44 protein-coding genes are annotated in these 48,879 nt (G+C 41.0%); 16 read left to right on the top strand and 28 right to left on the bottom strand.

Features of this window, described 5'->3' with window-relative positions; translation table 11 throughout:
* Positions 1-326: 326 nt before the first annotated feature.
* Positions 327-761, bottom strand: coding sequence for a MarR family winged helix-turn-helix transcriptional regulator (locus tag J8L97_RS12465; protein ID WP_211050130.1), 435 nt, complete (start codon positions 759-761; stop codon positions 327-329).
* A 122-nt stretch (positions 762-883) separates the two neighbouring features.
* Between J8L97_RS12465 and hmgA the strand changes: the two genes are divergently transcribed.
* Positions 884-2,179, top strand: coding sequence for a homogentisate 1,2-dioxygenase (hmgA, locus tag J8L97_RS12460; protein ID WP_211050128.1), 1,296 nt, complete (start codon positions 884-886; stop codon positions 2,177-2,179).
* 66 nt (positions 2,180-2,245) lie between these two features.
* Complete coding sequence (maiA, locus tag J8L97_RS12455) at positions 2,246-2,872, top strand: maleylacetoacetate isomerase (protein WP_211050126.1); 627 nt, start codon at positions 2,246-2,248, stop codon at positions 2,870-2,872.
* A 40-nt stretch (positions 2,873-2,912) separates the two neighbouring features.
* On the opposite strand, the gene J8L97_RS12450 is transcribed toward maiA, so the two are convergent.
* A complete protein-coding gene (locus J8L97_RS12450) occupies positions 2,913-3,143 on the bottom strand; it encodes a TIGR02647 family protein (protein WP_192510071.1) in 231 nt (76 codons plus the stop codon).
* Positions 3,144-3,267: 124 nt separating this feature from the next.
* Here J8L97_RS12450 and J8L97_RS12445 point away from each other — a divergent pair, with 124 nt between their 5' ends.
* A complete protein-coding gene (locus J8L97_RS12445; protein WP_211050124.1) occupies positions 3,268-3,558 on the top strand; it encodes a DUF1496 domain-containing protein in 291 nt (96 codons plus the stop codon).
* Positions 3,559-3,581: 23 nt separating this feature from the next.
* Positions 3,582-3,827, top strand: coding sequence for a VF530 family DNA-binding protein (locus tag J8L97_RS12440; protein WP_211050123.1), 246 nt, complete (start codon positions 3,582-3,584; stop codon positions 3,825-3,827).
* On the opposite strand, the gene J8L97_RS12435 is transcribed toward J8L97_RS12440, so the two are convergent.
* The 3 genes from J8L97_RS12435 to J8L97_RS12425 form a co-directional block, all read right to left on the bottom strand.
* A complete protein-coding gene (locus J8L97_RS12435) occupies positions 3,813-4,526 on the bottom strand; it encodes an ABC transporter substrate-binding protein (protein ID WP_211050122.1) in 714 nt (237 codons plus the stop codon). The genes J8L97_RS12440 and J8L97_RS12435 overlap by 15 nt on opposite strands.
* Before the next feature lie 303 nt (positions 4,527-4,829).
* Positions 4,830-5,942: an arginase family protein gene (locus tag J8L97_RS12430; RefSeq protein WP_211050121.1), complete on the bottom strand. Its 1,113-nt coding sequence runs from the start codon at positions 5,940-5,942 to the stop codon at positions 4,830-4,832.
* Positions 5,943-6,238: 296 nt separating this feature from the next.
* Positions 6,239-7,018 (bottom strand): DUF2189 domain-containing protein, encoded by a 780-nt coding sequence (locus tag J8L97_RS12425; protein WP_210994803.1) that lies wholly within the window; start codon positions 7,016-7,018, stop codon positions 6,239-6,241.
* Positions 7,019-7,173: 155 nt separating this feature from the next.
* Here J8L97_RS12425 and udp point away from each other — a divergent pair, with 155 nt between their 5' ends.
* Positions 7,174-7,926, top strand: coding sequence for a uridine phosphorylase (udp, locus tag J8L97_RS12420; protein ID WP_211050120.1), 753 nt, complete (start codon positions 7,174-7,176; stop codon positions 7,924-7,926).
* A gap of 80 nt (positions 7,927-8,006) precedes the next feature.
* Here udp and cdd read toward each other — a convergent pair whose 3' ends face one another.
* The 3 genes from cdd to ppc all read right to left on the bottom strand — a co-directional run bounded on the left by cdd (position 8,007) and on the right by ppc (position 12,135).
* Positions 8,007-8,864: a cytidine deaminase gene (gene cdd, locus J8L97_RS12415; RefSeq protein WP_211050119.1), complete on the bottom strand. Its 858-nt coding sequence runs from the start codon at positions 8,862-8,864 to the stop codon at positions 8,007-8,009.
* Positions 8,865-8,908: 44 nt separating this feature from the next.
* A complete protein-coding gene (locus J8L97_RS12410; RefSeq protein ID WP_192510063.1) occupies positions 8,909-9,277 on the bottom strand; it encodes a hypothetical protein in 369 nt (122 codons plus the stop codon).
* A 224-nt stretch (positions 9,278-9,501) separates the two neighbouring features.
* Positions 9,502-12,135 (bottom strand): phosphoenolpyruvate carboxylase, encoded by a 2,634-nt coding sequence (ppc, locus tag J8L97_RS12405; RefSeq protein ID WP_211050118.1) that lies wholly within the window; start codon positions 12,133-12,135, stop codon positions 9,502-9,504.
* 119 nt (positions 12,136-12,254) lie between these two features.
* On the opposite strand from ppc, the gene J8L97_RS12400 reads away from it, so the two are divergent.
* From J8L97_RS12400 to J8L97_RS12385, 4 genes are all read left to right on the top strand, one after another.
* Positions 12,255-12,635 carry a thiol-disulfide oxidoreductase DCC family protein gene (locus tag J8L97_RS12400; protein ID WP_211050116.1) on the top strand — a complete coding sequence of 127 codons (381 nt, stop codon included), beginning with the start codon at positions 12,255-12,257 and terminating at the stop codon, positions 12,633-12,635.
* The gene (locus J8L97_RS12395; protein ID WP_211050114.1) at positions 12,635-13,357 is read left to right on the top strand and encodes an SDR family NAD(P)-dependent oxidoreductase; all 723 of its coding nucleotides are present in this window, start codon (positions 12,635-12,637) and stop codon (positions 13,355-13,357) included. Before J8L97_RS12400 ends, J8L97_RS12395 begins: the two co-directional genes overlap by 1 nt.
* A 33-nt stretch (positions 13,358-13,390) precedes the next feature.
* A complete protein-coding gene (locus tag J8L97_RS12390; protein WP_211050112.1) occupies positions 13,391-14,032 on the top strand; it encodes a flavin reductase family protein in 642 nt (213 codons plus the stop codon).
* Between the two features lie 171 nt (positions 14,033-14,203).
* Entirely contained in the window at positions 14,204-14,947 is a 744-nt protein-coding gene (locus J8L97_RS12385; RefSeq protein ID WP_211050110.1) for a tetratricopeptide repeat protein, read from the top strand.
* A gap of 79 nt (positions 14,948-15,026) precedes the next feature.
* Here the strand turns inward: J8L97_RS12385 and J8L97_RS12380 are convergent, their stop codons facing one another.
* From J8L97_RS12380 to J8L97_RS12365, 4 genes are all read right to left on the bottom strand, one after another.
* The gene (locus J8L97_RS12380) at positions 15,027-16,394 is read right to left on the bottom strand and encodes an aldehyde dehydrogenase family protein (protein WP_211050108.1); all 1,368 of its coding nucleotides are present in this window, start codon (positions 16,392-16,394) and stop codon (positions 15,027-15,029) included.
* 173 nt (positions 16,395-16,567) lie between these two features.
* Positions 16,568-18,025 carry a DASS family sodium-coupled anion symporter gene (locus tag J8L97_RS12375; RefSeq protein ID WP_211050106.1) on the bottom strand — a complete coding sequence of 486 codons (1,458 nt, stop codon included), beginning with the start codon at positions 18,023-18,025 and terminating at the stop codon, positions 16,568-16,570.
* A gap of 337 nt (positions 18,026-18,362) precedes the next feature.
* Positions 18,363-20,219, bottom strand: a complete 1,857-nt coding sequence (locus tag J8L97_RS12370; protein WP_211050104.1) for a M28 family metallopeptidase — start codon at positions 20,217-20,219, stop codon at positions 18,363-18,365.
* A gap of 65 nt (positions 20,220-20,284) precedes the next feature.
* Positions 20,285-22,474, bottom strand: a complete 2,190-nt coding sequence (locus J8L97_RS12365) for a M4 family metallopeptidase (RefSeq protein WP_211050102.1) — start codon at positions 22,472-22,474, stop codon at positions 20,285-20,287.
* A gap of 439 nt (positions 22,475-22,913) precedes the next feature.
* Here J8L97_RS12365 and J8L97_RS12360 point away from each other — a divergent pair, with 439 nt between their 5' ends.
* Entirely contained in the window at positions 22,914-23,336 is a 423-nt protein-coding gene (locus J8L97_RS12360) for a hypothetical protein (RefSeq protein WP_211050100.1), read from the top strand.
* Between the two features lie 131 nt (positions 23,337-23,467).
* On the opposite strand, the gene J8L97_RS12355 is transcribed toward J8L97_RS12360, so the two are convergent.
* The 12 genes from J8L97_RS12355 to J8L97_RS12300 all read right to left on the bottom strand — a co-directional run bounded on the left by J8L97_RS12355 (position 23,468) and on the right by J8L97_RS12300 (position 36,275).
* The gene (locus tag J8L97_RS12355; protein WP_211050098.1) at positions 23,468-24,592 is read right to left on the bottom strand and encodes a DUF1513 domain-containing protein; all 1,125 of its coding nucleotides are present in this window, start codon (positions 24,590-24,592) and stop codon (positions 23,468-23,470) included.
* Between the two features lie 2 nt (positions 24,593-24,594).
* The gene (locus tag J8L97_RS12350; protein ID WP_211050096.1) at positions 24,595-25,797 is read right to left on the bottom strand and encodes an imelysin family protein; all 1,203 of its coding nucleotides are present in this window, start codon (positions 25,795-25,797) and stop codon (positions 24,595-24,597) included.
* Between the two features lie 17 nt (positions 25,798-25,814).
* A complete protein-coding gene (locus J8L97_RS12345) occupies positions 25,815-27,227 on the bottom strand; it encodes a di-heme oxidoredictase family protein (protein WP_211050094.1) in 1,413 nt (470 codons plus the stop codon).
* A 26-nt stretch (positions 27,228-27,253) separates the two neighbouring features.
* Positions 27,254-28,957, bottom strand: coding sequence for a di-heme oxidoredictase family protein (locus J8L97_RS12340; RefSeq protein ID WP_211050092.1), 1,704 nt, complete (start codon positions 28,955-28,957; stop codon positions 27,254-27,256).
* A 96-nt stretch (positions 28,958-29,053) separates the two neighbouring features.
* Positions 29,054-30,487, bottom strand: coding sequence for an imelysin family protein (locus J8L97_RS12335; protein WP_211050090.1), 1,434 nt, complete (start codon positions 30,485-30,487; stop codon positions 29,054-29,056).
* 235 nt (positions 30,488-30,722) lie between these two features.
* On the bottom strand, positions 30,723-32,717 hold the full coding sequence (locus J8L97_RS12330; RefSeq protein WP_211050088.1) for a TonB-dependent siderophore receptor: 1,995 nt from the start codon (positions 32,715-32,717) through the stop codon (positions 30,723-30,725).
* Between the two features lie 124 nt (positions 32,718-32,841).
* On the bottom strand, positions 32,842-33,105 hold the full coding sequence (locus J8L97_RS12325) for a CBU_0592 family membrane protein (RefSeq protein WP_192510047.1): 264 nt from the start codon (positions 33,103-33,105) through the stop codon (positions 32,842-32,844).
* Positions 33,106-33,265: 160 nt separating this feature from the next.
* Complete coding sequence (locus tag J8L97_RS12320) at positions 33,266-33,517, bottom strand: hypothetical protein (RefSeq protein WP_192510046.1); 252 nt, start codon at positions 33,515-33,517, stop codon at positions 33,266-33,268.
* A gap of 6 nt (positions 33,518-33,523) precedes the next feature.
* The gene (locus tag J8L97_RS12315) at positions 33,524-33,928 is read right to left on the bottom strand and encodes a DUF1761 domain-containing protein (protein WP_192510045.1); all 405 of its coding nucleotides are present in this window, start codon (positions 33,926-33,928) and stop codon (positions 33,524-33,526) included.
* A gap of 85 nt (positions 33,929-34,013) precedes the next feature.
* Positions 34,014-34,541 carry a response regulator transcription factor gene (locus J8L97_RS12310; RefSeq protein WP_211050086.1) on the bottom strand — a complete coding sequence of 176 codons (528 nt, stop codon included), beginning with the start codon at positions 34,539-34,541 and terminating at the stop codon, positions 34,014-34,016.
* Positions 34,541-35,770 (bottom strand): ATP-binding protein, encoded by a 1,230-nt coding sequence (locus J8L97_RS12305; RefSeq protein ID WP_211050084.1) that lies wholly within the window; start codon positions 35,768-35,770, stop codon positions 34,541-34,543. Before J8L97_RS12305 ends, J8L97_RS12310 begins: the two co-directional genes overlap by 1 nt.
* 106 nt (positions 35,771-35,876) lie before the next feature.
* Entirely contained in the window at positions 35,877-36,275 is a 399-nt protein-coding gene (locus J8L97_RS12300; RefSeq protein WP_211050082.1) for a DUF4440 domain-containing protein, read from the bottom strand.
* A 143-nt stretch (positions 36,276-36,418) separates the two neighbouring features.
* Between J8L97_RS12300 and J8L97_RS12295 the strand changes: the two genes are divergently transcribed.
* Entirely contained in the window at positions 36,419-37,483 is a 1,065-nt protein-coding gene (locus J8L97_RS12295) for a ketoacyl-ACP synthase III (protein WP_211050080.1), read from the top strand.
* 67 nt (positions 37,484-37,550) lie between these two features.
* Entirely contained in the window at positions 37,551-39,020 is a 1,470-nt protein-coding gene (locus J8L97_RS12290) for an aminoacyl-histidine dipeptidase (protein WP_211050078.1), read from the top strand.
* A 330-nt stretch (positions 39,021-39,350) separates the two neighbouring features.
* On the opposite strand, the gene J8L97_RS12285 is transcribed toward J8L97_RS12290, so the two are convergent.
* Positions 39,351-40,718, bottom strand: coding sequence for a M17 family metallopeptidase (locus tag J8L97_RS12285; RefSeq protein WP_211050076.1), 1,368 nt, complete (start codon positions 40,716-40,718; stop codon positions 39,351-39,353).
* Between the two features lie 59 nt (positions 40,719-40,777).
* A complete protein-coding gene (locus tag J8L97_RS12280; RefSeq protein ID WP_192510038.1) occupies positions 40,778-41,149 on the bottom strand; it encodes a hypothetical protein in 372 nt (123 codons plus the stop codon).
* A 94-nt stretch (positions 41,150-41,243) separates the two neighbouring features.
* Here J8L97_RS12280 and J8L97_RS12275 point away from each other — a divergent pair, with 94 nt between their 5' ends.
* From J8L97_RS12275 to J8L97_RS12265, 3 genes are all read left to right on the top strand, one after another.
* Entirely contained in the window at positions 41,244-41,423 is a 180-nt protein-coding gene (locus tag J8L97_RS12275) for an oxidoreductase-like domain-containing protein (RefSeq protein WP_211050074.1), read from the top strand.
* 235 nt (positions 41,424-41,658) lie between these two features.
* Positions 41,659-44,304 carry a TonB-dependent siderophore receptor gene (locus J8L97_RS12270; RefSeq protein WP_211050072.1) on the top strand — a complete coding sequence of 882 codons (2,646 nt, stop codon included), beginning with the start codon at positions 41,659-41,661 and terminating at the stop codon, positions 44,302-44,304.
* A gap of 96 nt (positions 44,305-44,400) precedes the next feature.
* Positions 44,401-45,846 (top strand): sulfotransferase, encoded by a 1,446-nt coding sequence (locus tag J8L97_RS12265; protein ID WP_211050070.1) that lies wholly within the window; start codon positions 44,401-44,403, stop codon positions 45,844-45,846.
* Here J8L97_RS12265 and J8L97_RS12260 read toward each other — a convergent pair.
* The gene (locus J8L97_RS12260) at positions 45,809-46,732 is read right to left on the bottom strand and encodes an alpha/beta fold hydrolase (protein ID WP_211050132.1); all 924 of its coding nucleotides are present in this window, start codon (positions 46,730-46,732) and stop codon (positions 45,809-45,811) included. The two genes, J8L97_RS12265 and J8L97_RS12260, sit on opposite strands and share 38 nt — an antisense overlap.
* 150 nt (positions 46,733-46,882) lie before the next feature.
* Between J8L97_RS12260 and rlmF the strand changes: the two genes are divergently transcribed.
* Entirely contained in the window at positions 46,883-47,782 is a 900-nt protein-coding gene (gene rlmF / locus J8L97_RS12255; protein WP_211050068.1) for a 23S rRNA (adenine(1618)-N(6))-methyltransferase RlmF, read from the top strand.
* Positions 47,783-47,962: 180 nt separating this feature from the next.
* Here the strand turns inward: rlmF and J8L97_RS12250 are convergent.
* Positions 47,963-48,879, bottom strand: a 917-nt coding sequence (locus J8L97_RS12250) for a MalY/PatB family protein (RefSeq protein WP_211050066.1), incomplete at its 5' end; no start/stop codon positions are given.

Below are 48,879 nucleotides of genomic sequence, written 5' to 3'. Positions count from 1 at the left end.
TAGCCACGTAAGCCAACAGATTTACAATGAGTATATTTAATTACTTTGGATCATTGCCTCAAAAACATAACACCAGTTCAGTTTTCTACTCGAAGACTTTTGGTGTTGTGTCTTTATACAATCCAAACCCTAAGCCAGTTTCCCGCCGCTAAAGCGCTTACCTCTGGTATGGCTTTATCGATTCAACCAATCGCCGTAGATAGGGTCGACCAGTCCATACTTGCTAACTCACAGATATGCTTTTCGGTTCTTTTTTATCTCTGAGTATCAACAATATGCTAAGTACTCACCACTGTGCTTTGTGAAGTCTCCTTTGACGTAATGCACTACCCTTTATCAACTTGTTGCTCTACCTTACTTATCACGCTGAGTAAGGTATCTCTTTCAGTGTGCGATAAACTGGCCAATACATCACTTTCCCACTGCTGAGCTTTTTCAGATAACTGGTTGAATAACGCTTTTCCCTCACTCGTTAAACTCAGCAATTTTGCTCTCTTATCATTAGCATCTGTACACAATTCAATGAAGCCTTTATCAGTGAGCTGTTTGACTGCACGAGACATGGTGGACTTATCTATTTCGGTTAAATCACATAACGTTTTAGCAGAACATGTTTCTCGTTGTGCCAAATGTGCAACTGCGCGCCATTGCGGCATGCTTAACCCAGCCTCTTCAAAATAAACTACAGAGAATGCATGGCTGACCTTGTTCGCTAATTTTACCAATCTATAGGGTAAAAACTCTTCTATTTTTAATGACATCTAACTCAACTTTGAATACAGCAATTTACGTAAACAATTATATACAAAAAAAATTGCTATAGACACTTGATATTACTCTCACGTGAGAGTATCTTACATGAAAACCTACTGGAGTCGAACGAATGAATCACGAGTATCAATACTTAACCGGTTTTGGCAATCAATTTGAGTCTGAAGCTTTACCGGGTGCTTTACCAATTGGTCAGTTTTCGCCACAAAAAATAAAATACGATCTATACGCTGAGCAATATAACACCACCGCTTTTACCGCCCCTCGTGCCGACAACCGTAGAAATTGGTTCTACCGTATTCGCCCTTCTGTTGTACAAGGTGGTTACCAGCCGCTCGATAACGGATTATTGCGCACAGCACCGATCACAGAAATCCCGACGCCGCCAACTATGTTACGGTGGAACCCAGTCGATATTCCAAAAGAACAAACAGACTTTGTTGATGGCTTAGTCACCATGGCCGCCAATGGCAGTGCGAACGGCCAAACCGGCATTGGCATTCACGTATACGTGATCAACAAATCGATGACAGACCGGTATTTTTATAATGCAGACGGCGAAATGCTTTTTGTACCGCAGCAAGGCGAGTTACTGCTTCACACTGAGTGCGGCAAGTTAACCATTAAGCCTGGTGAAATTGCGGTTATTCCACGCGGCATTAAATTTAACGTTGAGTTATTAAATGATGAAGCACGTGGTTTCATCTGCGAAAATTACGGTCATCCAATGGTGTTGCCTGAACGTGGTCCTGTTGGCGCTAATGGCTATACCAACGAGCGAGACTTTCAGTATCCCGTTGCCGCCTTTGAAGATAAGGAAGGCGACTTTGAATTAGTTGCTAAATTTAACGGTAACCTGTTCCGTTGTGATATTGGCCATTCACCATTTGATGTGGTTGCTTGGACCGGTAACAGTGCCCCATACAAATATGACTTATCGCGCTTTAATGTGATGAATACAGTTAGCTTTGATCACCCTGATCCGTCAATATTTACCGTACTTACCTCGCCATCAGGCACGGAAGGTGTTGCCAACGTCGACTTTGTTATTTTTCCACCACGTTGGATGGTAGCAGAAAATACGTTCCGTCCGCCGTATTATCATCGCAATATTATGAGTGAATTCATGGGCCTCATTGAGGGGGTTTATGACGCGAAAGAACACGGCTTTGTACCAGGTGGTATGAGTTTGCATAACTGTATGTCTCCGCATGGGCCTGAAGCTGATGTATTTGAGAAAGCCTCAAATGCTGATCTTAAACCACAGCGTTATGACAATACCTTGGCATTTATGTTTGAATCTCGATATATCATATCGCCAACAAAATATGCACTGGAAGGAAAAGAGCGCCAGCCTAATTACGCAGAATGCTGGAAAAACATCAAAAAGTACTACAAAGGCGAATAACCAGCCGATACACTAATACTTAACAAGGCACTGATATAGTGCCTTTGTCGTGATTAAGGAACAACTATGAAACTCTATACTTACTTCCGCTCGTCAGCGGCATATCGAGTGCGTATTGCACTGAATTTAAAAAATATTTCGCACGAATTGTCTGGCGTTAATTTATTGAAGTCAGAGCAGCAAGCTGCGCCATATACCGAGAAAAACCCCCAAGGGTTGCTGCCAGCTCTGGAAACTGAACACGGTGTGTTAGCACAATCTTTGGCAATTTTAGAATGGCTAGAAGAAACACACCCTGATACCCCGCTATTACCTGCTGATAGCTGGGAAAAAGCCCAAGTACGTAGTTTTTGTTATGCCATCGCAAGCGATATACACCCTATCGATAACTTACGGGTGTTGAAATATTTAAGTGGTGAGTTAAATGTAGATGATGAGCAAAAAAACACCTGGTATCGTCATTGGGTAATCGAAGGATTTAACCGTCTGGAATCACTACTGGGTGATCACGATTATTGCTTTGGATCTGAGCCATCACTGGCAGACATTTGCCTAGTACCACAAGTGTTCAATGCACTGCGTTTTAAAGTAGATATGTCGCAATACCCAAAAATCTCAGCGATTTATGCGCGTTGCAACACATTACCTGCCTTTATCGATGCAGCGCCAGAGAATCAACCTGACGCGCAATAATGAATGGTACTAATGCCTAAGCTTACTCCTAAGTAATGACTTATTGTAGTGCACAGTGCACCTGATCAAGGTGCACTACTAAGTCTAATCCCAAATCTGTTAAATACCCGCCATCAGGGCTATCAATCACCCCTTTATTAAATAGTCGTTCTGCCGCATCTTTAAGACTGGGCTCGGCCGACTTATGGAGCTTAATACCTTGATGCATACTGTTTCTCGGAAATTTAGCTAATAAGGTCAGCTCTGCCATCATATTTTGATCAAAAGCCATTGTGATTCCCTCTTATTTTGTTTTTAATCTTATCTGAAAGGTGATTAATCGTTGTAATATTACTCACACAATTAAGATCTTATCTACAATCATAGTAAGATTAGACAAATCTGGGAGTTATGCCATGAGAATTTTAACTTTAACCACCAACTTATGCTTCATACTAACCACAACCCACAGTATGGCATTTGATAAAAATCATAAAAATACCGTTTTTATCGATGAACCCTTAAATGTGTGTTGGTATCAAGGCCAAAAGTACAGTGAAGGGGCGCTTATCAAACAGTTTGATATGCTGTTTGCCTGCAGCAATAAACATCCAAAGCAAGCCAATAGTCGAGTCGTATGGGTAAAAGCCGATGCATCGGGTGTACCAATAAAGCTAGACCCTGAACGTACTATTCGCGTAAAATAACCGATTTGAAAATTAGGGTAATCATGAGCCAAGAGCAGCCAAAAAATCCACTTCATGGCATTAAACTAGAAGATATATTAATCAAACTCGAAGATCAGTTGGGTTGGCGCGCTATGGGTGAAGCGGTTGACATTCGATGCTTCACACATGATCCAAGTATTAAATCGAGCCTTAAGTTTTTAAGAAAAACACCGTGGGCCAGAGACAAAGTTGAGCAACTATACTTAGATACGTTTCATAGTTTCACATGGCCATCAATTAAAAAGTGATGAATCGTGAAGCAATGCTTTATAAGCACTACTCATTTTATTGATAAGTGGCTTGGGCACCTGTTTATTACATGCAAAATATAACTGTGCCCCACTATTTTCTAGTGTATACACCTTTTCAAGCTGCACGGTAAAGGGGTCGGTTAATGCGCGGTAGTCAAATTGTGCGTCATTTAAGATAACCAAGTCAAGGAGCCCTCGCCGCGCTTCAAGCAGTTCAAACACCCGGTCAAAACTTGATAACATGATAAGCTGCTGATCTTCTTTAAAGCCTCTCATTTTAAGGTATTGGTGACTATAATTATTGCGGATCACACCTGTTTTATACTGCTTTGCATCACCCAGAGTCTGAATTTTAATATTCTCTGACTTCAGCCCATAAAATGACGTAGTAAATTTAGAAATAGGAAACACCCAGGTAAACAATTTTTCACGAGTATGTGACCGACCCATTGAAAATATACAGGTATTCGCATCGCGCAGCGCAGCGGTGTATGACACTGACCATCGATTCACATGGATTGTATAATCCACTTCGGCTTGTCTAAGCACGGCTTGAACTTTATCAACGGCTTCCCCAACTAGCTGGCCATTTTTATAATACTGAAATAGAGGGAAATCTTCCGTTACAATACTCAATTTTTGTGCAAAAGCGCTCCCTGTAAACACGCTCAGTAGCAGTACAAATCCTATATACATGTATTGTGCTTCTTTGTTAACTTACAGAAAAATATAGCGTATAAGCTAAAGATGATAAAGCCTGTTACAATTGTTATGCACATTGTTTGAAATAAAAGCACAGATAAATCGGCAAGCAAACAGCGTCGTACCGAGGCAAGAATTTCAGAATGTCGTTATTTTATATACATTATTTTGACGCAATTAATTCCGCTATTTAACGCGTTAGAATGGTCAATGTTTTACTTAACATTGCTATTTAAATACAATTAGGTAGGAGTAGTGCATGAAAAGACGGAGCAGGCACTCCGTCTGATTATAATTTTAGCTATTATTCATTGCATCAATTAAAAATGCTGAAAGCTTCGCACCTTCTCGTAACGTGGTTTCTGAACTTGTTTGGCCAACCAACGAACTGTCGGTAAATGGCGCGATTTCCATCATATCGGCACCTGTTATTGGAAACTCAGCGCGTAACGCAGCTAAAATTTCAAGTGCTTCATCTGGGGTCATCCCATTCCCTTCAGGAGTACCAGTCGCTGATGCAAACTCTTCATCTAATGCGTCAATATCAAAACTAACATATAGCTCATCGACATTATCTGCTTTTAGCTGTGCAATAACTTGTGCAACTATCGCGGCAGGACCTTGTTCACGAATTTCATGTGCCCAATGTTGTTTAACACCAAATGTATTTTCCCAATGAGATTTGTCTTTACCACTGGAGCGAATACCAAATTGGATTAAATGATGTGGTGCAGGTAAATACTCAAGTACATGTGTGCACCACGAGCCAAAGCACAAATCAATACCTAAACGCTCCACTAGCAAGTCTGTATGGGCATCAAAATGGATGATCGCCGTACGCTTTCCTGCATCACGCTTAGCTTTTAAGTACGACTTAGTTAATGGGTAACTGATTGAGTGGTCGCCGCCAATACCAAATATCCCTTTATCTGGATGCTGCTGATAAAAACCATCGCATACATCTTCTGTAATTGACAAAGGTGACACGTAATAGTCACTGTTTGGGTTTTGATAAAGCGCTTTCTGGCAGTTGCTGATAGTCGCTTCATTTAAATACTTATCGTGTAATAAGTGCGGGATCACCCGTACGTCACCTAGATCGAACGCGCTAATATGGGGGTGCTGCTCAATTAAGGTTGAACGTAAAAATAAAGGCCCCCAATTTGCACCGCGCAATATGCCGCCGCCACAATCTGATGCAATACCTAAAATTGCCGCTTTGTGCACAGAAGAATCAATGGTCTTTAATGATTGTTTCCAAATTTCATCTACACCGTCAGTTTGCCCATATAACTTAGTTCGTAGCGCGTCTTTGCGTTCCTTAGCTGTATTAACGGTAAATACTCCGTCGCCTGGTGGGCACAAACAATGCTCTAGTTTTTCTTGAAGTTGTTGTTTTGGGTTAGTCATATTGTCCTCCGGGTAGCTTATTTTTGCATATTCATGCGAATAGCCATATATTTCGCTATTTACGCATGTGCATATTGTTACGGCTGTATGAGTCGATCACACCCAAATTACTTTCTAGTAATATCAATTTAAATCAAAGAATTACTTGAATTAAGTGATCGCTAATTGGTGCCGCAATCTTGCTATTTATGCTTTAGTCGAGAGATATAACATGCCAATAAGGAAAGTCAACCATAGCGCTACTCGCTTCAGTACGCGCTATGGTTTTATATGCATTGAGGGTGCATAGTTACGTGTTATTCGTACCCTCGCGCTTTTTTGGTTTTAATAATGGCAATATAGCCATGCCAGCTTGCATAACTCAATAGCGGCATAATCACAATAAACCCAGCAGTGCCGGTTGCAAAGCCAAGCAATACTAAGGTGACTATCAACGCGCCCCAAACAAACATTGCGGGCGCATTCACTTTTACCGCGTGAATCGAGGAGATCACCGCTGTCATGATATCAACGCGGCGCTCCATCATTATTTGAGGGGTAAATGCGGAGATTGCAAAAACTGCCGCCATTAACAAACCACCCACAATACTTCCCAGAGTGAGGAATGCCGACAATTGCTCAAAGGTCGGATTAGGTACGTTGGGATACAACGCATGTATTAACGCTGCCAAACGCATCCAAACAATCATTATCACCATTAGAAGAACCGCAAACCCCCATTCTCCTGCTGGGTTTCTAAACATAGAATGTAAACTATGTCCTAATGTTGGTTTGTGCCCTTTCTCAAGCTCCCATGCCACGTCGTATAAACCCGAAGCAAACGCTGGGCCAATAAGTGCAAACGCAACCGCTGCTGGAAGTATGACTAAATGTGTACCAGCTTCATACACTAGGTACATAATACTTGCTGGGATAATTGTGAAGACCAGTCCATAAATGAGACTTAAAATGGGTGCCCGAGAGATGTCTTTAAACGCCAAAGCCAGCCAATGAAAAGGCGCTAATGCAGCGATTTTATTGCTTTCAAGACAACGAGCAAATTCGGTGTTTTTATCTAGTGACGGTGATGCAGGCATAACTCTTCCTCATAGTTGCATTACTTAAGGTTTAGAAGAACAACTTTAAAGTTGCAAGCCAATACCCTATTCTGAATAAAACATTCGGACATCTGTCCTGTACTTTTAACTCATAACTATTAAGTATTACGCTTTACACAAAAATAAGGTTTACTATGGACAAGGTATTTCATTTAGGACTAGACAAAGCCGCTTTAGAAGGTGCTACGTTAGCAATAGTCCCGGGCGATCCAGAACGCGCTAAGCGCATCGCAGAAAAAATGGAGTCTCCAAAATGTCTAGCACAGACTCGCGAGTTTCATGTCTATTCAGCAAAACTAAAAGATAAAACCGTCATTGTTTGTTCAACTGGTATTGGCGGCCCTTCAACGTCAATTGCTATTGAGGAACTTGCTCAGCTAGGCATCACTACTTTCTTACGCATCGGGACAACTGGCGCAATTCAGCCGCATATCAATGAAGGTGATTTACTGGTCAGTACCGCATCTGTGCGTTTAGATGGTGCAAGCCAGCATTTTGCACCACTTAGCTATCCTGCTGTGTCTGATTTTCATTGTACACAAGCAATGGTTAAAGCTTGTGAGTCTTTAGGCGTAACGCACCATGTTGGTATCACCGCTTCTAGTGATACGTTTTACCCAGGACAAGAGCGATATGATACTTACTCAGGTTATGTTGCCAAAGACTTCCAAGGCACTTTTGAGCAATGGCAAAAGCTCAACGTCATGAACTATGAAATGGAGTCAGCCACATTATTCACTATGTGTGCCGCACTTGGACTCAAGGCTGCCTGTGTTGCTGGTGTACTTGTGAATCGTACACGTCAAGAGATCCCTAACGTTGATCATGGTGAAATTGAAAAAAATGCCGTTGCAGTGGTCATTTCAGCAGCTGCAAGTTTATTGTAATTAGTACAGTCATTCATAGATTCAGGGGCAATATTGCCCCTTTTTTGTTGTTTAATATGACGCGGTTTTCTACCTCAGCCCTAAACTAAAACATGCTGAAGTGTTATGTCTGCCACATAACTATCAAGTACCGCTTGTGCCACGGCCTTTTGATTAAAGCCATTTTTTGACTCTACTAACGTCACAGACTCCAATTCAACATCATCAATAGTTAAACCGGCTAATGCAAGTTGGCTTAACGCACTTTGCATTGGCGATAAGCTTGGATTATAAGCCGCATTCTCTGCGTATCTGCCATAAAAAGTGCCATGTGCAACTGTGACCACTTCGACCGCGGCGGCATTTTTTGAATAAGGTGCGTATGCCAACGAAAGTTGCTCTCTCAGCATTGAACTCAGCACCTCTGACGTTGAAGTAGCATTTCCGGTATTGCTATCCAGCAAGCGACAACTATTACCCAAATCTAAGGGGCCAAAAGAGCTTGGTAACAGTGCTTTTAAATCAGTCTCTTGTGTTGGTAACAGAACCCTAAGAGACTCGGCACCCGCTATTTCATTCATGAATTGGCGACAATGACCACACGGAGCATCGGTAATCGCAATCAAGGAGACTGAACGAGCCCCATTTAACCATGCATTATTAATGGCTGCCTGTTCTGCATGAACAGCTTGATTTAACGCCTGATGGGTAAATTCTAGGTTAGCACCTAAATACGCACTCCCAGTTTTCTCATCATACGCTATCGCTCCCACGTTAAACTGAGATATGGGTGCTTGAGAAAAAGATGCGGCAACAGGTAATAGTGTTTTCAATAACGTTTCAATATCGCAATGAAATGTCGTGAGCAGGTCAGAGATAATTAAATGTGATAAGTGACCGCGCGATTGTTTCGCTTGTTCTTGTAAGTTTTCTATTTGATGCGGAGTTAATACTGCCATTATGTATTCATCGTAAACCAATGGCAGCATAGTTTAAGCACTAATTAAGTATTACACAACCACTGCTTTGCAGATTTAAAACATTCGAAATTTTCTGCGCGTACATTAAAGCGCTTTGCTTTAAGTAAAAACAAATCATGCATATACCCTTCGAACCCGACCACTCGCGCAATATGCAAATCGGTAAGATAGTGTGCTATTTTTGGCATGATATTAACAATATCAATCGCAGCAAAACGATGTTCTAGCTCACTGACATCAACCAAGATTTTTGAACTGTTATGCGTTTTGGCGTATCCATTCGCTATTTGATAAACATCAACCACATCCTGTGCACTTGCTATACCTCTGAGTGTCATCATTACCAAAGATGTTGTTTCATCATAAGTAATGCTTGTGGAAAGTGTAGACATTGGACCTCAATATACAAAAGTTCATATAAACACCAGCATTGGTTTTATACAAAAAATAGACAACTGGTTTAACCAGAAAGGAATTCTTATGAAAATGAGAAGTAATGTCAATAAATTTAGTATAAATAAACTAAATTAAAAACAAAAACCAACCCTTTCGGGTTGGTTTTTAGTCAAATAGGGAACAATTTGTTAAAATATACTTAGCTGCTTTTATCTCAGATCTAACCTGTATTTCGCATGCCGGCTGCTATCCCTGTCATGGTGATCATCAGCGCATTATCAATGTCTTCACTTTGATTTGAGCGCGCCCTATTAAGCAACTCTACCTGCAATACATTCAACGGGTCCGTATAAGGATTACGCAATGCGATTGACTCTTTGATCCAAGGCTGTGCAGACAGCAGCGTCGACTTAGGGGCAAGACGTTCGACCAAAGACTTAACCTGCATTAGCTCCGTTCTTAATTGTTTGCCAAGGTCATGATACTCAGGCGATACTAAACCTTGTTCGTAATGCTCACTTAACCAGCTATCTGCTTTACAAAAAACCATTTCCAGCATTTCTAATCGAGTTCTAAAAAATGGCCATTGTTCGCTCATAGTATGAAGTTCACTTTCACCAAACTGGTCAAGTGCCGCACCCAACCCCTGCAGTGCACCAAGCCATGCTGGCAACATCAGACGATTTTGACTCCACGCGAAAATCCATGGGATCGCACGTAAACTCTCGACTCCGCCTTGCGGATTGCGTTTTGCAGGTCTAGAACCAAGCGGTAATTTAGCGAGTTCTACCTCCGGTGTGGCCATTCTAAAATACGGTACAAATTGCGGATTTTCTCTCACTATTGACCGATAATGCTGACAAGAATTAACGGAAATAGTCTCCATAACTTCTCGCCAATGCGCCTTTGGTGCAGGAGGTGGTAATAAATTACTCTCAATAATTGCTGAGCTGTATAGTGCGAAGCTTTGCAATGCAACCTTAGGCAAACCAAATTTAAAGCGGATCATTTCGCCTTGTTCTGTCACCCGTAAACCATTCTTGAGTGAACCTGGGGGTTGAGATCGAAGTGCTTGAGCCGCAGGTGCGCCGCCTCGGCCAATCGTGCCTCCGCGACCATGGAACAAGATTAACTCAATATCTTGATCTGCACATAAAGATACCAATTGCTCCATGGCGCTATACTGGGCCCAGCCCGCGGCCATCATTCCTGCATCTTTCGCAGAATCAGAATAGCCAATCATTACGTGTTGTGACCGGTCAATATGTTGTCGATACCAAGAATGACTAAATAACTCTGACATCACCTGAGCACCATTATTAAGGTCATTTAAAGTCTCAAATAAAGGCGCAACAGGAAGCTTAAAGCGGCAACCCGCTTCTTGTAAAAGTAGCTCTACAGCTAACACATCTGATGCAGCGCGCGCCATAGAAATAATATAAATACCTAATGATTGCAGGTCTTGCTTAGCTATCACGTCGAAAGTATCCAAGACTTCTTGCACATTTGAGCTAGGCTGCCAATGTTTGGGGATCAAAGGCCGCCGAGAATGTAGCTCCGCTAACAAAAATGCTTGCTTATATTGCTCACTCCAATCACCGTATTGACCTAGGCCTAAATACCCCGTTAACTCACTCAAAACCTCAGTGTGACGCGCTGAGTCTTGCCTGATATCGAGCTTACATAAATTAATACCAAAACACTCTAGGCGCCTTAATACATCAAGCAATAGTCCATCAGCTATTACTGTCATATCGCATGCAACCAGCGACCGGTATATCAACTCCAATGGGGTTTTTAATTGAGACAAGTCAACCACTATATCTTGGCACTTACTGGGTTGCTGTTTTATTCGGCTCTCTAACGCATTAATGGTTTCAGCAATGTCTGCCTTTAATCCTTTGAGTAAATAGCGGTAGGGTTCTGGCTCATTTCCTACAATATTTAAAAGCGCATCACTGGCCTGATACATTGACAGCTCGGCACTGAGTTTATCAAGGTCACGACGGTACAAATCTAATGCCATCCATCGGCCATGATCCAAAACGGTTGCTGTCACTTGCGCCGTGACAAATGGGTTTCCATCTCTATCTCCGCCCATCCATGATGTAAAGTTAATTGGCGCAAACGAATTTGGTAACTCTAAAGCAAGCAGCGACTTAGTTTGTGCATGAAACTCCCTAATAAAATCTGGTACCGCTTGCCATAAACTGTTTTCAATTACTGCAAACCCCCACTTAGCCTCATCTAATGGGGTTGGTCTTTTTTGGCGAATATCGTTTGTGTGCCATGCTTGGCAAATCAATTGCTCAATTCGGTTACTTAAATAGCTTTGTTCATCAGGTGCCAAACAATGTAAATCCATAGCTGCAAGACAATCGCTGAGCTCAACATGCTTATTAATGATAGTTCGTCGAGTTACTTCGGTTGGGTGCGCAGTTAATACCAAGTCCATTTTCAAATTTGCGATGGTATCAGCGACCGTGTTTAAATTTAACGTCCCTGCTTTTATATCGTCGGCAAGTGTAGCCAAGGTTTTTTTGAGCGGTTGAAGCACCCCTTCTGGCGCGCCGCTTTTTGAGGTTGTGTGGTATTGATCGGCAACATTCGCCAAATTAAGAAAATGATTAAACGCACGTGCAACAGGCAGAAGTTCATCGTCTTTTAAAGAGTGGAGTGTGTCGATTAACTTTGCTCTATCTTGCTCATTACCACCTCGTGATGATTTAGATAGCTGCCTAATTTGTTCAACCTTATCCAGCATTGCAGGACCTTGGGCCTGCTTTATTGTTTGCCCTAGTAGCTCACCCAACATACTTACGTTAGCGCGAAGTGTTTGATATTGCTCAGTCATCATACATCCTTTGTCTACATTTCATACTTTTCACTATACAGAGATTTAAGATAAATACGATCGATCGATTATGTCCTTCACTGCGTATTACCTCATGTAAAAATGACAAAAGGTCGATTATGATAGTATTCTACGATGGACAATGCGCATTGTGCTCACGGGAAATGAACAGCCTTAAAAAGCACGATACGAACAATAGAATCACATTTGTTGACGTTCACAGCGATTTTTTTGAACGACACTATGGCCACTTAAATAAACAAAGCACGTTAGATATACTGCATGGTATCGACAACGACGGTACACTCTTGATGGGGCTTGATGTAACTTGTCGCGTTTGGCATCTAGTCGGTAAATTCAAATGGCTACAATATCTACGCAAGCCGCCCATAAAATGGGTTGCAGACAAAGCCTATCTACTGTTTGCCAAGCATAGAGTTCATTTGTCTACACGGTTGTTTCCAAATCAATGTGACCACTCTCGGTGTGAGATAAAGTGATGCAAGATACCCACATAGTTATTGGCGCTTCTGCCGCCATTGCACAGGCTTTTATAAAACTCCAACGGCACAGAGACCCTAATTCATCGCTTTATTCGTTAAGTCAAAAAAGCCTAGTGAAACAGGATGAAAATCACCACCACATCACGTGCGCCTATGATGAACAGAGTATTGAGGCTACAGTGCAGCAACTCTCAGAGATATTAAAGTCTGTGAAAAGCATCACTATCTTTACTGGGCAGCTCCACAACAGCGAGTTTTCCCCGGAAAAAAAACTTGAAGACTTTTCACTGGCCTATTTCGATTGGCTGTTCAGAGCAAATGCAGCAACACCATTGTTATGGCTCAAATATCTCGCCCCCCATTTAAGTAAAATCAACCACCCATGCATTGTTACTTGCTTGAGTGCACGCGTTGCCAGTATCACTGAAAATGAACTTGGTGGATGGTATAGCTATCGCGCATCAAAGGCCGCTCTCAATATGATGGTTAAAACAGCCGCTATTGAACTCAAACGTAGAGCAAAAACAACCAAGTTAGTGTTATTTCACCCAGGTACTACTGATACTCCCCTATCAGCACCATTTCAAAAAAATGTACCAAAAGAAAAGTTATTTACACCCATGTTTGTGGCACAGCAATTATCTCACGTTATCGATACTCGTGTTATAGATGGCGATGTTGATTATATAGATTGGCAAGGGCATACCATTAGCTGGTAGCTATACCCATTAAACCTTAAAAGAGCACATACTATGTATTTTTCCCAACATGATATCCAACAATTCGATGATCGTTATCGAGCGCTAATGATCAATTCACTGTCAGGTTTCAAAAGTGCCAACCTCATTGGCACCGCTGACGAAGACGGGAATGAGAACCTCGCAATTGTCAGCTCAGTATTTCATTTGGGTGCAAACCCACCTTTAATGGGTATGATAATACGGCCCAATTCAGTACCTCGCCACACACTTGAGAATATCCTACAAACCCAATTTTACACAATCAATCATGTCAATACTGATATTGTTGTTTCAGCACACCAGACATCTGCTCGCTACGATAAAACCCAATCTGAATTCGACGCAGTTAAGCTTACCTCACAATATTTAAACGACTTTTCCGCCCCATATGTGCAGCAAAGTCGTGTAAAAATTGGGCTGGCATTACGCTGTGTGCAAACACTGGAAATAAATAAAACAGAGCTTGTGGTCGGTGAAATCATAGACGTACATATTGAATGTGATTCAATTTGTGCCGATGGGTTTGTCGACCTGGAGAAGATGGGCACCGTCGCGGTTTCTGGGCTCGACAGCTATCACTCGACAAAACCCTTAGGCCGCCTTAAATATGCAAAGCCTTTCGAGCCGCCACAATTTATTGACTTGGAAAATTAACAACCCTCTGATTAACTTAATTTAAAGTGGAGCATGTCTCATCATACATGACTCCTTGATGGGTCTTCTATTTAGCGTGACGCACAGTCGATTTGTATTACTTGTAGGTAATGATTGTATTTCTTAATCAGTGATTTAAACTGTACAAAATGGTTATTAAGGAACAGCGTTATGTGGCACGCTAAAATCAAGTCTGTAATGTTCGTCGCACTATTTAGTTGGACTAACACTTCAATCGCAGGGTTAGAAGAAGGCATTGAAGCTGCTAATTCAGGGCAGTTTGACATTGCACTTAAAGAATTTCGTTACCTCACAGATATGAACTACGCGCCTGGTATCTACGAGTTAGCTAAAATGTATCAAGGTGGGTTTGGCGTAAACAAAGACCTACGTAAAGCTGCTTCACTCTTTAATGATGCAATTGAACTTGGCAGTGCCGATGCCATGTTTGCACTGGCAGTGATGTACGATGATGGAAAAGGAGTTAAACAAGACAAGCACAAAGCCATTACGCTATTTACACAAGCTGCAAATAAAAACCTATCAGCTGCACAGTTTAACCTGGGTGTAATGTATGCCAATGGAGATGGTGTTGTGCAAAGCTATTATACAGCGATGGACTGGTATGAAAGAGCGGCCTCTAACAACTATACTTTAGCACAATTCAATCTTGCGTTACTCTATTATCAAGGCCTTGGTACTGATAAAAATATTGAAAGATCATATATCTGGAATTTAATAGCCGAATATAACGGCAGTAGAGACGCGAGTAAAAGCCGAGATTTAGATGAGCAACAGATGTCTCCATCACAAATTGAAAAGGCCACTGAAATAGCAGACGATATATACCAAAGAATACAACAGGGTACTTACGCACCCGAGATAAGACCAAAGCAAAAATCTTATACATTCTAAACGCGTTATGACAATGTTGAATATTCACTGACTGTTTCACACTTTTTAGTGAATATTCAATACATTATAGACGCAAAACTTATTTCAGGAAAAGTGCCTTAATCGGCTCTAACAAAAGCTTAGATTGCTTAAGTAACAAAGCCGTTCTAAAGCGTAACTTTTTGTCACTGGCGAGTATGCTTTTACCATGACTGAAGGTCAGAAAGCCTTCTTTAGCATGATACTGCCCCATTCCAGAATGGCCTATCCCACCAAACGGCATATCTTCAATCGTCACTTGCAAAATAGTTTCATTGATTGCCAACGTTCCTGTGCGCAGACGTTTACACACCAAGTCTTGCAGCGTTTTATTCTCGGTAAATAAATAACTCGCCAAAGGACGCTCAGACAGTTCTATGTATTGTAATGCTGCATCAATACTATCAACTTCAATGATGGGTAAAATTGGTCCGAATATTTCGTCTTGCAACACATGCATATCTTCAGTTGGCTCGGTAACAATATGTAACCCCATACGAAATGGTGCAGTTTGGTCAGTATCATTTTTGACTTCAGGCCAAACTGTTGCCCCTTTGTTTATTGCATCATCTAAAACACCGCACAAACGTTGAAACTGCCTTTTAGTAATAATGCTCGATAATTTCTTATCGTGCTTACCGTCGCTAAAGTGTAATAAATATTGCTCTTTTAATGCTTCAATGAGTGCACTCTTGTTCTTTTTAGTCACTAGCACATAATCAGGCGCAACACATATTTGTCCTGCATTTGTCAGTTTCCCCAACAAAATACTCTGGGCGGTGTATGTCATATCTGCATCATCGGCAACAATAACCGGCGATTTCCCCCCAAGTTCAAGTGTCACGGGCACTAAGTTTTCTGCCGCCGACATCATTACTTTTTTTCCAATGTTGGTTGCGCCGGTAAAAAATAAATGATCAAAATTCAAACTCGAAAACTCAGATGCAACAGTATGATCCCCTTCAATAATCATACAATGCTCCGTGAGGTCTGCAAATAACATGATAATTTCTTGATTCACATGTGGCGTAAATTCGCTGAGCTTTAGCATCACTCTATTACCTGCTGCAAGTGCTGTGAAAACCGGTAAAAGTGACAACTGAATGGGATAATTCCAAGGGGCTATCACACCCACAACTCCCTTTGGCACTTGTTGTACCCACACCTTTGAAGGCCACATAGCTAACCCAGAGCGGCGTCTGTCTGGTTTCATCCATTTCGATAAATGCTTAATTTGATATTTTAAGCCATTGATGGTTGGCATTATATCGCCAATTTTCGAGTCAAATTCGGTTCGACCATTAAAATCAAGGTCAGCTGCATTCACAAACGCCTCTTGTGCTTTAACCAACCGTGATAATAATGTTTGAAGTAACGCAACCCTGTCATTCAAATCAGCAAATGGGGCTGCCGAGTATGCAGCTTTCATCCTTAAAAGCTCTTGATTTAATTGTGATATTTCTTGTACATGCACGATTTTATGACCACATTAGTTACTGATGTGACCACTATAACCAAGCAAGGTGATATACGCAAAATTAATGCTTAGTATTTACAAAATGTAAGTATTTAGTTTTACATTCGACCTTAATGAATATGTCCTTAAAAGCCAAACACCAATGACCCTACACTCATGGTCATCACTGTTATAATCGCAATGGCGATAACATTCATCGCAAAGCCTGCTTTTATCATCTCTTTTATTTTTACTTCACCAGAGCCAAATATAATTGCATTGGGCGGTGTTGCAACTGGCATCATAAATGCACAACTTGCGGCAATCGCAGCCGGAATAACCCATATAAGCGGCGTGCCTGCAACTTGTTCAGCAACAGGCCCAAGCAAGGGTAAAAACCCAGCAGCCGTCGCCGTATTGCTGGTCATTTCCGTTAAGAAACAAATTAAAGCAGTAACAACTAAAACCCCAATAACAATCGGCATTGCTGATGCTCCCGCTAAAGAGTTCGCAATGTACACGGCTAAACCTGAAGATTTAATTTGAGCAGCAAGCGTTAAGCCGCCACCAAACAGCAATAAAATTCCCCATGGCAACTGGTTGGCCGACTGCCAATCGAGTACTCGTTCATCTGTTTTCTTCTTCGCGGGCAAAATAAACAGCATAATTGCTGCTATCATTGCAATACCTGTATCGGTGATATTTAATCCTGTAAATTGTGCTATATATGGTCTCAAAATCCAGCTGACCGCAGCAAAAACGAATACTGCCAGCACGTTTTTTTCTGCTAAAGTCATAGACCCAAGTTCGCTTAACTGTTGTCTAAATAAAGTAGATAAATTAACTGTGTCATCCTGCTTATCGTCTTGCAGCTTAAATGCAAAACGAGTCAACCAGTACCAACAAATTATGATCATAATAAAACTAAATGGCACAGCCAGTGCCATCCACTGTGCAAAGCCTATTTTAATTTGATAACTTTCCCATAAATATGCCACCATTAACGCATTCGGGGCTGTGCCAATAATTGTTCCAATCCCACCTAAACTGGCGCTGTAAGCAATAGCCAGTAAAAGCGCTTTCCCATAATTATCGTCACCTTGACTATTTTCTTTTAAAACGTGAATAACAGACAATGCAATCGGCAACATCATCAGGGTTGTTGCGGTGTTGTTGATCCACATCGACAAAAAGCCACTGACCAACATCATAGCCAAAATTTGCCGCTTCGGATTATTGCCGCTTCGCAGCATAGTATGAAGTGCAATTCGTCGGTGTAGCTGCCACCTTTCCATAGCAATTGAGATTAAAAAACCACCTAGGAAAAGAAAAATCAATGGATGTGCATACAAACTTGCCGCTGTTCTAATGTCGTTAATACCTGCAAGTGGCACTGCGACCAGAGGGACCAATGACGTCGCAGGTATTGGAACAACCTCACTAACCCACCAAATAGCTAGCCAAAGAGCCAGCCCAGCAGTTCTCCATGCATTCACCTCCATACCAACTGGTGCATTTGTAAGGCAAGTTAATAAAAAAATACTTGGCCCAAGTAACAGTATTAACTGGTTAAACCTATTTTTGTTCTTTGAATTCACAGTCATAATATCTTGAATAAATTTACACAATAGTAATAATTAATTGAGGGCAGAGTATGGAGCAGCTGAATGCATAGCTCAAGTGAGGAATTATATTTAACCTCAGTTCTGGGTAAGCGTATTTGACAATAAAGCTATTTTTCTCACTCTCGGCGTTGCTTTCATTTGTAACAGCCCGCTATAACTGCATAAAAGTGCCTTGATATTGAACAAAATATCATCATTGAATTGTACGTAAGTTTGTTTACAAAATATTTCCTATTTCAAAACCCTTATCCAAACCTGAGATTATTTAATATAATGAAGGTGATACTAAGTCGTATCACCTAACTTTAATATCACACTAATTCGCAGTGACCGAAAGTGTTATACCGCTGGCTGCACTATATCCTTTCATACCGATGAACCATTGCCCAGATGCTGGCGAATCAAATGTACAACTCTCTTGGTTGCCGTTTTTGTAAGGTCTACAATCATATACTGACTCTGACACATCGCTTGCATGTTTAACGTAAAGATCAGCGTCTCCTGTACCACCGGAAACCGTAACCGTTAAATTTTGATAGCCAGAATCTAGCATCTGATTAAAACGAACCCAGCCACCTCGCGTTACTGACAAATTACTTTCAGTACGATTGATGGGAGTAGGTCCACCATTTTGGACTTGATAGCTGCCTACTAAACTGACATCTGTAATGGCGTTCCACGCTTCAACCATCACATGATATTTACCAACTTGTGCAGTTGTAATGTTACATGTTTCATTGCTATTCGAGTTGGTACTTTTACAATCATAAGATTGTAGCGATGGTTTAGCGCCAAACTTAACGTAAAGGTCGGCATCGCCTGTTCCACCTGATGTATTAAATTTTAAGTTGGCGCTGTCAGCGGGGACATCAAGTGTGTAAAATAACTGTGCTTTTGCAGCCCCAGTTATCCCTGTTTTTGTAACGCCATTTTCCAAACTGTTATCAACTGGTGGTGGATCTATTGTTCCAGCAGACTTACCTAACTCAGCCAAATAGGTGACCGCCAATTTAGCAAACTTGCTTGCATGGTCTGCGTCAAATTCAGCATCATTTACTGTGTGGATCTTACGATTAATGTCAGCCATCTTAGACTCAAAAGGCATTGAAGCGGCATAACCTTGTTGATGCCATGACGCGTGGTCTGAACATCCATAACCACATTGATCAAAGCCATAACTCATTGCCGGTAAGTAAGCGTCTATTAGTTGACCTAAAAATGTATTCTGTGCGGCATTGGTATAATCAGTCATCATCACAATGTCTTGAGTGCTACCATTACGACCCGTCATATCAAACTGTACCATTCCCACAACATTTTTGCCTTGTGACTTGTATGATTGAGCTATAGCCTTCGAACCTCTTAACCCCACTTCTTCAGCAGCAAAGCCCATGATTTTTATCGTTCTTTTTGGCTTAAAATCACTTGCAACCACTGCCCGCAGAGCTTCAGTTAACACGGAAATTCCCGATGCATTGTCATCTGCACCAGGGGCTCTTCCACCACTGGCATTCGCGCTGTTAATTGAATCCAAATGGCCTCCAATAACAACTATTTCATCTGCTTTTTCGCTACCAGCAATGGTTACAACCACCGAGGACTGTGCCCAACTATGCGAAAAATATTCTACGCTAATATCACTGCGAGACTGAGCAATTTGTTGCCAATGACCTTTTAACCACTCAGAAGCATCTATGCCCGTTTGCTGTGTATAATAACGGTTATGAAATGCCGACATTGTATTCACTGTATTCGTTAAATTACTCGCCGATATTTTCCCTATCAGGGCATTCACCGTATCTGGGTTATCTATTGTATAATTTACCGCCAGCGGCTGAATTTGTTGCTGCTCAACCAACGCCAGTTGAGCCAAATACGTGTGCGCTTCCTCTAGTGAATCATGTGCAACGAACCCACCACAACGATGGTAATTATCGTGCATAAATTCACTTAGTTCATTCACTTGATTTACATTGATATTTAATAACTGGGCATGTTGATGAAAACTGGGTTTTGATTGTAGCTGTTCACCCAGCAAGCTTTTTTTCAATTTATAGTGGTGAGCAGCGTCAGGCCCAACTGTGACCCAAACATGCTCACTTGATACTTCAGAAGCCGACAGCCCCATGGGTAAAAAAAAGCAGCTCAGTAAGTACTTTACATGATGTTTCATAACTAAATTCCATTGTCTGATAAACAAAAAAGGGAGCATGAAGCTCCCTTGCTTAGTCCTAGGTATTAATTCGCTTTTATGCTTAAAGTGACACCGCTTGCTGCGCTATAACCGCGAACATCTACATGCCATATACCCGCCTGTGGGTTGGCGATCGTACATGTTTCTGAGTTGCCATTTTTATATGGGCGACATTCATAAGATGTTGTTGTAGACTGTGAACCGAAATTCACATATAAATCCGCATCCCCTGTACCACCTGAGATTGTGACATCTAATGACGAATAACCTGCGCTCAAGTCTTGCGTGAAACGTGTCCAGCCATTGCGACTTACACTCACGTTACTTTCTGTTCTGTCGATTGGTTGAGTTGAACCACCTGTTGAATAGCTTCCAGTTAAAGACACTCCTGAAATTGCATTCCATGCTTCTACCATCACATAATAAGCACCGGCTTGAGATGTTGCGATAGAACATGTTTCATTGCTACTAGAGGTCGTACTTTTACAATCTGAAACTGACAACGATGGGCGAGAACCAAATTTAACGTATAGATCAGCGTCCCCTGAATTACCTGTTGTTTCAAACTTTAAGTTTGATGCGCCAGCAGGCACGTTAAGCACAAAGAACTTTTGCTCTTTTGCCGCACCACTAATGCCAGTACGCGCAACACCATTGCTTATCTCTTCATCTCCAATGGGTGGCTCACCACCGCCACATGAACTACCCGAACTCAAGTTAGATACAACACCAACCGCAGCAAGCGCCGCTTTTACATCATCGGTGTTGTAGTTAAGATCACATGCTGCATCCATCACACCATTACCCGCTAAGTCCCAGTTAGTACTTGCAGTCCAGTATTGTTGGTTTGCTTTAGCCATCACTTTAAATGCTTTTTGAGTATCCCAACCCGCCGTTGTGGCTAAGTTATAGAAAGCTTTATTGAACACTCCTGAACTATGGTGAACATCCATACCTGACGTATAGCTAGATTGCTGATCAATTGAACGTCCATCTTGTGTTGGATTATTCATATAACGTAGTGCGCCAGTCCCTTTGAATATCTCTTGTCCTACTAACCAGTCATTAGAACCCTTCATATAGAATTCAGCTGCTTCACCCGCCATATCAGAAAACGCTTCATTCAAGCCACCTGATTTGCCACTATATATTAGGCCTGAGTTTTGCTCAGTAAAACCATGACTCACTTCATGTGCTGACACATCAAGACTTACGAGCGGGTAAAATGTGCTTTGCCCGTCACCAAAAGTCATTGCACTGCCATCCCAAAACGCATTTTCATAGTTATTACTATAATGAACTCGCATTTTTAATTGGAAGGTTAATGGGGCTGTTCCTATCCAATCGTTATACATGTTGAAAACAACATTTCCGAAATAATGCGCATCGTTAAGTGGCGAAAATGCACCATTAATCTCTTTTACCGTATTTTCTGGGCACGTAAAGCTATGTGCTGAACTGCCACTTGTACCGTGATTCAAGTTAATTGTCTTAACATTGGCATTTGTCATCGTACAAGTATTGCCTGACTGCGCGACGTCAAGATGACCAAAGTCTGTGCCGTATACATACTTGCCTGTTTTAGCATTTCCACCAGGGCCTGTTGCGTTTGCATGCTGTAGATTATCAAAGCTGTGAATTATTTCACCCGAATGCGCATCAATGATCTGATACGGTCGAGAAGGCGTTTTACCATAGGTAACATATGTCACTTCGTACGCAAGTCGTGCTGTCGAGTTTTCGTCTAGCCAAATAACTAAACGAGACGTCTTATTATGCTGAGTTAGTTCCTCTGATGTACCTGACAATGCTTGATGCTGCGTTATCGCTTTTTTAACCGCCACAGCTTCCGTTAATGATGGTTTTACCGTTTTAACATCACTTGCAAGATCATATACAGCGGCACCATGTGCTCTTTGCACCTGGCCATGCTTATCAAACGTTAAAATCGCATGGTCTCCGACAACCGGTACACCCTTATAAACTTGTTGATATCGGCGAGTAACTTCGCCATTTTTTCCTGCAAATTCTTTAACTAAGACCAGATCGTTCCCTGCACCTAAACCGACAACTTGACTCGCAGTTGCCGACAACAATGTTGTAGAATTAGACTGTAATAAGCTATTCATACTCCCTTGTACGTTCAAGTACTGCTTATTCGCAGCAGCTGCATTGCCTGCGTAGCTTAATGCCATCGCTGTAATTGTGGCTAAAGTGATTTGTGATAGTTTCACGTTTACGCTCCAAAATGTTGTTTAGTATTATCAGCCATTTAGATTGGCTTTTTATAAATTGAATTTTGCAACAGTAATAACCGTTACATCACCCAGCCTAGACATCATTGGAAATAAATAAACCCAAACTTAACATTTAATACATATTTCATTTACTAAAAAATAAAACTTTAAACATCAACAAATTGTAACTGTTCAAATAAACACCAAACCTAAGTGTATAGTTTTAATGTAAACCTTTATTTACAAATGTTAACAATATAAATATGGGATGCTTCTTTAAAAAGCAATAAAGATATGTTATATCAAATCAATAGTTTGAAAAATATACACAACTAAGCATATTTCAAAACTCACGATGACGAGAATAAATGCTAGGACCATGCTATAAATGAAAATATCTAAACAGTAACTACCAAAAAATAAGGTTGTCATATATATGAACGACAAAAAATTTCAGCTTTACCAACTTAGCGTTATCTTTAGTATGATTTTTGCGCTGGTTGGATTTTCATATAATATATGGCGTCTAGAATCAACCGAGACAAATAACAATATCCGAGTCGCCTGTTTTGAAACATTAAAAGAGCTCGCGTCACTAGAGCTAATTATTTATTACGCTTATTACGACCAAGATAAAGTCGAAGGTAATCCAAGAAAAGGCTGGATAAAAGTGGGGCTTATTAACGACTTCAGTGCATTAACCTCTACTGACATAGAAAAAAGTGCTGCCAATTTAGAACAGGTCTGGCGTGACAATTGGCCACAGCTTCATGAAGATAAAATAGCGGTTGATAAGATTGTGTTGAATATTGATAAAGTCAGAGGTGAAATAAAAGTCGTGCTATCCAAGCTTGACTAAATAATTATTAATAAACCATATGAATAATACACTTTTTTGAATATTAACTCTGTTATTTCCGAAGAAATATTTAGGGCGCAGCTAAAAGTAAACCACAAACGCTTAAAATTACTAACATCCGCGCCCCTCCTTTATACCATATGTATCATATGGTTATCCCATTTAAGTTGATGTCTCTTTAATCTCACGTTTCGCTGTTCTTGCAGTATGAGATAACCTCGCCCCGTACTCCCCATAAATCGTCCATTACTACTGGCTATACCAGCGCAATCTCGCTGTTTAGTTACTTCAAGTAAGCTATCTGTTTGAGTATCCCAATAGCTTATTACGCCGCCTCGTGGCGACGTAACAGCAAGCCGCTTATTCATAGGGTCTATGGCCAGACTTGCCGTGTATTGATTAAACACTCGCCATGTATTTAATTCTGTATTGAGCGCTTCTAGTTCAGACTCTTCACTTAACTTATGTGAAAAGATAAGTGGCTGAGTATGATGTTTAGCTCCCTGATATTGGCACCCTACATACACTTTATCATCATTAGACACGCATAAGTGACGTGTGCTTAGCTGATTATTCGGTGGAGAAAATGATCCCATTAACTTACCCGACACCGTATCTAAGTAACTAATGTTGGGCTTCATTGATTCAATATTAAGTTTGGTCCTTGGACTTGCAGGATGAGTATGGATCCCGCCATTGGCAACCACAATTGTATTACCTTGATTCATCAATGCCAGTTGGTGGGGGCCTACCCCACCACTTAAAAATTCAGCTTCAATTGCATAGTTAGTCGTGTTGCGAACCACGATCACTCCCTCATATGCTTGATAGCTATTATCAAACCGATTCTCGGTGGTATACAAAAAGTCCCCGCTCTCAGACAAGACACCATGTCCATAGAAATGCTGCCCGACAGAAGATAATAGCTGTTTTTTTATTGCACCGGCATTAATATCAATAACGTATAATTTGTTACCTGGTCGCCGTGAAAACGCAAAGAGCGTTTTATTTTTACAACAATAAGTTAAGTCATGCGCTCGCTCTGGTATTTCAACTCGGCCAAGCATATTACCATTATGGTCAAACCACCCAATAAAATGCCTTCCTGACAGGTCGGTGAATGCACTGGCAAACTGTGATGTTTCCGAAAATGCACAACCGCTTATTAGCATAGCAGCCGAAGCTACTGCACCAATTGCGAGCATGTTCTTGCAAAACTTTCGCCTACCATCAAACTGTATTGTATTGCCTGACAAGTTTAATCTCCGTCGTTGGTATTAAACCCTGGAGCAAGATCTGTCACTTGTACAAAATCAGTACTCATAATATTACGTAGCTCTGTGATAGCTTTGCGGAGTTCTTGTAATTTAAGCTGGCCCTCATCGGTTTTAATTAAATCAGTTAACGTGTCACTTTTAAGTCCATTTACATTTGCCAATAAAGTATCAAACGCCGTCATAAGTGCAGTATTGACATCTTCTCGGCCTTTGACTTGAGTTAGGTAATCGTCAAAACCAAATTCATTGCCCCCTTGATACTGAGCAAATAAGGTATTGATGTTAACAGCTATATTATCTAATGAGCTTAAGCTGATAGCACTTTCGAGTAAATCAGGCTTACCTGGGATGCCAACACCTAACGGCGCTTTCAACTTGTCGTCATTGATGATCTCTAGATATTCAAACCATATAGTCAGAAACTTCTCTACTGCATGTTTTTTACTATCGAAATCGCCACTCCCTTCTTTAAAACTCTGTGCGTACCCTGAGTTCCACTGCAATAAGGTATCTTCCATAATATCACTTACATTAGTTGTGATAGCCTTAACATAACCACACCTATTTTCTTTATCATCCGCGTTGAGCAGTGATGTTGCCGAATTATCGTTAAACAACACATATTCCATTGCTGGTAAGCCCTGAATTTGGTGCTTTTGACTACCAAACCCTTCCGAAAAATCACTTTTTTCTGCCAATGTAGCCTCTACATCCAAGGCTAATTTATTAGCCGATATCGGCCAAAATTGCACTCGTGAGTAGTAGAATGTCCCAGCTATGGGTCCAAATTTCAAAGTTCTAGCTGCCTGCCAAGCCAAGTTTGTTTCACGCCACGTTTGTTTAAGCTTTTCTAAGTCAGTATTTGAAGGCGTAGTTAACGCACAAAATTCTGTGCTATTACTTTCTAACTTTTTAGCCGCTGAGTACATATTTTGGTACGCTGGCAATATTGTATTATCAACTAAGCTTGCTGCTAGCTTCGTTAAACCATCATTCACGCTTAAAGAACCGACAGTCGGAGTCGTTGGTACTGTAGGTGTCGTTGGGGTTGTCGGGGTTGTATCCGTCCCACCAGATGAACCACCACATCCTGACAAGAAAGAAAAACTAAATACGCCTGCTAATATTAAAGCAATAGGTCTTAATGTGTGTAACGCCATTCTAGGCTCCGAAAATAAGTTCATTGTAGATCCAGCCTCGATTAAATTTGATTAATAAAGTGAAGTAATGCTTCACGTTCTGTTATTTTTAGATCAATAAATTTTTGTTGATGTGACTTTGCTTCACCACCATGCCATAACACCGCTTCTTCTATGGTTCTGGCTCGACCATCATGCAAATACGCAGCGAAGCCTTGTACGCGTTTTTGTAGACCAATCCCCCATAGCGGCGGGGTTCTCCATTCAATACCAGTTGCTGAATTTTCTATGCCTTCATCTGCCAGTCCTTCTCCCATGTCATGCAAAGCCAAATCGGTATAAGGCCAAATTTTTTGACCCGCGATTGCCGCAATAGCATAATCAGGATCCGTTATATAGCTCGGGGTATGGCATGTATTACATCCAATCTGATAAAAAAGTTTTCGCCCCTGTATCGCTTGATCACTGGTTAAATCCCGAGCAGGTGGTACTGCTATGGTTTGACCCATAAAGACAGTGAGGTCATGTAGCTTTTTTGGTATATCTAGTGTGCCATTAGGATCAACATCAGCAGCTTGTTGACATCGAACTTGATGAGGTAAACATTGTTCTTGCTCAAATATTGGATTAGTAATACCAATATCATTTACAAAGGCTCCCGCAATTTGTTGCTCTAATGTGCTATGCAGTCCTTTAAAGCCAAAGCGGCCAATCTGTCGAGTCTGGTCAATCGCATCTACAACAAAGTTGTATTTTCCACTGACTCCATCACCGTCGAGATCGTCGATATCTTCTTGTACTAGCAAGTCTTCTGCTTTAATTGCATCCAATAGCCCCATACCATAAACTGCAGGTGCATAACGTGCTGATAGCCTAGAGTCACTATCCATTTGACCATAATGATAATTCTCAAATTGGTATCGAGGTTTTCGTAAGGTATATTCAGTGCCGTCGGTATATGTTCCGACTATCTGGTCATAAAACACGCGAACTTGCCCCTCGCCTTTCACTGGCCCGTCCAAATTAGCATGAGACAAACGCACATTAAGAGGTTGTAGTTGTCCGCCATATCGACTGTCTGCCATGTAACTCTTTATATTCAAAAACCGAAACAACAACGCTGGTGGCGCAAGCTCCCCATGCTTCGGTGGCTTTCCACGGCCACCATCTACATGGCATGTTTTACATGACCGAGCATTAAACAGCGGCCCTAATCCATCTCGATCCTTGGTAATGGCCGGTGATGCAACCCATGGATCTCTAAAAAAAGAAAACCCATCCCAAAAATCTAACTGAGTCATAATTGGCACATTCTCTGCTGGATACACAAATGTGCGGTGAGACACTGATTTACGGGTTGTCTCGCCTCCAGGTTTTAATTCACTCGCGCTAAATTGCGGCGTATCGTCAAAGGATTCAGCTACTTTATATAAAGCAGCACCAACGAGCAGTATAACGCCAATAATAATCCGCATATTTAATCGATGGTTGCGTCTTATTATCATAACGAGTTCAAAAATGCCTGTAAGTTTGAGCGCTCTGCTTTAGTCATGTTGATATAGCTTTTTTGAGCCGCAAGCGCTTCACCGCCGTGCCATAAAATCGCTTCTTCAACTGTCAATGCCCGACCATCATGTAAAAAAGTCGCTTTAGGGTTAACCGTCTTCACTAAACCGATCCCCCATAAAGGCGGGGTTTTCCATTCTACTCCTGTTGCATCTCCCTCCGGACGTCCATCGGCTAACCCGTCACATCGCTGGACATACACACACTGCTCACCATTTGTGCAACTTTCACCCGACGCCAATTCTCGAGTAACTTCACAGGACCCCCCCATATCATGCAATAACAAATCTGTGTAAGGATAAATCACTAATTCCTCAAGTGCGGTAATATTGGTTTTAGTTTCTTTGATTTGTAGCAAGTCAACATCTCCTAAAATACTACCGAGCGCCTTACCGGTTTTATGGCGTGGTACATGACAACTATGGCAATTAGCTTTATAGAACAAACCTCTTCCTGCTAATACGTCTGAGTTCCATGTATTACTCGCTTCGTCGAACCCTCTACGCTTAGGCACAGCTAGCGTTCGGTTATAAAATTCAACTTGTGCTAAGTCAATATTATTTAGATCTACACCATTGTGGTGCCTGTTATTTTCTCGCAATGCTTGCTGATCACACGCTGGTTGCAAATTCGTACACGGCTCTTCAGGATTTAGGCTACTGGTCACCCCCATATCTCCGCGATACGCACCTGATATTTGCTGTAGTATCGACCCTGTAACGGCCTTCTGTCCGAACCTTGCTAACTGACGATCGCCAGTGATAGGTTGCGATGTATATGCCGCTCGACCCGATATACCATCGTTGTTACTGTCATTTGGATCTGCGTAGACCAGAATTGACGATTCAGGAATGCTTTCTATTAGGCCTGAGCCATATACATGTGGCGTCACTCGAGCCGAAAACATGACATCTTCATTAAAGTCTCCATATGCCAAATCTTTCACTTTATAGATGGGTTTTCTAAGTGTGTAACTCTCTCCATCTGAAAACTCACCCTGTTGTGTTTCATATTCAACCCAAGTATATGCTTCGCCGTAGGATAAGCCTTCGTTAATCGCACCTTGATATTTCGCTAATATAGGTCCTGATTCACCTTCAATTACGCCAAACACTTGGATCTGATCGCCATATATTGGATCGATACGGCCTTTTGAATCCCCCACCCTTAAGAACATGCTCATCATTGGCTCGTCACTCGATGACGGCACCTCGCCTCTGCCATCTTTGATATGGCAGCCTTGACAGCTCGTATTATTAAACAATGGACCTTCGCCATCATGATTACTTCTAAATGTATGATCTCCAGCTTTAAAAACAGCATCACGCTCAGGCTGTTGCACAATTGCAGGAATAGCCTGGCTATAAGCATCATTGTTTTGGATAGTTGTAGTTGCAGAACCCGCCGATAAATACTCATTATTATCTGCTTTATCTGTTAATAATGGTGGTAACCCATCATTTACGGTAATTGAAAATGCGTGATTTGACGTATCTGGAACGGGATCTGGTGGTGTACTGGTATCTGGCGGTGTGCCTGTGTTTGGATTACTTGATTCACTCGAACCGCCGCCACACGCCGACAGCAAAATAGTGACTAAAAATGCCGCTATATAGTTATATTTATTTAAAAAATTCATCTTCAGTGCCCCTACTTCTCCAATGCAAAATTGCAATGCAGAAAACTGAAAAAGGCTGACGTTGCATCAGCCACTATAGAAATTAAAGGATATGTATTAGATATCTTCTTCCGTATCACCTTTAAGTGAGTTATCAATTTCTAAGCCAAGCGCATCAACCGCTTTTTGTATCAATTCTGTTTGCTTTACAAGCGCTTGAATCGTCGAATAGACATCTTGCTTATTTTGTTCATTTTGTATTTGAACATCAAAAGACATGCCTAGCTTAGCTGTGTTATCAATCACCGAAGCCGTCGCCATCGTTGCTTCAAAAGCTGCACGAAGCTCATTTGCTAGTTCATGATGCCCTTTCACAACAAGCAGATCATGAATACTGGCACCTATAAGTGCTTCACCATCGACTTTGGTGTAAGAACCTGAATAATGATTTTGAACACCTTTTGCATTTAACCAAATATCTCTATGTGTATTATCAGAAAAACACGAATGTTCATCTTCTTGACTATCAGTTCGAACCGCAATGCTCATACGCTCACCCGCTAACTCACCGAAGCTCAAGCGACCCATACTTTCAAACATCGATGCTAGACTCTTATCAACATTTTCTGCTTTTGTATATTCACTATAGTGAAAGCCAGACCCTGGTTTCCATGCGTTAACAACGTTTTGCAAATCATCCACCAGCAAATCAGCTGCTGCAATTAGAAATTGTGCTCTGCGCTCACATACAGCATCTTGTGCACCTTGTTCACCAGATGTACATGTTCTGCCATTTGCTTCATCAGCTGGGATGGTTGCGGCGGTATAAAAATCAGTAACAGGGCGGTGACCAGCTGTGTAATCTCGGTTTGCGGTATAAGTAAGATCAGCGTTTAAATCTTGCCCCCAAAGTAAGAACTCAACTGCATGGTAACCTGAAGTGACGTTTGCTTCTTCGCCATCTAACTCAAATTTCTCTTGTAGAAGTGCTTTGGTGATAACAGGGAAAGATGTTGCATCATGAATAATATTTCCACCATTTTGATAGACAGCAGCGTTGCCACGACCTTCGTTACCATCCATATCAATCGTATAATCAATCAAAGCTTCAGCTAAAGGCCACGCATTAATTGCACCTTCTGGACCTTCACCATCGACAAGCACCCATTCATCTGCTTCATTTTTTGTTAACGCATCGATAGGGCCTTCACGGAATCGATATACCTCAGTTTGACCATATGGTTCTCTCGCTGCTAACCATGCTGATTTCGCCGCAGTAAAATTAGCCTCGGTAGGGTTTTGAACTAATTCATTAACTTTTTCTTGCAAAAATTTAGCTGCGATCAGTGAGTCGGCAAATGCGGCATATGCATGTTGCGCATTTGTGTTAACAACATCTTGTGCTGTCACGAAATTACTGACACCGGCAACGCCTTGTTCACCCTGAACACCAGCGGTTCCAACTGTGCCATCTTTTCCATCATCACCACTACATGCAGCTAGTACCGCAGTACAAACTAAAGTTAACGCAATATTTTTAATATTTTTCACAATTATCCCATCTTTTTTTATTAGATTGTTTCACCGTGCGAAATATTAACCAATAAAGAAGGTGCATTCAATAATTATTTTCATTTAGATTTGCATTATAGGTATAATTATTCTTTCTTTGTTTTAGATCAAAGTTTTCTTATAAGTTGCGGCACAACACTGGGGAAATTGATATCAATAGGTATCTAGATTGGCAGGTTTATGTATGAATTAAAACTGAATATTCGCTTTAAAATCAAAATGTATAGCTGTATTGTAAACGCAAGTTCCGTCCTTTTGCAGGAAGCTGTCCATCAAGCATTCTAGGGTCAAATACAACATAGCCTTTATCAAATAGATTTTGTGCCTTTAGCTGCAACGACTGGACAGGTGATAATTGCCAAGTAACACTTGAACCAAAAACAAAATAGGCCGATTGATTAAAATGTGGAGAAACGCTCAGATCAAGCGATTCAACAAAAACGCTATCACGCCAAACTGCATTAATACTCAATTGAAAATCTAAGAACTGATGTGTTAATGCCAATGCACCAAAGCGTTTAAAACTGGCATTAAACGGTTCATCGAATAATTGTGTATAGCCTAGTTCAAACCATGTGTTGTTCGACAAATTGAAGTTACCGTTGAGCTCCACACCCTGCATACTTGTTTCAAACACATTATCGAAAGTAAAACGACCTTGCTCTGCATCAATCGGTACTAGGTTGATAAAGTCTTCTAGTTCATTGTCAAATACAACCACGTCAGCCTGCCACGAATCATACTGGGCATGCCAAACCAGCTCCGTTGTTTTAACATATTCAGATTTTAAGTTTGGATTGCCAATGGTGACATCGTCATTTGAATTCAACTCGTTACTCACAGGCGTTCTAAATGACTCCCCATATTGAAGCTTTACGGTATGGTGCTCATAAATATTATAAATAATCGCTAACCGAGGTGAGAGCTTATTATCAATGTGTTTCACCTCATCAAATCGAGCCCCTAAAAATAACGTCGTATCAGGGGTAATACCATACTTAACTTGACCATAAACCGCATATGAATCAAATAATTGTAACAGACCACTAAAAGCATCGTAATCGTAGACCGTCGTTAATCCATTTTGATCATACGGTTTATCAACGTAAACATCGCCACGTTCAAAATCGAAATAGCTTGTCCTGATCCCAGCTTTCGATTGCTCTTCTTCCGAATATTCAGCGCCAAAGTTCAATACAAGTTCAGCATCAAATGTGTAAGAAGCATCTAACTTAATGGTGGCATCTTGTGTTTGCCAAGCTGGACCTACAAAAAAGTCACTCTCTAAACCCAATAACTCGGCGGGTGCAATTAAGCCATTGCTTATTATTTCATGCTCAATAAATTGAACATCACTGGTTACCTGCCACTTTTCATTGCTTAACCATTGATGTGTCAAATTAAACGCAATATTTTCGCTATTGTGTTCATTCCCTACCGACCAGCCAGCTAAATTTACAAACTCCCGAAGTTTAGTTCGATTATGATGTATGGAAAGCCGTCCATTTTGCCATTTCATCCCCAACTCAACAAAATGTGTTTCTATAGGATCACGCACATTAAAAGGCATGTAACGCTCACCATTGCGTGTTTGCCATGATAAATTGGCATATACATCAATCTCTTCATTCAGTTGCTTAAACAGATTAACACTCCCTTCTACATGTCCTTGCTCTCCCAGCGCAACCGAGATTTGATTCGCATCTTGTTTTGTAACAACATTCATGACGCCTAGAAATGCATTACTACCATACAAAGCCGAACCAGGGCCGCGTATAAACTCAACGCGTTCAATAATTTCAACTGGAATAAAAGGCATGTACACAGAGGCTTTACCAAACGATGATTCATTTAGCCGAAGGCCGTTAATCATCACTAATACATTGCCACTGTCTAAATAAACACCGCGTGTGTGTTCTTTTGGAACTGCACCAACCCAATCACCCCGAGTAGATTGAAAGCCTGGCACAAAATTCATTAATTCATAGGCGCTATTTACACCTAATAAAGAAATATGCTGTTGATTGAAAACAGTGATACTCGAGGGGACGCTTGCGCGTGTTTCTGCGGTTTTGGTAGCTAAACTAATGTTTACATCAAGCAATTCTTCAAAAGATAATTCAAATAACCCCTCGTCAGAGTCCGTCTGAGCAAAGCTTGAAAGTGAAAAAACACACCCAGTTATAAACAATACTAATTTATTTTTCATCACATTCTCTAAATTGCAAGAACGTTGCTCGCAATATAGAGAAACCACCGCACAGCAACCAATTCTACTTTAATAATACAAGCGATGGCTAACTGTGCAAGCTTTTAGCGGAGTTTATTGATATTTAAGCTGTTGCTGTAGACTGCTTGGCTTTAAAGTACTTATATAAGCCTATCAAAGACGCCGCAATCCAGAATATCTCAATGACGAAGCTGGCCAAATTAAAGTTGTAACATAAGCTAATAAGTAAAAGAATGGCGCCTGATAAGTTCATCAGATTATAAGTGAGGCTTTCTGGGTTTGCTTTCCCTAATTGCAACATAAAGAATGCGCCAACTACTAACCCAGTACCACTCATACCAATAACATCAAACAATAAATCGATCATGTCTTTTCCATCTGTGCAGCCGATACAATAATATCGGCAATAAAAGTCACCCAAACTGACTGGCCCGGTCCATGGGAAGGGTTATTTTCAATCGTTGAAACAGCACAAAACCGAGCAATCCTACCATTTAAGCATGTTAAATACAGGGCATTTGTCCGCTTCACTTAAACGTCACTTTACCCCCAATAATTTTTAATGCGGGTGTGCCACGGATCAAAGTTTGCCGAGAAAAAAGAGTATCACATTCAGGACAGTGCACTTGATCATGTGTAAAGTCTTTTGATATTCGCTCAATAAAGCACTTTACCAATGCCCCCTTCCCTCCTTTACGATATTTAAACAGAGTGGCTTTACATTTTGCACAAAAGATATCAACCGTTCGTGTCGGTCCTGATTTATTCGGTTTTGCCATTAATTTTTATCCAGTAAGGCTTAACACAACAGCATTGAGTATAAACTGAACCGTGTGAAAGCCGCCATTAACCAACAAAAGTTTGAGTGGTCTTTGCTCGAAAATATAGCTAATTCCAAACGCCGCAGTGACAAAGCCAAGCCCTGTCAATAAGCCGAATACAACCGCACTCCAAAATGTCGGATCTTTACCTAGAAGCAGTGCCATCGAAAAAGATACGACCAGTGATAAACACATTGCAACGCCGTATATCAGTTTGGGGTCGCTATTTTTTAGGTCTAGTTCCGTTAAGCCACACCCCTCCATCCACATTTGTCCAAAAAGCCAAGATGAATACCATATCCCACCCAACATAAATGTAGATAAAGCAGCAAGTAATACCGCCCAATAATTAAGTTCAAGTATCTCCATGTCTCGTATCTCTTACGCACTATTATTTTAATTTAGTTAATAAACAGACCGTGATCAACCCAACATTCTCTCACTTTAATTTGATTTATCTTGGTGCCGGCTTCTTTTGTAGTTTCCGTTGCAACGTACGTCGATGCATATTCAATTGCCGCGCGGTATGTGAAATATTTCCTTCATTATTTTTGAGGACCTGCTGAATATGTTCCCACTCCAACCTCTCTGGCGACATAATCACTTCTTCGGTGTTCGTATTTCCTTTGGGGATCTGACCTGTTAACGCTTGTAATATAACTTGTGTATCTGCTGGCTTCGTCAAATAATCATCGGCCCCCAATTTTACTGCTTCAACTGCGGTGGCAATACTGGCAAACCCAGTCAAAAGAACCAGTTTACAATTCGGTAATCGTGCTTTAATTGGTTCAATAAAATGCAAACCTGATTGCGTTGTCAATTTCATATCTAACAAGACATAATCAGGCATAAACTCATCACAGGTAAGTAAAACCTTGCACTCCTCATTCACAATTGCACATTCAAAGCCATATTTACTTAATCTACGGGCTAACGTATTTGAAAAGGCGATATCATCTTCAATAATTATTAGTTTTTTCATTATTTGGCTAATTTTGCAGGGAGTAAGAGGCGTGTTTGAGCCCCTAAACTCATATGGTTTTCAATTGTTAGGCTTCCATTTAACCGTTCAAATGTAGCGTGAGAAAGTAACAACGCAATCCCCATTCCATCATCACTTTGTACAATTTCGTGACCCAACTCACTGAGTTTTTGCGGATCAATGCCTTTGCCATTGTCCACAATGGTCAATTGCCAACGGCTTTGCTGTATTTTACTCGATAATACAATGGTGCTATGAGCATTATGCTGATTAGCACGGGCTGCATTGCTCAAAATATTCAGTATTGCGGGGATCAACATCGGGTCAGAACTGACCATTAATCTACCAGTTTCATCAGAGCATTCAAGTTTTTGCTCTGGGTACTGAAGCGCCATTAACGTCACAAGTTCCGCCAAGACTTCCGAAACCAATTTAGCTTTCTCAGAAGTACCTTCTTTAAAATTCTCCGTCTGTCGTCTAAAACTATTTAGTTGAGTTTTACATTGCGTAAGAGCGACTTGAATATCTGCAATAGCGGGATGCTCAGGCATATCCTCCTGAACCTCCTCAAACAAGAGATTTAAATTTGCGATGGGTGTTGCCAATTGATGTGTTGCTTGAGCCGCTGCACTGCCCAATGCCATAATTTGCTCACTTTTTAGTTGTTGTTCTCGTGCTTTTGCAAGTTTATGTTCTTTGTTTTGAATTTGATTTACTAACGCCATTACGACTGCAACAATCACAATAACGCTGAAAACAAAATTGACCAACATGCCTGTTAAATGTTGATGCATGTCCATATGATGTAAATGATGACTTGGCATAGTTACAAATAAATAGCCATAACTTGCTAATGCTAAACCTGCGACAATAACGACATAGTTTTTAGGTACGGTGACGGCCGCAATAACAATTGGCAACAGTAATAAAGACACAAAGGCATTACTCGCGCCACCAGACAGCGATAATAAGACGGTTAAGAACAACAGATCAGCCAGTAATTGAAATAACATACCTGTAGGTGCCGCTTCACTGGTATTGCGATAGGCATAGACACTGACTAATTGAAATAAAGATTCAATACCAATGACAATAAACGCAGGTAGCAAAGTAATTTCTTTGTTAAAAAAGTAAGCCCCGCTTAACACCATTATTAGTTGTAGCGCAATCGCGATTGTTCTCAGTAAAAGTAATCGACCGATTGAAGAGTTAGGTGAAAATACTATCATGCCTATTTGCAAAACCAGATAACGAATTAAGCTCGTCACTTTAACTAACTCATGACAAATAACAAGCGATAGTCTATGAATGGTATGTGTTAGATCAAATAAAGCACTATTCGTATTGTAGTGCAAACTCTGGGCAAGGAGTTCCTTGGTGATAAATAAGTTGCCACTGCTCAGCGACCTTTTTCCATATTGACATTCTAATCGAATAATGCAGGGGTGCTCTAGCACTGTGCCGATATGCTGCGTGATAAGTGAGCTGCGCTATATCAGCACTCAACATTTGACCTATAAATGACTGATTATAAAACTGTGGCACTTTCTCACTGGGTAGCCTAGACATTATATGCGCTTTATTAAACATTAACCCATTGGCTGATATTTCGTGAAAATTAGGGCTAAGTAGCTGATCTAACCTATTCACTGACTGCCTTACACTTGGTTCTAATAAGATGCGTTCAAGTTCAACCAAATGTTCAAGTAAAGACTCAGATATTTTTGTCATCATAACAAATAAGCGGGACAGTTTAACTAAAGTATTGAAAGTTTAGTTCACAGTTATATGCTTAACAATATCAACTGGCTTTGAAAAGCAATGTTTGCTATAAATGCGGGTTAGCCCGACTGGTCAGACAAGAATAGAGAACAATTATGATTTATGCCAAAATTACGGGCTGGGGGAAATGCATTCCTCCAGCAACCATTACTAATGACGAAATCAGTCAGATAGTCGAGACTAATGACGAGTGGATAACAACTCGAACGGGCATTAAAGAACGTCGCGTCAGTCATGTAAGCACCGCTGAATTGGCAACGGTAGCCAGTCAACATGCGCTAGCCTGTGCTGGTATCGATGGTTCAGATATCGACCTGGTATTACTGGCCACTTGCACACCATCTACGATGGTTGCTAATACCGCATCTTTGGTACAAAAAAACATTGGGGCACAAGGCGCAGCAGCATGCGATACCAATGCCGCATGCTCTGGATTTTTGTATGCCATACAAAATGCGACGGCGCAAATTCAAGCTGGTATGATTAAACGCGCGGTCGTTGTTGCAGCAGAGCGCATGACTTGGTATGTCAATTGGGCAAAACGTGATAGTGCGGTCCTTTTTGGCGATGGTGCAGGCGCTGTTGTGCTTGAAGCAAGCGAAACACCTTGCGGTCTGTTAGGGTCTAAAACCGGATGCGATAGCACTGATCGCAATATTCTTCACATCGAAAATTATGGTACCGATATGAATAAATATAATCCAACAGGCCCTTCTGAATTACTTTTTGAAGGTCGTGAAATCTTTAAACGCGCTGTAAAAGGCATGAGTGAAGCATGTGATGACGTGCTAAATCAAGCTCAATTAACCTTATCTGATATAGATGTTCTGGTTCCGCATCAAGCAAACTTACGAATTATCCAGGCAATGCAACAACGCCTTGATATAAACGATGACAAAGTCATGGTTAACATCGGTAAATACGGTAATACCTCGGCTGCGACGATTGCCATTGCATTATGTGAAGCTGTAGAACAGGGTTTGATAAAGCCACATAGTAATATTATGTCTGCGGCATTTGGCGCAGGCTTAACATGGGCTGCAAGCTACATTAAGTGGGGTGAGCGCACAACCCCTATTAATGTAAGTGACGCCAAACTGCCTGATACCGATAAAACGGGCCTACAGCTGATAGAGCATGCTGTAAAGGCATGTCAATAAAGTTATTCCTTTGTCCCCTAATCCAGTGGTAAAATAATAAAAACTTTACTCACTTAAGGGGACAACCTTGTTCACCCAACACACTGAAATCGCTCAACTTGAACCAAAGGCCATTTGGCAGTTCTTCGATCAAATTTGCGCTATTCCACATCCATCAAAATATGAAGAAGCGCTTGCACAATTCATTATTAACTGGGCAAATGAGCAAGGTCTGGACGTTCGAAGAGACCCTACTGGTAATGTTTTCATCAGAAAAGCAGCTACATCTGGCATGGAAAATATCACACCGGTTGTTTTACAAGCACATATTGATATGGTTCCACAAAAGAACGACGATGTTGATCATGACTTCACAACAGACCCGATCCGTCCATATGTTGATGGAGAATGGGTTACTGCAACTGGCACAACCCTAGGCGCAGACAATGGTATGGGGATGGCATCTTGCCTAGCTGTACTTGCTGCAAATGACATAAATCATGGCCCTCTTGAAGTGCTGCTGACGATCGACGAAGAAGCAGGTATGACGGGTGCCTTTGGCTTAGAAGCTGGCTATCTAGAAGGCGAAATATTATTAAATACCGATTCAGAACAAGAAGGTGAAATCTACATGGGCTGTGCCGGTGGCGTAGATGCTACGATCACCTTACCAATTGACAAAGTACAGGCTAGTGAACACCAAACCATTGTTACACTCACTTTAAAAGGACTCAAAGGAGGCCACTCAGGTGTCGATATTCATACTGGTCGTGCCAATGCTAATAAGTTGCTTTCACGTTTTTTAAAGAACCATGTTCAGAGCACCCCATTTCAGCTCATTAGCTTTAAAGGTGGTTCATTAAGAAATGCGATTCCACGAGAAGCTTATGCTGAAATATCGATCGCGACCTCTCAACTTACTGCTTTTGAAACTTCCGTCGATGAATACCTACAACTTATCTCGCAAGAACTTGCCTCTATCGAAACAACTTTAACGTTCGACTGCACACCTTCATCCTCCACTGAATTACCAATGAGCGACGAAACTAAGCAGCGAGTTTTAGCGCTTATGAATGCATGTCCTAATGGCGTGATCAGAATGAGTGACGATATTGCTGGGGTCGTTGAGACATCACTTAACATGGGTGTGATCAATACACGTACCGACGAATTCGAAGTGCTGTGCTTAATTCGCTCTTTAATCGACTCAGGTCGCTCTGACGTTGAAGGGCACCTAAATTCATTGGCTGAGTTAGCTGGCGCCAACATCGTATTTTCAGGCGCATATCCTGGTTGGAAGCCTGAGCCTGACTCGAAAATACTGCATATTTTCCGCGATGTGTATGAAGGTATTTACAGAAGAAAACCACATATCATGGTGATCCATGCCGGCCTTGAGTGTGGGTTATTCAAAAAGCCTTATCCCGAAATGGATATGATATCTTTTGGTCCAACTATCAAGTTCCCCCATTCACCTGACGAAAAGGTGAAAATTGATACCGTTGGTCTATATTGGCAGCAAATGAAAGCGATATTAGAAAATATCCCAGCGAAATAACTGAAAGTTAGATATACCCTTTACCAATATTTACTCATTATTGGTAAAGGCTCTACTTACAATAGCCTTGGAATTTTTATTTAAACTGTTCGCTCTACAAAGCAAATAGTCCCTTTAACCTTTGGTGTCCCTACTCTCTTCGAATCATATATCCTTGATGGTAATGTACAGACTTAAGTTAGGCTGACCTAGCAGAACTGGCTAAGGCGACTATTTACTTGGATCCAAAAACATAGACAACAAAACTATATTTCCAGCTTTGAATTATATCTTGAGCACAAAACATAGAAGCGCAAGAGTGTGATGTATGCTCATCACACTCTTGCAATATTATGCCGAATAACGTTTTTCTAAATAAGAAAAGGTTGCACGTAAGCCTAATCCTTCCCCACCCGCTGGACGACCCGGTAATGAACGAACATTCCAAGCCATTACATCAAAATGTACCCAAGGTGTTTGTGCAGGTTCAACAAACTCTTTTAAGTACAGTGCAGCCGTGATAGCGCCACCAAAAGGGGTTGAACCACAGTTAGAAATATCAGCTATTTCACTTTTAAATAATCCTTTGTATTGATCAAACAATGGCAGCTGCCAAACGGGATCTTGATTAAGTAATCCTTGTTCAACAAGTCCACTTGCTACAGTGTGATCGGTACTAAAAAAGCCTGGTAACTCTGTACCTAACGCAACTCTGCACGCGCCCGTCAGTGTCGCAAAATCCATTAACAAATCAGGTTTGTCATTTTGCGCTTCTGCAAGTGCATCACACAAGATCAAACGCCCTTCAGCGTCCGTGTTATCAATTTCTACAGTAATGCCTTTACGCGTTTTAATAACATCGCCCGGTCTAAATGCATTGCGTGACACCGCGTTTTCAACCGCTGGTACTAACACTCTTAAGCGTACCGGTAAATTAGCGGCCATAATCATTTGTGCTAAACCGATAACATGAGCAGCTCCACCCATGTCTTTTTTCATATTGCGCATACCAGCAGCTGGTTTTAAGTCCAAGCCACCCGAGTCAAAACAAACGCCTTTGCCGACCAAGGTGAGTTTTGCATGCGACTCATTCCCCCAAACCAAATTTAGCAACCGTGGTTTGTTATCACTTGCACGTCCAACCATATGCACAGTCGGATAATTATGTTCGAGTAACTCGTCACCAATAAGTTCGTTAAACTGCCCGTCAAAGCGCTCTGCTAATTCAATCATTGTCTCAGCAAGATGCTGAGGCATCATATCTGCCGCTGGTGTATTCACTAAATCTCGAACTAAGTAAATTGACTCAGCCTGTTGATATACTTTATTAAATATTGCCGCGTCGCTGACTGCTAAGCACGCCTCTATTTTAGGTAACGACTTATAAGCTGAGAACTGATAAGCACCGAGAATAAAACTAAGTGCCTGTTGCTCTACAAACTCATGTGCTCCTTGAATTTGATACTGACCTTTCGGTAATTGCTTAGCAAGATCTCCAGCTAACCACATGCTTTCCAGTTCATCCACTACACACAGGACCAACTGCAATTCGCTGCTATTCGCATCTGTAATGGTAAATACTGATGATGATTGACTGCGACATGCATTAACTACATTCGCAACATATTGAGTTTGGTTGTTTAGCCAATTGTCTAATTGGGCTTTCTCAACAAAGTGTAAGGGTGTTCCTTGATCAGAGTGGACAAGTAATCCGCGCATAATACTCTCTATCTGGTAAATTCTAAATTTAGAATACCAAGTTACGCGTTCGAGATCACTTATTTACGGTTATGATTTGACTTGTTATTGACGGAAAAAGAACTCGGTAATACATCAACACCAACCCATTGTCCTAATTTTACGATCAATGGAATCGTAATAGGCGCAAATGGTAAAACAGCAAACACACCAAGACCAAGCCCTTTCAAAATATCGACTAGCTGCTTATTCGCCACCTTTAAGTCTGATTTATTTCCTTCCCCCATCGTATAGCGTTTATAGATTGTGAGCATCTCTTTTGTCTCTTGCTTTTCTTGAGCTAAAGCACCTTTAAGAGCCAACATTGTACGCCTCAAGCGCACTTGTTGTTTTCGCTTTGTTATTTTTGCAACTCTCAACGGAGCCTTATGAACTACTCTAATTAGGCGCATTATCACTTATAAACACGTATGTATAATGAAGACAGTGTAGCAAAAGAAAGACCTATGTTACTATGTGATTTTAGTCTTAATTACTGCACGCATTATGTCTGAGCTTAATAATCAAAATATTGATACACCCCTTCCAGAACCAACCAAGCCACGTTCTGATGATTGCTGTGGGGGCGGCAGTTGCTGTCCTTGTGTATGGGATGAGTACCGTGTCGCTCGAAAAGCATGGATAATAAGCGTTCAAAAGAGTGAAATATTGGAGAAATCTAACTAAACCTTTAGAAAAATACTGATTCCCCTCGATAAAAAGTTCAAAAAACAACCAAAAACCTCATTTAATTACATAAACTTATCAAAATATTTGCCTTTATTAAAAACACTGCTAAGTTTGGAAAGATGCAAATTTAATTTGCATCCTAAGTTAATGATATGTATATATTCAGAAGCTCAAATAATAATACCGAGCTCTATTTAACTTATGACAACAATAGAACAACTGGGGAAACAGGATGAAATTACAATTAAATAAGGTAAGCCGTGCTTTAACGTACGCGCTCGCTTCAACTGCCACAATGGGCATTATGTCAACGTCGGCTATCGCTGCGGAGGGGGATGAAGCAACCGACAAGAAAATAGAAAAAATTGCCGTCGTTGGCTCTCGGGCTGCGCCTCGTTCGGTTGGTGACTCACCAGTTCCAATCGACATCATCGGTGGCGAGGAACTATCGAAAGGTGGTGGCGATGATATGCTTGAGTTACTAAAAGGCTCCGTGCCATCGCTAAATGTTCACCAAAATCCAATTAGTGATGCCGCTTCTTTAGTACGTCCGGCGAACTTACGTGGCTTACCTGCCGATAGCACGCTCATTTTATTGAATGGTAAACGTCGTCACCGTTCATCTGTTATTGCATTTTTGGGCGGTGGCATCAATGATGGAGCCCAAGGACCAGATATTTCAACGATACCCAGTATTGCACTGAAACAAGTTGAGGTTCTGCGTGATGGTGCAGCTGCACAATATGGTTCTGATGCAATTGCAGGTGTAATTAACTTTGTATTAAAAGACGCATCTGAAGGCGGCAGTTTCTCAGTTAAGAAAGGTCAATACTTCGAAGGAGACGGTGATGCAACAACGTACGAAGGTAACGTTGGATTACCCTTTTCTGATGACGGTTTCGCGAACTTAAGTTTCCAGTACAAAGAAGCTGATCCAACGAGTCGCAGCGTACAACGCCCTGATGCGGCAGCATTTGCTTCGGCAGGCTTAGAAGGCGTTCGAGACCCAGCCCAAGTTTGGGGTGCACCTGAAATTAATGATGATATCTCTTTATTTGCTAATGTCGGTTTAGACATATCTAATAATGACCAATTTTATATGTTTGGTAACTACTCTGAACGAGATGTACGAGGTGGATTTTACTATCGTAACCCAACAACTCGCCCAGGTGTATACGGAGGTGTGATACGTAATATAAATGGCACACCATCACGCCGCGATCCTAATGATGTTGAACAACAAAAGTTATGGGATGCCGCAATGCCTACCATACTCGTTGGCTCACTTGACGGCTATGATCAACAATTAAACTGCCCGGTTGTCGAAATTGGCACCAATGGTTTACCTGATCAAGCTGCGTTAGATTCACTGACTGCTGCCAATTGTTTTGCATTTAACCAAGTATTACCGGCTGGTTTCACGCCATTTTTTGGTGGTAACATAACAGATACCTCTTTCACTGTTGGTACAAAAGGTGAAATTGATGAAGGTTACTTTGAAGGTGCATATTTCGACTTAAGCGGCTCTGTGGGACGCAATGAATCACGGTATTTTATTACTAACACAGTGAATGCATCTTTAGGCCCAGATAGCCCACAAGATTTCAGCCCAGGTAAATACATTCAACTAGAAAAGAATTTTAATGCAGATATTTCAAAAGGCTACGATTTCGATTTAGCCTATGAAGTCAACGTTGCTGCTGGTCTTGAGTGGCATGAAGAGTCGTTCGAAGTCGTTTCAGGTGATGAAGCCTCATTCTTACCTGGCCCATTAACACAACAAGGTTTTGGTATTGGGTCAAATGGCTTCCCTGGGTTCCAGCCTTCGGCAGCTGGTGTGTTTACCCGTCGTAACTATGGCGCGTATATCGATATTGAAACACCTTTTACTAACGAGTTTTTAATGGGTTGGGCACTGCGCTATGAAGATTACGATTCATTTGGCTCTACAACAAACTACAAAGTAACTGCACAATATCAAGCAACCGACGACTTATCTCTGCGAGGTTCAATCAGTACTGGTTTTAGAGCACCCACAGTTGGCCAAGCAAATGTAAGTAACGTACAAACCAACTTAAGCAGTGGTGTTTTAGTTGATTCAGCTTTATTGCCACCGACAAACCCTATCGCAGTGCAACTTGGCGGTAGTGAACTACAACCAGAAGAATCGCAAAGCTATACGTTTGGTGCCGTTTACCAATCTGGTGATTTATTCTTAACGGTAGATTACTACAACATCGAAGTAACTGACCGTATTAGTCAATCAGAAAAGATTGAGCTGACACAGGCAGACAAAACAGCACTTAAAGCGGCTGGCGTACCAAATGTTGATGGATTAGCCCAAGTAAGCTTTTTCACCAATGACTTTGATACCACGACGCAGGGTGTAGACGTTGTTGCAAACTACTCTATGGATTTATTAGATGGTTACTCAACATTTGCATTTGCTTACAACTGGAATGAGACTACGGTAGATAAGTTTTCTGCAATTACCGGTGACTTCAAAGTAAAACGCTTAGAAGAAGACTTACCTAAACACCGCTCATCATTTACGTGGTCTTCGCAGTGGGAAACCGTGTCTTCATTCGTACGTGCTAACTACTTTGGTGAGTATCAAGGCGTACACGTTGATTTCGACCAAACTGCAAAAATCGCTGATGCTTCTGTAACTATCGATGCTGAAGTCACCTATTTTGCAACTGAATCAGTGAGTATCAGTGTCGGCGCAAACAACCTATTTGACCAAGAACCTGAAAAGTTAGATTTTGTGGGTGCAACAGGCATTCCAAATAATAACTGGGGTGGAAAGTATTATGAAACCTCTCCGTACGGGATCAATGGTGGCTTCTATTACGTTAAAGCAACATATACGTTCTAATTTACTGTAACCCAGCAGCAAAGGCGAAATGGCAATAGCTATTTCGCCTTTTTATTTTTATTATCTAACTATTGAATATCCGTTTATAAAAAATACATGCTACTACTTAAAAGAGCCAACGAGTTATTGGCCGATAACCAACTTCGAGAAGCCGAATTTATGTTTAAGGCGGTCTTGAAAGAGAACCAAAAGAATGGGCCTGCTTTATTTGGGTTGGGCCGGATTTGTATGCGTTTAGAAGAATACGATAGCGCGATTTATTATTTAAAACGGGCTTGTGAATACCTCCCTAAAATGCTCGATCCATTGTTTGCCCTTGCTGACGCATTTATTGAAGCAGGTTCACCTGTTGATGCCAAAACAGTGCTTGAATATACACTAACCGTCGCACAGCATAATTCACAAGCACATTATCAGCTTGGTCAATTTTATTTGGATCATGGTTTCATCGACAACGCTAGACGTACATTTGAAAAAGGTATCACCTGCCCAAAAGGCGCAGTCACCGCTTTTATGCTCTATGAACTCGTGCAGATAGCGCCCAAAGCAAATCTTGATGGCTATTTAACGCCTTTACATGAATTGCTGAATGAATATGATAACAACCGCTTAAAGGTGGTGGTCTATTATGCACTAGCTAAATGTTGTCACAGGTTAGGTGATTTCAACCAAGCGTTTGATTACTTTAAGCTGGCAAATAGTACGCAATTAGAATACTGTGATTTTCGCACCGAATATATGCAACCCTTTTTTGACAGCATCAAAGCTCATTGTAACAGTGACTTTTTTGAATCCCCTAATGACAAAGTCAAAACCACATTTGTACCCACCTTTATTCTAGGGCTACCAAGAACGGGTTCAACGCTATTAGAGCAGATGCTTATTCAACATAGCAATATAGGGAGTATGGGAGAGAGTACAGTTATTAGTGATAAACTAGTTCCTTTTTTAATGCATCGCTCAGAATCAGCTTTTCCTGAATGTTTACAAAATTTGACTACTTCCGTGTTGGACCACTGCCGCGCACTCTATATTGATAAAGTCAAAAAGCATCGTGTCGGCGAACAAACTGTAATAAACAAGCTCCCTGCGAATTTTCAGAATATAGGGCTAATCTATAAATTGTTTCCTGAGGCCCGTATCATTCACCTAACTCGTAGCTTCAATGCCACTGCTTGGTCAGTATTTAGCAATCACTTTGCTGAGAACGAGCCCTATTTTTGTTCTCTCAGTGAATTTCAATTATATGCCCAATACCACGACGACACCATGCATCACTTTAAAGCCATGATACCTCGAAGCATCTATAGCTTAAGTTACGAAGATCTATTAGACGATCCAACTATGCAAATACGGAAAGTTTTGAGTTTTATGTATCAAGATTTTCAACCTCAGTGCTTAGAGTTTCATAAAGCTCGACATAAAGTGCACACTTTGAGTAAGTCTCAAGTTCGCCAACCTATAAACCAAGCCCCAAGGTCAAATTGGCGTCATTATGAAAAGCTTATGTCACAACTACTTCCGGCTCAGAATACTGAGTAAACCATGATATGAGGTCTTTAAATTGATCGTGATGGGCGAGCTTATGTGTAAGCATATCAATATGACCATAATCAAAACTATACCCATATTTTCGCCCGTATATCGTCATTTTTTGAATGCCGCAACCCGACTCATCAATAAATTTTTCAATATCAATCGGTTGAGCTAGGGCTTTGTCATTAACACCTGCTACATGCAGTACCGGTGGAAGCGCTTTATTTTTGAGTACTTTTGCGTAATCAAATCCATCATCACTATCAACCCATGGGGCTCGTTTTGCCCATAGAGCACTTTGTCGATGCGATTTACGCGTTTCATTGTCACTACCCCACTTCAACTTTTTCGCTGGTAAAAAGCCATACTTTTTTGTGTATAAATGCGCGAGGCCAAACCACAATAAATTGGCCTGGAAATATTTACTAATATGATGGTTATATAAACTCCGCTTTGACCCAAAATAAACACATGATGCGACCTTATTTATTACCTCTGGAAAGCGTGCAAAATAACTATTCATTAATACGCCGCCCCATGAATGTGCAACCCAGTATTTAGGAAAACTGCCATGATGACTTTCAATAAACGCAAGCATTGCTGGGAAATCTTCTAAGATCGCTTCTGTCTGACCATACATCGATGTCTTAGAGATTGCAGGCAGGCTTTTACCTCGCCCTCTTAAGTCAGCAACATAGCAATGAAACCCTTGCTCTGCTAAGTAAGGAGCCAACCCCTTATTCTTTTCTGAATAAAAGATTTTGCCGTTCTCAACTGCACCATGCATAAAAAAAATGCAAGGCCCGTTTACGCCTTCTTTATAAATATGTCTTAAATGCAGTGTTTGTTGGTTTGTTAACTCGCAGTATAAAGAGGTTTGTTTTATCATCATTTCATCATTATTATTATTATCAACCCTTCTCATCGTACCAGTTGAATTCACTTCCATCAATTGCATAACAACACATAAAGAAAATTCAGTGCTAGTCGAGATGTCTATGACTTCGCTATAATGTAAAAATCAAACACAGCTAGAATTTATATGCATTCAAGAAACCAACATAAACAGGGCTATGACTTTAAAGCTTTGATCACCACACTGCCTGCGTTATCCCAGTTCACCATAGTGACACCCCGAGGGGAAACCAGCATTGATTTTGCGAATAAAACTGCAGTGAAGACCCTAAACAAAGCACTGCTACAACACCATTACGGCGTTAAGTATTGGGATATAGCAGACGAATTTTTATGTCCACCAGTACCAGGAAGAGCCGATTACATTCACGGTATTGCTGACCTGTTAGAGTGTGACATGACCTGCAAACAAGACAATCTTTGTCAAATATATGGGCTTGATATTGGCACCGGCGCAAATGTGATTTACCCGCTCATTGGAAATGCGCAATACAAGTGGCAATTTATTGGCTCTGATATTAATTTAAAAGCAGTGAAAAGTGCTCAAACAATTTGTACAGCAAACAAATTACCTATTAAAGTCATTCATCAACCTAACTCAGAGTTTATTTTCAAAAATGTCATTATGCCAAATCAAACGCTGCATTTCTCCATGTGTAATCCCCCGTTCCATAGCAGCGAAAAAGCAGCAAGCGCAGGCACTCAGCGTAAATGGAAAAACTTAGGAAAGACCCCTCCAAAAACACTTAATTTTGGCGGGCACGCACCTGAGCTATGGTGTACGGGTGGTGAACTGCGATTTATTAAAACAATGATCAATGAAAGTAGGCTTTTTTCACAGCAATGCGTGTGGTTTACGTCATTAGTCTCTAACAAAGACAATTTACAGCCACTCAAAAAAGTACTAAATAAATTGCAACCTGTTGAGGTTAAAGTGATAAAAATGGCTCAAGGACAAAAACAAAGTCGATTTATAGCTTGGACATTTATGAATCGAGAGCAACGTAAAACATTGCTCTGCCAATAACATATGGGTACATCACAAACTGAGATTGTGATGTACATTATTATATCACTCTATAATTAAAAGAATAAATGAGCTACATACCTACCGCCCAACAATGGCCCACTTAGCCGACAACATTGTCGAGATCCATTTCAGGCAAATGAAAAAATTAGCCCCCCTCACTTGAATATCACCTATTCTTCAACCCACTTTAGATTTAAGTAATTGAAGCGAAGCTTGTACCTTTTCTAACGGAGATGCAAAGTTCATACGATAAAAATTTTCATCCTCCTCACCAAACCATGTGCCAGGTGTTAACGCTATCTTAGCTTCTAGAGTTAACAACGCCTTTAATTGTTTTGGTTTCAAACCCAACCCAGAAAAGTCAAACCAAATTTGATTTGTACCTTGTGGTGAAAATGTTTTAACTTGGGGAAGTTGCTTGGCCATGAAGTCAACAATCCAGTTACGGGTTATTTGTGTATAATTCAAAAATCCATCAAACCACTCTTGACCATGCTGATATGCTGCAATCGTGGCATACATAGTTACTGCATTTGCATGGTCTAGCGACATAGAACTCGACGTTGCTTTAATTTTTTCTCGTAGCATCTGATTATCACTGTAAATGTAACCATTTGAGATACTATTTAATCCAAAGTTTTTTGCGGGTGAACCGATAATTGTTAAACTATTGTTATAATCTAACGATGCAATACTTGTGAATCTCGCGCCGTCAAAAATAATATCGCCATGCACCTCGTCACTAATTATTGTTGTATTATACTTTTTTGCAATCGAAACAAGCTTCTGTAATTCCGATTTAGTCCATACCCTACCAACTGGATTATGTGGATTGCACAACAGTATCATTGCTATATTTCCACTTTTCAGCTGTTCTTCGTAATCTTCGAAATCAATAACATACTGGTCACCCTCAATTTTTAAAGGGTTATTTATTACCTGCCTCCCTGCTGATTCAATCAACCTACGAAATTGGTGGTATACGGGTGTTTGGATTAAAATACCATCCCCTTCATGAGTGAAATCACGTATCAACATTGCAATGGCACTTAGTACTCCTGGAACTTGTACAAAATGCTCTGGCTTCAAATCCG

The sequence above is a fragment of the Pseudoalteromonas sp. MMG012 genome (assembly GCF_018100875.1).
Lineage (GTDB): Bacteria > Pseudomonadota > Gammaproteobacteria > Enterobacterales > Alteromonadaceae > Pseudoalteromonas > Pseudoalteromonas aurantia.
This window is presented reverse-complemented; position numbering and strand designations above follow the sequence as displayed.

Excerpts from the sequence above, each read along its gene's own strand:
- J8L97_RS12265 (WP_211050070.1), top strand. The coding sequence starts at position 44,401 with ATGCTACTACTTAAAAGAGCCAACGAGTTATTGGCCGATAACCAACTT.
- J8L97_RS12260 (WP_211050132.1), bottom strand. The coding sequence starts at position 46,732 with ATGATGATAAAACAAACCTCTTTATACTGCGAGTTAACAAACCAACAA.
- J8L97_RS12330 (WP_211050088.1), bottom strand. The coding sequence starts at position 32,717 with ATGAAAAATAAATTAGTATTGTTTATAACTGGGTGTGTTTTTTCACTT.
- J8L97_RS12375 (WP_211050106.1), bottom strand. The coding sequence starts at position 18,025 with ATGACTGTGAATTCAAAGAACAAAAATAGGTTTAACCAGTTAATACTG.
- J8L97_RS12400 (WP_211050116.1), top strand. The coding sequence starts at position 12,255 with ATGATAGTATTCTACGATGGACAATGCGCATTGTGCTCACGGGAAATG.
- J8L97_RS12350 (WP_211050096.1), bottom strand. The coding sequence starts at position 25,797 with ATGAACTTATTTTCGGAGCCTAGAATGGCGTTACACACATTAAGACCT.
- J8L97_RS12360 (WP_211050100.1), top strand. The coding sequence starts at position 22,914 with ATGAACGACAAAAAATTTCAGCTTTACCAACTTAGCGTTATCTTTAGT.
- J8L97_RS12305 (WP_211050084.1), bottom strand. The coding sequence starts at position 35,770 with ATGATAGTATTTTCACCTAACTCTTCAATCGGTCGATTACTTTTACTG.
- J8L97_RS12430 (WP_211050121.1), bottom strand. The coding sequence starts at position 5,942 with ATGACTAACCCAAAACAACAACTTCAAGAAAAACTAGAGCATTGTTTG.
- J8L97_RS12315 (WP_192510045.1), bottom strand. The coding sequence starts at position 33,928 with ATGGAGATACTTGAACTTAATTATTGGGCGGTATTACTTGCTGCTTTA.
- hmgA (WP_211050128.1), top strand. The coding sequence starts at position 884 with ATGAATCACGAGTATCAATACTTAACCGGTTTTGGCAATCAATTTGAG.
- J8L97_RS12325 (WP_192510047.1), bottom strand. The coding sequence starts at position 33,105 with ATGATCGATTTATTGTTTGATGTTATTGGTATGAGTGGTACTGGGTTA.
- J8L97_RS12395 (WP_211050114.1), top strand. The coding sequence starts at position 12,635 with ATGCAAGATACCCACATAGTTATTGGCGCTTCTGCCGCCATTGCACAG.
- J8L97_RS12295 (WP_211050080.1), top strand. The coding sequence starts at position 36,419 with ATGATTTATGCCAAAATTACGGGCTGGGGGAAATGCATTCCTCCAGCA.
- udp (WP_211050120.1), top strand. The coding sequence starts at position 7,174 with ATGGACAAGGTATTTCATTTAGGACTAGACAAAGCCGCTTTAGAAGGT.
- J8L97_RS12425 (WP_210994803.1), bottom strand. The coding sequence starts at position 7,018 with ATGCCTGCATCACCGTCACTAGATAAAAACACCGAATTTGCTCGTTGT.
- J8L97_RS12445 (WP_211050124.1), top strand. The coding sequence starts at position 3,268 with ATGAGAATTTTAACTTTAACCACCAACTTATGCTTCATACTAACCACA.
- J8L97_RS12450 (WP_192510071.1), bottom strand. The coding sequence starts at position 3,143 with ATGGCTTTTGATCAAAATATGATGGCAGAGCTGACCTTATTAGCTAAA.
- J8L97_RS12465 (WP_211050130.1), bottom strand. The coding sequence starts at position 761 with ATGTCATTAAAAATAGAAGAGTTTTTACCCTATAGATTGGTAAAATTA.
- J8L97_RS12280 (WP_192510038.1), bottom strand. The coding sequence starts at position 41,149 with ATGCGCCTAATTAGAGTAGTTCATAAGGCTCCGTTGAGAGTTGCAAAA.
- J8L97_RS12340 (WP_211050092.1), bottom strand. The coding sequence starts at position 28,957 with ATGAATTTTTTAAATAAATATAACTATATAGCGGCATTTTTAGTCACT.
- J8L97_RS12310 (WP_211050086.1), bottom strand. The coding sequence starts at position 34,541 with ATGAAAAAACTAATAATTATTGAAGATGATATCGCCTTTTCAAATACG.
- J8L97_RS12345 (WP_211050094.1), bottom strand. The coding sequence starts at position 27,227 with ATGCGGATTATTATTGGCGTTATACTGCTCGTTGGTGCTGCTTTATAT.
- J8L97_RS12300 (WP_211050082.1), bottom strand. The coding sequence starts at position 36,275 with ATGATGACAAAAATATCTGAGTCTTTACTTGAACATTTGGTTGAACTT.
- J8L97_RS12440 (WP_211050123.1), top strand. The coding sequence starts at position 3,582 with ATGAGCCAAGAGCAGCCAAAAAATCCACTTCATGGCATTAAACTAGAA.
- ppc (WP_211050118.1), bottom strand. The coding sequence starts at position 12,135 with ATGACTGAGCAATATCAAACACTTCGCGCTAACGTAAGTATGTTGGGT.
- J8L97_RS12285 (WP_211050076.1), bottom strand. The coding sequence starts at position 40,718 with ATGCGCGGATTACTTGTCCACTCTGATCAAGGAACACCCTTACACTTT.
- J8L97_RS12385 (WP_211050110.1), top strand. The coding sequence starts at position 14,204 with ATGTGGCACGCTAAAATCAAGTCTGTAATGTTCGTCGCACTATTTAGT.
- J8L97_RS12270 (WP_211050072.1), top strand. The coding sequence starts at position 41,659 with ATGAAATTACAATTAAATAAGGTAAGCCGTGCTTTAACGTACGCGCTC.
- J8L97_RS12380 (WP_211050108.1), bottom strand. The coding sequence starts at position 16,394 with ATGAAAGCTGCATACTCGGCAGCCCCATTTGCTGATTTGAATGACAGG.
- maiA (WP_211050126.1), top strand. The coding sequence starts at position 2,246 with ATGAAACTCTATACTTACTTCCGCTCGTCAGCGGCATATCGAGTGCGT.
- rlmF (WP_211050068.1), top strand. The coding sequence starts at position 46,883 with ATGCATTCAAGAAACCAACATAAACAGGGCTATGACTTTAAAGCTTTG.
- J8L97_RS12275 (WP_211050074.1), top strand. The coding sequence starts at position 41,244 with ATGTCTGAGCTTAATAATCAAAATATTGATACACCCCTTCCAGAACCA.
- J8L97_RS12370 (WP_211050104.1), bottom strand. The coding sequence starts at position 20,219 with ATGAAACATCATGTAAAGTACTTACTGAGCTGCTTTTTTTTACCCATG.
- J8L97_RS12410 (WP_192510063.1), bottom strand. The coding sequence starts at position 9,277 with ATGTCTACACTTTCCACAAGCATTACTTATGATGAAACAACATCTTTG.
- J8L97_RS12390 (WP_211050112.1), top strand. The coding sequence starts at position 13,391 with ATGTATTTTTCCCAACATGATATCCAACAATTCGATGATCGTTATCGA.
- J8L97_RS12435 (WP_211050122.1), bottom strand. The coding sequence starts at position 4,526 with ATGTATATAGGATTTGTACTGCTACTGAGCGTGTTTACAGGGAGCGCT.
- J8L97_RS12320 (WP_192510046.1), bottom strand. The coding sequence starts at position 33,517 with ATGGCAAAACCGAATAAATCAGGACCGACACGAACGGTTGATATCTTT.
- cdd (WP_211050119.1), bottom strand. The coding sequence starts at position 8,864 with ATGGCAGTATTAACTCCGCATCAAATAGAAAACTTACAAGAACAAGCG.